Origin of the sequence: Microbacterium sp. HSID17254 (genome assembly GCF_003989315.1) — a bacterium.
Lineage (GTDB): Bacteria > Actinomycetota > Actinomycetes > Actinomycetales > Microbacteriaceae > Microbacterium.
The window spans coordinates 1-48,353 of record NZ_RBLT01000027.1; the positions used below are offsets into that span (position 1 = coordinate 1).

General features: G+C 70.9%; 45 protein-coding genes and 1 pseudogene. 24 read left to right on the forward strand and 22 right to left on the reverse strand.

Going from position 1 to position 48,353, the window contains the following annotated elements; genetic code table 11:
* The 7 genes from D8M34_RS13505 to D8M34_RS13535 all read right to left on the reverse strand — a co-directional run.
* Window positions 1-792: GNAT family N-acetyltransferase (locus tag D8M34_RS13505; RefSeq protein ID WP_126894249.1), on the reverse strand; the 792-nt coding region annotated here is incomplete at its 3' end.
* The gene (locus D8M34_RS13510) at window positions 789-1,802 is read right to left on the reverse strand and encodes a hydroxyacid dehydrogenase (protein WP_126894250.1); all 1,014 of its coding nucleotides are present in this window, start codon (window positions 1,800-1,802) and stop codon (window positions 789-791) included. The genes D8M34_RS13510 and D8M34_RS13505, both read right to left, overlap by 4 nt.
* Window positions 1,799-2,884 (reverse strand): dihydrodipicolinate synthase family protein, encoded by a 1,086-nt coding sequence (locus D8M34_RS13515; RefSeq protein ID WP_126894251.1) that lies wholly within the window; start codon window positions 2,882-2,884, stop codon window positions 1,799-1,801. Before D8M34_RS13515 ends, D8M34_RS13510 begins: the two co-directional genes overlap by 4 nt.
* A complete protein-coding gene (locus D8M34_RS13520; protein WP_126894252.1) occupies window positions 2,884-3,918 on the reverse strand; it encodes an NAD-dependent epimerase/dehydratase family protein in 1,035 nt (344 codons plus the stop codon). The genes D8M34_RS13515 and D8M34_RS13520 overlap by 1 nt, the downstream gene beginning before the upstream one ends.
* 21 nt (window positions 3,919-3,939) lie before the next feature.
* Window positions 3,940-4,845, reverse strand: a complete 906-nt coding sequence (locus D8M34_RS13525; protein WP_126894253.1) for a carbohydrate ABC transporter permease — start codon at window positions 4,843-4,845, stop codon at window positions 3,940-3,942.
* A complete protein-coding gene (locus tag D8M34_RS13530; RefSeq protein ID WP_062633348.1) occupies window positions 4,842-5,747 on the reverse strand; it encodes a carbohydrate ABC transporter permease in 906 nt (301 codons plus the stop codon). Before D8M34_RS13530 ends, D8M34_RS13525 begins: the two co-directional genes overlap by 4 nt.
* 67 nt (window positions 5,748-5,814) lie before the next feature.
* Window positions 5,815-7,056 (reverse strand): ABC transporter substrate-binding protein, encoded by a 1,242-nt coding sequence (locus D8M34_RS13535; protein WP_102208546.1) that lies wholly within the window; start codon window positions 7,054-7,056, stop codon window positions 5,815-5,817.
* A gap of 186 nt (window positions 7,057-7,242) precedes the next feature.
* Between D8M34_RS13535 and D8M34_RS13540 the strand changes: the two genes are divergently transcribed.
* The 10 genes from D8M34_RS13540 (at window position 7,243) to D8M34_RS13585 (ending at window position 17,890) form a co-directional block, all read left to right on the forward strand.
* Complete coding sequence (locus D8M34_RS13540; protein WP_126894254.1) at window positions 7,243-8,412, forward strand: ROK family protein; 1,170 nt, start codon at window positions 7,243-7,245, stop codon at window positions 8,410-8,412.
* A complete protein-coding gene (locus tag D8M34_RS13545; protein WP_085604384.1) occupies window positions 8,409-9,428 on the forward strand; it encodes a Gfo/Idh/MocA family protein in 1,020 nt (339 codons plus the stop codon). The genes D8M34_RS13540 and D8M34_RS13545 overlap by 4 nt, the downstream gene beginning before the upstream one ends.
* Entirely contained in the window at window positions 9,425-10,447 is a 1,023-nt protein-coding gene (locus D8M34_RS13550; RefSeq protein WP_126894255.1) for a Gfo/Idh/MocA family protein, read from the forward strand. Before D8M34_RS13545 ends, D8M34_RS13550 begins: the two co-directional genes overlap by 4 nt.
* A gap of 275 nt (window positions 10,448-10,722) precedes the next feature.
* The gene (locus D8M34_RS13555; RefSeq protein WP_126894256.1) at window positions 10,723-11,517 is read left to right on the forward strand and encodes an SDR family NAD(P)-dependent oxidoreductase; all 795 of its coding nucleotides are present in this window, start codon (window positions 10,723-10,725) and stop codon (window positions 11,515-11,517) included.
* A gap of 289 nt (window positions 11,518-11,806) precedes the next feature.
* Window positions 11,807-12,808: a magnesium/cobalt transporter CorA gene (gene corA / locus D8M34_RS13560; protein WP_025104158.1), complete on the forward strand. Its 1,002-nt coding sequence runs from the start codon at window positions 11,807-11,809 to the stop codon at window positions 12,806-12,808.
* 123 nt (window positions 12,809-12,931) lie between these two features.
* Complete coding sequence (locus tag D8M34_RS13565) at window positions 12,932-13,459, forward strand: cytochrome C5 (RefSeq protein WP_126894257.1); 528 nt, start codon at window positions 12,932-12,934, stop codon at window positions 13,457-13,459.
* 166 nt (window positions 13,460-13,625) lie between these two features.
* A complete protein-coding gene (locus D8M34_RS13570) occupies window positions 13,626-14,363 on the forward strand; it encodes an SGNH/GDSL hydrolase family protein (protein ID WP_126894258.1) in 738 nt (245 codons plus the stop codon).
* 98 nt (window positions 14,364-14,461) lie between these two features.
* Window positions 14,462-15,202 carry a Type 1 glutamine amidotransferase-like domain-containing protein gene (locus D8M34_RS13575; RefSeq protein WP_025104161.1) on the forward strand — a complete coding sequence of 247 codons (741 nt, stop codon included), beginning with the start codon at window positions 14,462-14,464 and terminating at the stop codon, window positions 15,200-15,202.
* Window positions 15,199-16,554 (forward strand): anaerobic C4-dicarboxylate transporter family protein, encoded by a 1,356-nt coding sequence (locus D8M34_RS13580; protein ID WP_025104162.1) that lies wholly within the window; start codon window positions 15,199-15,201, stop codon window positions 16,552-16,554. Before D8M34_RS13575 ends, D8M34_RS13580 begins: the two co-directional genes overlap by 4 nt.
* A gap of 1 nt (window position 16,555) precedes the next feature.
* A complete protein-coding gene (locus D8M34_RS13585; RefSeq protein ID WP_025104163.1) occupies window positions 16,556-17,890 on the forward strand; it encodes a threonine/serine ThrE exporter family protein in 1,335 nt (444 codons plus the stop codon).
* Here the strand turns inward: D8M34_RS13585 and D8M34_RS13590 are convergent.
* The 5 genes from D8M34_RS13590 to D8M34_RS13610 form a co-directional block, all read right to left on the reverse strand.
* Window positions 17,887-18,141 carry a type II toxin-antitoxin system RelE family toxin gene (locus tag D8M34_RS13590; protein ID WP_025104164.1) on the reverse strand — a complete coding sequence of 85 codons (255 nt, stop codon included), beginning with the start codon at window positions 18,139-18,141 and terminating at the stop codon, window positions 17,887-17,889. The two genes, D8M34_RS13585 and D8M34_RS13590, sit on opposite strands and share 4 nt — an antisense overlap.
* The gene (locus D8M34_RS13595) at window positions 18,138-18,401 is read right to left on the reverse strand and encodes a type II toxin-antitoxin system Phd/YefM family antitoxin (protein ID WP_025104165.1); all 264 of its coding nucleotides are present in this window, start codon (window positions 18,399-18,401) and stop codon (window positions 18,138-18,140) included. The genes D8M34_RS13590 and D8M34_RS13595 overlap by 4 nt, the downstream gene beginning before the upstream one ends.
* 101 nt (window positions 18,402-18,502) lie before the next feature.
* Window positions 18,503-19,096: a DUF305 domain-containing protein gene (locus D8M34_RS13600; RefSeq protein ID WP_126894259.1), complete on the reverse strand. Its 594-nt coding sequence runs from the start codon at window positions 19,094-19,096 to the stop codon at window positions 18,503-18,505.
* A gap of 66 nt (window positions 19,097-19,162) precedes the next feature.
* On the reverse strand, window positions 19,163-19,552 hold the full coding sequence (locus D8M34_RS13605; protein WP_085604366.1) for a DUF6153 family protein: 390 nt from the start codon (window positions 19,550-19,552) through the stop codon (window positions 19,163-19,165).
* A 44-nt stretch (window positions 19,553-19,596) separates the two neighbouring features.
* Window positions 19,597-20,151 carry an ECF transporter S component gene (locus D8M34_RS13610; RefSeq protein ID WP_029989525.1) on the reverse strand — a complete coding sequence of 185 codons (555 nt, stop codon included), beginning with the start codon at window positions 20,149-20,151 and terminating at the stop codon, window positions 19,597-19,599.
* 141 nt (window positions 20,152-20,292) lie between these two features.
* On the opposite strand from D8M34_RS13610, the gene D8M34_RS13615 reads away from it, so the two are divergent.
* Window positions 20,293-22,761 carry a helix-turn-helix transcriptional regulator gene (locus D8M34_RS13615; protein WP_238695661.1) on the forward strand — a complete coding sequence of 823 codons (2,469 nt, stop codon included), beginning with the start codon at window positions 20,293-20,295 and terminating at the stop codon, window positions 22,759-22,761.
* Between the two features lie 50 nt (window positions 22,762-22,811).
* Here the strand turns inward: D8M34_RS13615 and D8M34_RS13620 are convergent, their stop codons facing one another.
* Window positions 22,812-28,010 carry an isopeptide-forming domain-containing fimbrial protein gene (locus D8M34_RS13620; RefSeq protein ID WP_126894261.1) on the reverse strand — a complete coding sequence of 1,733 codons (5,199 nt, stop codon included), beginning with the start codon at window positions 28,008-28,010 and terminating at the stop codon, window positions 22,812-22,814.
* A 442-nt stretch (window positions 28,011-28,452) separates the two neighbouring features.
* On the opposite strand from D8M34_RS13620, the gene D8M34_RS13625 reads away from it, so the two are divergent.
* Genes D8M34_RS13625 through D8M34_RS13640 form a run of 4 tightly spaced genes read left to right on the forward strand, consistent with a single transcriptional unit; the run spans window position 28,453 to window position 30,701 of the window.
* Complete coding sequence (locus D8M34_RS13625; RefSeq protein ID WP_126894262.1) at window positions 28,453-28,794, forward strand: PadR family transcriptional regulator; 342 nt, start codon at window positions 28,453-28,455, stop codon at window positions 28,792-28,794.
* Window position 28,795: 1 nt separating this feature from the next.
* Window positions 28,796-29,167 (forward strand): DUF1048 domain-containing protein, encoded by a 372-nt coding sequence (locus D8M34_RS13630; protein ID WP_025104172.1) that lies wholly within the window; start codon window positions 28,796-28,798, stop codon window positions 29,165-29,167.
* Entirely contained in the window at window positions 29,164-29,937 is a 774-nt protein-coding gene (locus D8M34_RS13635; RefSeq protein WP_126894263.1) for an ABC transporter ATP-binding protein, read from the forward strand. Before D8M34_RS13630 ends, D8M34_RS13635 begins: the two co-directional genes overlap by 4 nt.
* Window positions 29,934-30,701: an ABC transporter permease gene (locus D8M34_RS13640; protein ID WP_126894264.1), complete on the forward strand. Its 768-nt coding sequence runs from the start codon at window positions 29,934-29,936 to the stop codon at window positions 30,699-30,701. The genes D8M34_RS13635 and D8M34_RS13640 overlap by 4 nt, the downstream gene beginning before the upstream one ends.
* A gap of 135 nt (window positions 30,702-30,836) precedes the next feature.
* Here D8M34_RS13640 and D8M34_RS13645 read toward each other — a convergent pair whose 3' ends face one another.
* The 6 genes from D8M34_RS13645 to D8M34_RS13670 form a co-directional block, all read right to left on the reverse strand.
* A complete protein-coding gene (locus tag D8M34_RS13645; RefSeq protein ID WP_126894265.1) occupies window positions 30,837-32,339 on the reverse strand; it encodes a lipase maturation factor family protein in 1,503 nt (500 codons plus the stop codon).
* A 56-nt stretch (window positions 32,340-32,395) separates the two neighbouring features.
* Window positions 32,396-33,373, reverse strand: a complete 978-nt coding sequence (gene bsh, locus D8M34_RS13650) for a choloylglycine hydrolase (protein ID WP_126894266.1) — start codon at window positions 33,371-33,373, stop codon at window positions 32,396-32,398.
* 146 nt (window positions 33,374-33,519) lie between these two features.
* Window positions 33,520-34,428 (reverse strand): glycine betaine ABC transporter substrate-binding protein, encoded by a 909-nt coding sequence (locus D8M34_RS13655; protein ID WP_025104177.1) that lies wholly within the window; start codon window positions 34,426-34,428, stop codon window positions 33,520-33,522.
* A gap of 162 nt (window positions 34,429-34,590) precedes the next feature.
* Entirely contained in the window at window positions 34,591-35,550 is a 960-nt protein-coding gene (locus D8M34_RS13660; protein ID WP_126894267.1) for an ABC transporter permease, read from the reverse strand.
* The gene (locus D8M34_RS13665; RefSeq protein WP_238695662.1) at window positions 35,550-36,911 is read right to left on the reverse strand and encodes a quaternary amine ABC transporter ATP-binding protein; all 1,362 of its coding nucleotides are present in this window, start codon (window positions 36,909-36,911) and stop codon (window positions 35,550-35,552) included. Before D8M34_RS13665 ends, D8M34_RS13660 begins: the two co-directional genes overlap by 1 nt.
* A gap of 331 nt (window positions 36,912-37,242) precedes the next feature.
* Window positions 37,243-38,358 carry a class I SAM-dependent methyltransferase gene (locus tag D8M34_RS13670; protein WP_126894268.1) on the reverse strand — a complete coding sequence of 372 codons (1,116 nt, stop codon included), beginning with the start codon at window positions 38,356-38,358 and terminating at the stop codon, window positions 37,243-37,245.
* Window positions 38,359-38,563: 205 nt separating this feature from the next.
* Between D8M34_RS13670 and D8M34_RS13675 the strand changes: the two genes are divergently transcribed.
* The 4 genes from D8M34_RS13675 (at window position 38,564) to D8M34_RS13690 (ending at window position 41,847) form a co-directional block, all read left to right on the forward strand.
* Complete coding sequence (locus D8M34_RS13675; RefSeq protein WP_025104181.1) at window positions 38,564-38,953, forward strand: GntR family transcriptional regulator; 390 nt, start codon at window positions 38,564-38,566, stop codon at window positions 38,951-38,953.
* Window positions 38,950-39,867, forward strand: coding sequence for an ABC transporter ATP-binding protein (locus tag D8M34_RS13680; RefSeq protein ID WP_126894269.1), 918 nt, complete (start codon window positions 38,950-38,952; stop codon window positions 39,865-39,867). The genes D8M34_RS13675 and D8M34_RS13680 overlap by 4 nt, the downstream gene beginning before the upstream one ends.
* Window positions 39,867-40,553, forward strand: coding sequence for a hypothetical protein (locus tag D8M34_RS13685; RefSeq protein ID WP_071327961.1), 687 nt, complete (start codon window positions 39,867-39,869; stop codon window positions 40,551-40,553). Before D8M34_RS13680 ends, D8M34_RS13685 begins: the two co-directional genes overlap by 1 nt.
* 175 nt (window positions 40,554-40,728) lie before the next feature.
* A complete protein-coding gene (locus D8M34_RS13690; RefSeq protein WP_126894270.1) occupies window positions 40,729-41,847 on the forward strand; it encodes an FUSC family protein in 1,119 nt (372 codons plus the stop codon).
* A gap of 1 nt (window position 41,848) precedes the next feature.
* On the opposite strand, the gene D8M34_RS13695 is transcribed toward D8M34_RS13690, so the two are convergent.
* A complete protein-coding gene (locus tag D8M34_RS13695; protein ID WP_025104185.1) occupies window positions 41,849-42,439 on the reverse strand; it encodes a winged helix-turn-helix domain-containing protein in 591 nt (196 codons plus the stop codon).
* Between the two features lie 70 nt (window positions 42,440-42,509).
* On the opposite strand from D8M34_RS13695, the gene D8M34_RS13700 reads away from it, so the two are divergent.
* The gene (locus D8M34_RS13700) at window positions 42,510-43,808 is read left to right on the forward strand and encodes an MFS transporter (protein WP_025104186.1); all 1,299 of its coding nucleotides are present in this window, start codon (window positions 42,510-42,512) and stop codon (window positions 43,806-43,808) included.
* Window positions 43,809-43,823: 15 nt separating this feature from the next.
* Here D8M34_RS13700 and D8M34_RS13705 read toward each other — a convergent pair whose 3' ends face one another.
* A complete protein-coding gene (locus D8M34_RS13705; RefSeq protein ID WP_126894271.1) occupies window positions 43,824-44,357 on the reverse strand; it encodes a hypothetical protein in 534 nt (177 codons plus the stop codon).
* Window positions 44,358-44,558: 201 nt separating this feature from the next.
* On the reverse strand, window positions 44,559-44,777 hold the full coding sequence (locus D8M34_RS13710) for an SCO4848 family membrane protein (RefSeq protein ID WP_025104188.1): 219 nt from the start codon (window positions 44,775-44,777) through the stop codon (window positions 44,559-44,561).
* A gap of 119 nt (window positions 44,778-44,896) precedes the next feature.
* On the opposite strand from D8M34_RS13710, the gene D8M34_RS13715 reads away from it, so the two are divergent.
* The 4 genes and pseudogenes from D8M34_RS13715 to D8M34_RS13730 form a co-directional block, all read left to right on the forward strand.
* The gene (locus D8M34_RS13715; RefSeq protein WP_238695663.1) at window positions 44,897-45,520 is read left to right on the forward strand and encodes an RNA polymerase sigma factor; all 624 of its coding nucleotides are present in this window, start codon (window positions 44,897-44,899) and stop codon (window positions 45,518-45,520) included.
* Window positions 45,517-45,972 (forward strand): hypothetical protein, encoded by a 456-nt coding sequence (locus D8M34_RS13720; protein ID WP_025104190.1) that lies wholly within the window; start codon window positions 45,517-45,519, stop codon window positions 45,970-45,972. The genes D8M34_RS13715 and D8M34_RS13720 overlap by 4 nt, the downstream gene beginning before the upstream one ends.
* Before the next feature lie 50 nt (window positions 45,973-46,022).
* The gene (locus tag D8M34_RS13725) at window positions 46,023-47,594 is read left to right on the forward strand and encodes a S8 family peptidase (protein ID WP_126894273.1); all 1,572 of its coding nucleotides are present in this window, start codon (window positions 46,023-46,025) and stop codon (window positions 47,592-47,594) included.
* 48 nt (window positions 47,595-47,642) lie between these two features.
* Window positions 47,643-48,353 (forward strand): annotated as a pseudogene (locus D8M34_RS13730) (CHAT domain-containing protein); the annotation flags it as partial.

Genomic DNA, 48,353 nt, shown 5'->3' on the forward strand with positions numbered 1-48,353 from the left:
TGCCAGCGCGGGGACGGCCAGCTCGCAGGTGCGGACGCCCGCCGCGGCCCAGTCCGCGGCCACGGCCTCCAGCACCGCGTGACGCACCCCGGCCGGATCGGCCGCAGTGGGATCGGTCGCGCTCTCGTGCAGCAGCCCGACGCCGTCGCGCACCTCCGCCACCGCGTAGCCGACCGTCGCGTCCGCCTCGGCGAGCCGGTACAGCGTCGCGCCCCGCAGTCGCACCTCCGCCATCGTCCAGTCGCGGTCGCCGCGCACCGGGGCGAGCACGACCACACCGGTGCGGGAGCGCTCGTAGACCTCGCGCAGCGGGCCGAGGACGCCGAGTCCCACGGACTTGCGCACGACCGAGGCGAGCTCCACGGCCGTCGCCGACGCCGCCCACGGTCCGGCCATCGTGCGGGGCATCGAGAAGGTCGTGAAGCCGCTCGACCGGTACACCTCGGGGGTTCCGGTGAACAGCAGGGCCCAGTCGGCGTCACCCGCCGCGTCCAGGGTGGCGGCCACGAGCCGGCGGGCCAGTCCCCGGCCCCGAGCCCGCTCGGCGACCGCGACGCTGCCGATCGCGTGCACCCGCGCCACCGCGCCGTCCGACTCCCGCAGGCTCTTCGGCAGTCCGTAGATCGACCCGCACACGCCCTCGTCGTCTTCCGCGACGAGCGTGTGGCTCAGCCGCTCGTCGTCCACGAGCCACTGGTCCGGCGCGAGGGGCGGCGTGAAGGCGGCCGCCCACAGTGCCGCGAGAGCGGGCTGGTCCTCCGCCCGCGCCGACCGCACGACCACGGCGCTCATGCCATCGAGGAGAGCTGGGCGCGGTCGACGGCGTGTGCGAGCGGACGCCCCGCGGCGAAGGCGTCGAGCTCGTCGGCGACGATCCGCCCCTGCCGCAGCCGGCCCTCCCTGGTCCCGGCCGCGCGGTGCGGGGTGAGCAGCACGCGCGGCGCCGAACGGAAGGGACTCTCCGCGGACAGCGGCTCCTCGTCGAACACGTCGATCGCGGCACTCAACCGGCCACGACGCAGTTCGGCGAGCAGGGCGGCCTCGTCGACCAGCCAGGACCGCGCCGTGTTGACCAGGCCCGCCCCGTCCGGCATCAGCGCGAGCTCAGGCGCTCCGATCAGGTGATGCGTCTCCGGCAGGGTCGGGGCGTGCACGGCGACGATCTGCGCACGACGGAGTGCCTCGTCGAGCGTCACGAGCTCCGCCCCGAGCGACGACGCCTCGGCCGCGTCGAGCGTGGGATCGACGAGCAGCGGCTGTGCGCCGAGCGCACGGAGGAGCTCGAGGTACGCCCGCCCGGTCCGGGAGGCGCCGATGACCGCGATGGGGGCGCCGAGGATCTCGTGCTGCACCCCGACGGCCTCCGCGTCCCACCAGCCGTCGCCGGCGCGCAGCGCGTCGTGCATCTCCGGCACCCGGTGCAGCAGGGCGAGCGTGAAGGTCAGCGAGACCTCCGCCACCGACCGGGCCATCCCCGCCCCGGCCTGCGTCACCCGCACGCCGCGGTCGAAGAGCGCGTCGGTCGCGAACGGCTTGATCGTGGCCCCGGTGTGCGCGATGAGCTCCAGCTTCGGGAGCGTGGCGAGCACCGCGTGATCGAAAGGACCCACGCCCCAGCTCGTCACCACGACGCGCGCCTCGTCGAGCACCGCATCCGCGAGCCGGTCCACCCGCACGAACGTCCCGCCGAGCCGCGCCGCGACGACCTCCAGGCGCGCCGCATCGTCGGGCGAGAAGAACTCGGCGAACAGCTCCGCGGAGACGACCGCGACCACGGTCGGAGCGCTCGTCCCGGCGGTCATCGCAGCCAGGCCTCGAGGTTCTCGGCGATGAACGCGTCGTCGTTGAGCTCCGGGTACGCCTGCCGGACGCGGGCGATCTCCTCCGCCTGTCCCGGGGAGAGACCCTCGGCGGGATCGAGGCACCAGATGCCTTCCAGGAGGCCCTGCTGGCGGAGCATCTCGTGCACGCCGGCGATGACCCCGTGGAAGTCGTTGCCCGGGTCGAACACGGCCTGGTTCACGTCCACCATGTCCGAGGCACGGCGCCCCACCTCGCGGTAGGCCTCCGCGTCTCCCGCCAGGGCGCGGTGCACCCGCTCCAGCAGCGCGACCGCCGCGTGCGTGCCGACCGCCCACTGGCCGAGCAACCCGCCGACGAACCGGAGGGTGCGCCGCCCGGACGGGGAGTCCACGTGGAACTCGGAGAGCAGGTCGGCGACGATCGCGTCGTCGTTGCCCGTGTACAGCGCGATCTCGTCGGCGCGCCCCGAGGCGGCCACGCCCCGCACGAGCTCCAGCGTGCGGTAGCGGTCGAAGGGCGCCGCCTTCACCGCGACGACGGACGGGATCGCGGCGAACTCGCGCCAGAACTCGCGGCCGAGCACGGGCCCGCCGATCGCGGTCTGCAGGTAGAAGCCGACCAGCGGCAGCACCTCGCCGACGGCGCGGGCGCGGTCGAGCAGGGCACGCTCGTCCGCACCCGCGACGCGGGGACTCACCAGCACGGCGTCGTAGCCGAGGGAGCGGGCGAGCTCCGCCTCGGCGACCGCCTGGGCCGTGTCACCCGCCACGCCGGCGATGCGTACGAGGGTCGCATCGTCGCGGGCGTCCATCTCCTCCGCGGCCAGCGCGAGCACCGGCTCGAAGAGCGCGTGCTCCGGGTCGCGGATCTCGAACTGCGTCGTGTGTACGCCGACGGCGAGGCCGCCGGCCCCGGCGTCGAGGTAGTAGCGGGAGAGCGCCCGCTGCCGCCGCTCATCCAGCGTGCGCGCGGCGGTGAGGGCGAGCGGATGGGCCGGGATCACGGCACCGCGGGCGAGGGTCGCGGCGGCCTCAGGGCGCAGCGACGGCACGACCGCCGTCCGCGCAGCGGCGTCGGTCATCAGAACTTCCCGTCCCGCACGGCCCACTTCGTGGGCTTGGCGATCATCGGCAGCCCGTCGCGGATCCAGCCGGCCTGCATGCGGATGAGCTCCTCGGCGGAGACGGAGGGGTAGCCGAACAGCGCCATGCAGCGGCGGGCGTCGCTGAGCAGCGCGGTCGGCTGCGGCTCGTCGACGATCTCCACGTCCCGCTCGAACAGTTCGCCGAAGCGGTGGGCGATCGAGGAGACGCTGAGCAGCTCCGGACCGGTGAGGTTGATCACGAAGGGGTCGGTCGAGGCATGCACGAGGCTGCGCAGCACGACCTCGTTCGCGTAGCCCTGCCAGATCACGTTGACGTTGGCGGTGGCGACCGAGACCGGCTCCCCCGCATGCACGGCGCTGCCGATGTCGGCGAGCACGCCATAGCGGAGGTCGACGGCGTAGTTCAGGCGGATGATCGCGACCTCGGTGCCGCGCTCCTGCGCCCCGAACTCGAAGACGCGCTCCCGACCGAGGCAGGACTGCGCGTACTCGCCGATCGGCGCGGGCGTGGTCTCCTCGGCGGCACCGCCCGAGGTGGCAGGGACGAACGGGTACACGTTCCCGGTGGAGAGCACCGAGATCGCGCTGTCGCGGTAGCGGCGGGCGATGCGGTCGGGAAGAGCCGCGTTGACCTCCCACGCCCAGGAGGCGTTGGTCGCCGCACCGAACTTCGCGCCCACCATGAACACCACGTTCGGGGCGTCGGGGAGACCGGCGAGGTCGTCGTTCTCGATGAGGTCGAACGGCACGACGCGGACCCCCGCGGCCTCCAGGCGCTCGCGGATGGCGGCGTCGCCGAAGCGGGAGACCGCGTACACGGCGTCGTCCGTGCGGCCGGCGGCGTCCAGGCCGCGCCGGGCGAGCATCGCCAGGGTCGGTCCCATCTTGCCGCCGGCGCCGAGGATCACAAGGTCTCCGGAACCCTGGGCGAGGTCGGCCACGAGCCCGTCGCTCGGGGTGGCCAGCGCCTCCTCGAGCTCGGCCTCGGAGGCGAATGCGTACTGCGTCATTGTCGTGCGGTTCCCTTCTTCTCAGCCCTTGATCCCGGTGCCGGTGACGCCCTCCTGCACGTACCGCTGAGCGATGAGGTACGCGAGGAAGATCGGCAGCAGCGCCACGACGGAGCCGGCGAGCATGGTGCTGAGCGGCACATCCTGCTGCTGCAGCGACGAGATGCCCACGGTGAGGGTGAACATCGAGTTGGACTTGGCGATGATGAGCGGCCAGAGGAAGTCGTTCCAGTGCCAGAGGAAGACGAAGATCCCGAGCGTCGCGAGGATCGGCTTGCACAGCGGCAGCACGATCCGCAGGAAGATGCGGAACTCGCCGGCCCCGTCGATGCGGGCGGCCTCGAAGAGCTCGTCGGGGAGCCCCTGGATGAACTGGCGCATGAGGAAGACCGCCTGCGCGTTCGCGAGCGTCGGCAGGATGAGCCCCCAGTACGTGTCGATGCCGCCGAGGTTCGCCATGAGGATGAACGTCGGGATCAGCGTCACGTGGAACGGCACCATGACCATCGCCAGGAACGACCAGAACATGACCTCCTTGCCGCGGAAGCGCTTCTTGGCGAAGGCGTATCCGGCGAGCGCGGAGAGGAACAGCACCGCCACGACCGACACGAGCGAGTAGACGAGCGTGTTGAACAGCCAGACGAGGATGTTCTGCCCGGCGAGCACCTGCTCGTACGCCTCGAACGAGATGTCGTTCCAGGGGAGCAGCGAGCCGGGGAGCTCCACGAGCATGCCCGGCTTCAGGCTCAGCACGACCATGGCGTAGAAGGGGAAGAAGCTGAGGATGCCGGCGAGGCTCAGCCAGATCCAGCGGACGGCGACGCCCCAGCCGGTCGGCTCGAGCGCGCGGAACGAGCGGCGTTTCCGCGCGGCGGGACGGGTCGCGGGCGGCGTCGTCTGCGTCGGCGGCTGCAGGAGGGCGGTCATTTCTGCTTTCCGATCACGAGGCGCTGGATGAGGGCGACCACGAGGGTCATGAGGAACAGGGCCACGCCCACAGCGGCGGCGTAGCCGTAGTCGAAGTAACGGAAGCCCTGGTCGTAGAGCATGTAGACGAGCGAGTAGCTGGCATTCGCCGGCCCGCCCTGGGTCATCACGTAGATGACGTCGAAGACCTGGAAGGCGGCCGTCGTCTCGATCACCGCGAGGAAGAAGAAGGTCGGGCGCAGGTGCGGGAGGATGATCCACCGGAAGCGCTGCCAGGCGTTCGCGCCGTCGACCAGCGCCGCCTCCTCCAGCTCGCGCGGCACGTCCTGGAGGGCGGCGATGAGGATCATCATCCCGTAGCCGAACCGGGACCAGACGCCCACGACGACGATGGCGGGGATCACGAGCACGGTGCTGCCGAGCCACGAGCCGCCGAGGCCGAGCGGGGTCATCAGCGCGGACCAGGGACCGTTGGCGGAGAAGATCCAGACGAAGATCGAGCCGGCCAGCACGAGCGAGGTGATGACGGGGAGGAAGAAGATCGAGCGGAAGAACCGGGCGCCGCGGAAGGCGCGGCGCACGCCGAGGGCCATGATCGTCGACAGCACGAGCGCGATCGGCACCGCGAAGACCGTGTAGATGAGGGTGGTTCCCAGCGCCCGCCAGAACAGCGGGTCGGCGACGAGGCGCTGGAAGTGGTCGAGGCCGCGCCAGGCGATCTCGCCGGAGATGTCGTAGTCGAAGAAGCTCAGCGCCACACCCGCGATGCTCGGGCCGAAGCGGAAGGCGATGAACAGCAGGAAGGCGGGGAGCACGAACAGGAACGCGACGCGCGCTTCCCGTCGGGCGAGCACCCGGGCGACCCGTCCTGCGGGCTTCGGCGCCGTGGTGGCCGTCGTCATTGTCGATTCCTCACGTGGGGGGCGGGAGAGGGGGGCGTGCGGCGGGTACCCGCACGCCCCCGGGGTGTCACTTCTGCAGCAGCGGGGCTGCGGCGGCCGCGGCGTCCTTCAGGGCGTCGGCCGGGGACTTCTGGCCGAGCAGGGCGGCCTGGATCTCCGGCGAGAGCACGCCCATGAGCGCACGGGAACTGGCGTCGAGCTCGCCCACCGTGGTGTCGGGGACGTACTTCTCGACCTCGCCGAGGAGCGGGTCGTCGGCGTACAGCGGCTCGGTGGTGCTGAGCGCGGAGAAGTAGCCGGCGGCCTTGAGGTACGGCTCGACGACGTCGGCGCCGGTCGCGAACTCGGCGAACGCGGCTGCGGCCTCGGGGGCCTTCGAGCCCTTGAGCACGGACAGCGAGCCGACGGTGCCGTAGGCCACGGACTCCTTGTCGGTCAGCGGCGCGAGGACCTTGACGTTCTCCTCGCCCCAGAACGGCGCGACCTCGGTCACGGCGTTGTTCCAGGTGCAGGCGACCTTGCCCTGGGCGATGGCGGTCTGCTCCAGCGGGACGTTGGTGGTGAGGGCCTCCGGGTCGAGCGCGCCCTCCTCGGCCAGGTCGGTCAGGAAGGTGAGCGCCTCTTCGCCGGCCTTGCTGTCGAAGCCGACCTCGCCGTCCTCGGTGTAGACCTCGCCGCCGGCCTGCCAGAGCAGCGGGTAGTAGGTGAGGTTGAGGGTGTTCTCGGCCGACGCCGGGTAGTTGAGGGCGTACATGCCCTTGTCGATGAACGCCGGAGCCATCTCGGCGATGTCGTCCCACGTCTCCGGGTACTCGGTCACCCCGGCCGCCTCGAACGCGGCCGCGTTGCAGATGAGCGGCTGCGCGCTGGTGAGGATCGGGGCGCCGAGGATGTCGCCGCCGAGCGTGACCGACTCCTTGACGTTGGGGAGCAGGTCGCCCTGGCGCTCCTCGCTGAGCAGGTCGTTCAGCGGGGCGATCGACTTCTGGTACGCCGCGAGCTGGTCGGGGATGAGGTAGACGACGTCCGGTCCCTTGCCGGCGGCGATCGCCGTCTGCAGGGCCTCGTCACGGTTCGCCCACGGGAAGATCTCGTACTTCACGTTGACGTTCTCGTTCTCCTTCTCGAACGCCTCGATGGTCGAGTCCCAGAAGTCCTTGTGCACCGCCTCGTCGGCGATGACGGGGTAGAGCCAGACCGTGATGTCCTGCTCGCCCTCTGCGGTGTTGCCTCCGCCGGCCGAACATCCGGCCAACAGGGTGGCGGCCGCGACTCCCGCGACGACGCCGGTGATCTTGCTGACGCGCATGGTGCTCCTTTGCGTAAACCGTGCTGAGTACGGTTCATTATGACATTGGCTTTGGATAATTCGTCAAGCACAAGTTCTCAGAGCCTTGTTTCGGCCGTGTTTCTCGGCCGTGAACAACAATCCCCGATCTGAGAATCGGGTGTGCTAATTTGATCGCACCAACGGCGGAGATGAAGGAGGGACCCGATGGGCGCGACCAGTCCGCTCTCGATCGTGGCGCGGTCCGCACTCCGGCTGCGCGACGCCGGACCGGCGACGGTCAGCGACCTCTCCCGGTCGCTCGACGTCTCCCGCACCTCCGTCGAGAACGCCGTGGCGGTGCTCTCCGACTCCGGCCTTCTCGTCGACGCCCCGGCGCAGGTCGGCGGCGGCGCCGGTCGGCCCGCCCGCCGCTACTCCTTCCACGCCGCCGCCGGTGTGGTGGTGGGCGTGGACATCGGCGTCGCGAGCGTGCGGGTCGTCGTCGCGGACCTCGCGGGGGTGGTCATCGCTCAGCGCACCTTCCCCGGCGTCGCGGAGCAGCCCGACGGCCCGGCCAAGCTCGCCGCCGTGATCGACGACGTGCGACGCACGCTCGCCCGGCTCTCGCTGCCGCGCACCGGTCTGCGGGCGATCGGCGTCTCCCTGCCCGGCATCGTCGACGACGACGGACGGGTCACCACCTCGGTCGTCATCCCGGAGTGGTCCGGCATCGACATCGGCTCGCAGCTGCGCCAGGCTTTCGGCTGCCCCGTGGCGGTCGACAACGGCGTGCGGCTCGCGGCCGTCGCGGAGCATCACCTCGGCGTCGCGCAGCTCGTCGACGACGTGATCTATCTCTCGGTCGGCAACCGCATCGCCATGGGCCTGATCCTCGGCGGCCGCCCCCGGCGCGGCATCCACAACGCGGCGGGAGACATCGGTCGCCTCGCCTTCCGGGGCCTGAACACCGAGACCGGGCAGATCTCGTGGCGCACCGCCCGGACCGCCGCCGAGGTGTTCGCCCTGGCGCGCAGCGGAGAGCAGGCCGCCAGGGAGGAGCTCGACGGCTTCATCGACGAACTCGCCCATGGGATCGCGACGCTGATCATGACGGTCGATCCGGCCATGGTCGTCATCGGCGGCGGACTCTCGGCCGCGCACGAGCAGCTGCTCGACCCCCTGCGCGCCGCTCTGCCCGGCCACCTCGGGCTGCCGTTCCAGGTGCCCGTCGCGGAGGCGCGGCTGGGAGCGGAAGCCGCCGCCCACGGCGCCGTCGTACATGCGTTCCAGCGGCATCCGGGCGACATCTACGGCATCGAGGACATGCCCGCCCCACCGATCACCCCCCTGCCGCACGACCCCACGGCCGGCGACGACCCCGAGGAGAAGCAGTGAGCACGTTGAAGGTCGGACTCATCGGCGCGGGCGGGATCTCCCGCGTGCACGCCGACGCCTGGCGCGCGCTCGGCGTGCAGGGCTTCGTCACCTCGAAGGAGGGCGCGGAGGAGATCGCCGCCGAGTACGGCTTCGAGGTCGTGGCCGACGTCGACGCGCTCCTGGAGCAGGTCGACGTCGTCGACATCGTCACGCCGAGCAGCACCCACGCCGACTTCGCCCTTCGGGCCATCGCCCGCGGGGTCGACGTGATCTGCGAGAAGCCGCTCGCCGCGACCGCGGAGGCCGCCGCCGAGGTGACCGCCGCCGCAGCCGCCGCGGGAGTGCGGCTGTTCCCCGCCCACGTCGTGCGCTACATGGGGGAGTACGGCCGGATCAAGGCCGGCATCGACGCCGGGCAGATCGGCACCCCCGCCGTGCAGCGCTTCCGTCGCCTGGGCGCCGCGCCGCAGGCCCCCTGGTTCTTCTCGGAGCGGGCGGGCGGCGGCGTCATCCGCGACCTCATGATCCACGACATCGATCAGGCGCTGTGGTTCGCCGGGCCGGTCGACAGCGTCTACGCCGTGCAGAACCCGCCGACGGTCGACGACCGCGTGCCCGCCCCTGTCACGGCGCATGTCGTGCTCACCCACCGCAACGGGGTCATCAGCCACGTGCACGCGAGCTGGGTGCAGCCCGGCATGCCGTTCCGCACGAGCGTCGAGGTCGCCGGTTCCGAGGGGCGCCTGCGCTACGACAGCGCCGAGGACCACACGCTGCGCACCGACGCCGTGCTCGTCGAGGGCGCGACCGACTACCTGCCGCCGATGTCTCCGGAGGAGAGCCCGTACTACGCGGAGATCGCCGACTTCGTGGCCGCCATCGCGGAAGGACGCGAGGCCGCCGTCACCCCGGAGGACGGCATCCAGGCGGTCGCGGTCGCCGAGGCCGCCTACGCCTCGATCGCCTCCGGAGCCCCGGTCGCCCTCCCCGCTTCGTCCCCCGCCGTCGCCGTCGCCGAGGAGGCCACCCGATGACCGCTCCCCGCCCGCTGCGGATCGCCGTGCTGTCCTTCGCGCACACGCACGCCCTCAGCTATGTGCACGCGCTGCAGCAGATGCCCGGCGTCGAGCTGATCGCCGCCGACCCCGACGGCGCCTCCGCCCCGGACGACGCTCCGCGCGGTGCCGCCCTGGCCGCGGAGCTCGGCGTGGCCTATGTGGAGACCTACGACGAGGCCTTCGCCTGGGGTCCGGACGCGGTCGTGGTGGCCGCCGAGAACTCCCGTCACCGCGCCCTCGTCGTGCAGGCCGCCGCGGCCGGCGTGCACGTGCTGTGCGAGAAGCCGCTGGCGACGACGGTCGAGGACGCGATCGCGATGCGCGACGCCTGCGACCGTGCGGGCGTGCTGCTCATGGTGGCGTACCCGGTGCGCTTCTCCCCCGCGGTGCGCGATGCCGTCGCCGAGCTGCGCAGCGGACGCCTCGGGAAGATCCTCGGCGTCACCGGCATCAACAACGGCAAGCTCCCGCAGGACCGGGCCTGGTTCACCGACCCCGCGCTCGCCGGCGGCGGTGCCCTGGTCGACCACGTCGTGCACTGCGCCGACCTCCTCGACGAGCTCCTGGGCGAGCGGGCGCAGACCGTCCGCGCGGTGTCGAACAGCATCCTGCACGGGGAGCGCGACCTCGCGGTCGAGACCGGGGGCCTTGTGACGATCCAGTACCCGAGCGGGGTGATCGCCACGATCGACTGCTCGTGGAGCTGGCCGCTGAGCTCGCCGACCTGGGGCGGCCTCACCCTCGAGGTCGTGGCCGAGCGCGGGACCGTGACCGTGAGCCCCTTCGCGAAGGGCGTGGCCGGACACGATGCCCACGGCGAGACCTGGACCCCGGTCGGGGCCGACCTCGACGCCCTGCTGCTCGAGGAGTTCGTGCAGGCCGTCCGCGCGGGCCGTCAGCCCCAGCCCGACGCCGGAGTCGGCATCCGGACCGTCGAGATCGTGAAGGCCGCGCAGGAGTCCGCGTCCCGCGCCGGCACCCCCATCCCCCTCTGACCCCGCCCCCGTCCCTCGCGGGATCGAAAACGCTCCCCTTCCGGTCTCCCCCGGCACCTTTCCCGTCCCGCACCCTTCTCCGCGCCCCGAGTTCCCCCCCTCGCGGGATCGAAAACGCTCCCCGCTCCGCCTCCTCAGGAACGTTCCCCGTCCCGCACGGAGACGGTGTGCGCATGCCGGAGTCCCAGCCCCTCCCGTCCCGGAGGGAGGGGGCGGGCATGAAACCGGCGCGACGGGCGTTGCACCGGACGTCGCAGCGACACGGAGGAGACAACATGCGCATCGACCTCGCCGGGAAGACCGCCCTCGTCACGGGTTCCACCCAGGGCATCGGACTCGCCATCGCCACGACTCTGGCCGACGCGGGCGCACGGGTCGCCGTCAACGGCCGGAACCCCGAGACCGTGTCGTCGGTCGTCGCCGCACTGCAGGAGGAGAATCCGGACCGGAACCTCGTCCCGGCTCCGGGCGACGTCACCACGGAGGACGGCGCCGCCCGCGTGCTCGCCGCCACCGGAGACGTCGACATCCTCGTCAACAACCTCGGCATCTTCGGGGCCACCCCCGCGCTCGACATCTCCGACGACGAGTGGCGCCGGTACTTCGACGTGAACGTGCTCGCCGCCGTCCGGCTCATCCGCGCGACCCTGCCCGGCATGACGGAGCGTGGCTGGGGTCGGGTGCTCGACATCGCCAGCGACTCGGCGGTCGTGATCCCCGCGGAGATGATCCACTACGGGATGTCGAAGACCGCGCTGCTCGCCGTCTCCCGGGGCTTCGCGAAGGAGGCGGCCGGCACGGGCGTGACGGTGAACTCGGTGCTCGCGGGCCCGACCCACACCGGCGGCGTGGAGGACTTCGTGTACTCGCTCGTGGATCCGCAGCTGCCGTGGGAGGAGGCCCAGCGCGAGTTCATGCGCGTGCACCGCCCCCAGTCCCTGCTGCAGCGGCTCATCGAACCGGAGGAGATCGCGAACATGGTCGCGTACCTCGCGTCCCCGCTCGCCTCGGCGACGACGGGTGCCGCGGTCCGCGTCGACGGCGGCTACATCGACGCGATCGTCCCCTGACCTTTCGAATCGCGCACATGGTGGCATCTGCGGCCGGAATGGGGCCATTCGGGCGATTTGAAACGGAGGAGTAAGCTGGCCCCCGGAGAAGCACGGAAAGGCGGTGATGGCGATGTCCGACGATAGTAACGACGCCGCCCTCGCTGCGTCGCGCTTCCCCGCGCCCACGCGTTGAGCTCCTGCTCCGCGTGCGCGCCTCTCGCCTCGCAGTCATCGGCGGCGTCTCCCGCCCCCTGACGAATCCGCACGGACCCTCGCATCCGTGCGCCCGCGAGAACGGAGCCGCATCATGGCGCTCATCGACAACGGCGTGTACGTCCACGGACGTCGCGTGGAGACCCCGAAGAACCTGGACGAGACCTACCGGATGCTGGATGCCGCCGGCGGGATCGCGTGGATCGGCCTGTACCGGCCGAGTCCCGAAGAGGTCGCTTCCGTCGCCCGCGAGTTCGACCTGCATCCGCTCGCCGTCGAGGACGCGCTCTCGGGGCATCAGCGCTCGAAGGTGGAGCGCTACGGCGACACCCTCTTCGCCGTGCTGCGCCCCGCCCGCTACCGCGACAAGGAGGAGTCGATCGAGTTCGGGGAGCTGCACCTGTTCATCGGCCCCGACTTCGTGGTGACGATCCGCCACGCGGAGTCGCCGAACCTCGCCGCGGTCCGCCGCCGGATGGAGGCGAACCCGGAGCTGCTCGCGATGGGACCGGAGGCGGTCTTCTACGCGATACTCGACGAGGTCGTGGACGAGTACGAGCCCGTGGTGGCGGGCCTGGAGAACGACATCGACGAGATCGAGGACCAGCTCTTCGGCGACAGCGACGACGACGCCCTCTCCCGCCGCATCTACGAGCTCTCCCGCGAGGTCATCAACTTCCAGCGCGCGGTGCACCCGCTGAGCGGCATGCTGGAATGGCTGCGCCGCGGGTCGGAGAAGTACCGCATCGACGAGGAGCTGCAGCGCTCCCTCCGCGACGTGCTCGACCACACGATCCGCGTGAACGAGCGGGTCGACTCGTTCCGCGCGATCCTGGAGAACGCCCTGACGGTGCAGTCGGCGCTGGTCGCCCGGCGGCACTCGGAGGCGGGGCTCGCCCAGAACGACGAGATCAAGAAGATCTCCTCGTGGGCGGCCATCATCTTCGCGCCCACGCTCGTCGGCACGGTCTACGGCATGAACTTCGACGTGATGCCCGAGCTGCACTGGGCGTTCGGCTATCCGATGGCGATCGGGGCGATGGCCGCGTTCGCGGTCGGGCTCTATGGGGTGTTCAAGTACAAGAGGTGGCTCTGACGCGCAGGCGGTCACGGGGAACGCCGGAACGCGGCCGGTCTGCGGGCACGGAGCGCGCCCAGGAGCTCCCTCCGGCGTGAAGAACCAGGGCCCACGGCGGGCGAGATGCGCGAGACTGGAAGCATGGCGCTCGATCTCCTCCTGTCCCGCATCGTCGAGAGCGGTCTGCTCGAAGACCCCGTCTCCGCGAACGGTCTCGTCTACGGCCGGGCGAGCCTGGATGCGGCCGGCACCGTCGTGAACGTGAACGTCGACCCCGAGTTGGAGGGCGATGAGACCGCGGAGGACCTGGATCCCGACGAGCTCGTCGCGGCCATCGCGCGCGTGCTCTCGATGAGCGAGAAGCGCTGGCGGGCGATCGTCGAGGAGGTCGCGCTCGACATCGAGGACGCGGTGGAGGACGAGCCCGTCGTCGAACAGATCGACCTGCGGGACGACCTCGAGGCCACCTCGGTCGTCGTGTTCGCGGATGCCGTGCTGCTCGCGTTCGTCGCCCCCAAGCAGTTCCCGGAGTCGCGCATCCTCGTGCAGCTCGACGAGGAGCTGGAGGTCGACGGCATCGAGGTGCGCGAGCCCGACGGCACCGAGGTCATCGACGTCGACACGCTCGACGAGCTGATGGACCTCATCAGTCGCGCCGACCGGGACTGACCCGCCGGAACAGGCATTCACCGGGCAACAGGCCACACCAGCGGTAACTGCCTGACCTCGCGCGAGCGCCTGAGACCCACGCCCCGCGGCAAACAGGACGGGGACGGCGCCGGGGCATTACGCTCCCGCGCGAAGCAGAAGGCGGGCGACGGATAAGCTCTGAGGCGTGCCGATCGCCCCTTCCGCCTCCCCCGCCACCGCCTCCGACGACCTGGGCCGCCTCGCCGCCGCCCTCCGCGACCCCGCACCGTTGAACTGGATCATCACCGGCGACTCGATCACCCATGGCCTGGTGCACACCCAGGGCGGACGCAGCTACCCGGAGCACCTCCACGAGCTGATCAGGGGCGAGCTCGAGCGCGTCCGCGACATCGTCCTCAACACCGCGATCAGCGGCAACCGGATCGTCGACATCCTCGACGACTGGGAGCGTCGGGTCGCCGGCTGGCAGCCGGACGTTGTCACCCTCATGGTCGGCACCAACGACGCCTCGGACGGCGGGCCGCGACCGGTGATCTCACCGGACGACTACGCCGCCTCCCTCCACGACTTCGTGCGCCGAGTGCGCGGGCTCGGCGCCATCCCGGTGCTCCAGACGCCGCCCGTCATCGACGTCCGCAATGCGCCGGAGCGGGCGCGGATCGCCGACTTCGCCGAGGCCGTGCGCCAGGTCGCGGCCGCGGAGGACGTGATCCTCGTCGACCAGCACGCGCACTTCGCGGACCTCGGGAACGGCGGCGTGCCGTGGGGCCTCATGAACGACCCGTTCCACCCCAGCGCGGTCGGCCACGCCGCTCTCGCTCTCGAGCTCGCCCGCGTCCTCGGCATCGCGCCGCAGGGTCCGCGCGCACGCACGGCCGCCCTCCTCGAAGGCCTGATCGGCACGGCCCGCGTCTTCGGCTGAGAGGCCGGCATTTCACCCGCCCCGGGTGACCGCTCTGGACGGCGGTGACGGCGCGACGCTAGGTTGAGCGCATTCACATCCGACAGTGAGGTGGGGGCATGTCGCACGTCGTCGCAACCGGGGCCGGCAAGGCCATGATGGAACGTCGGAACGATCCGACGCACGAGTACATCCTGAAGCTCACCGGCAAGGAGCGGCCCCGGGTCCTCTTCGTCGGCACCGCCACGGGCGACGACACCGCCTACATCGTGAGCTTCTACTCCACGTACGACTCCGACAGATGCGCGCCGCACCACCTGCCGCTGTTCCACCGCGCGGTCGACGACCTCGCCGGCTTCGTGAAGGGCTTCGACGTCATCCACGTCGGCGGCGGGAACACCGCCAACATGCTCGACGTGTGGAAGCGTCAGGGCCTCGACGAGATCATGCGCGAGATGTGGGAGGACCCCTCCTCGAACGTGGTGTTCACCGGCGGCAGCGCGGGCGGCATCTGCTGGTTCGAGGGCGGCACGACCGACAGCTACGGGCCCACGCTGCAGGTGCTCCCGGAGGGCCTGGGCTTCCTGCACGGCAGCTTCTGCCCGCACTACGACGCGGAGGACCAGCGCCGGCCCCTCTTCCACGCCTCGCTCCTCAGCGGTGAGCTGTCCACCGGCTATGCGGTGGGCAACCTCCAGTCGCTGCACTTCGAGAACGGCGAGTTCGTCACCGCGGTCAGCCCGGTCGAGAACCCGCTGGCGCTGAAGGTCGAGGCGGTCGACGGGGCGATCGTCGAGACCGAGCTGCCGGTGGAGGTCCTCACCGGATCGGCGCCGATCGTGAAGGGGCCGTCGTCGTGAACGACAGCGTCTGGATCCTCGTCGCCGAGCTCATCGTCGTCGTCCTGGCGATCTTCATGGGCACCCGCACGAGCGGGATCGGCCTGGGCGTGTGGGGCCTCGTCGGCGTCGCGGTGCTCGTGTTCGTGTTCGGGGAAGCCCCCGGCAACGCCCCGGTCGACGCCGTGTTCATCGTCATCACGGTCATCACCGCGGCCTCGACCATGCAGGCCGCTGGCGGTATCGACTGGATGGTGTCGGTGGCCGCCAAGGTCATCCGCAAACGCCCGAAGTCCGTCGTCTTCCTCGCGCCGGCGATGTCGTTCCTCTTCACGGTCGGCGCGGGCACCGGCAACATCTTCTATCCGCTGCTGCCGGTGATCTACGACGTCTCGTACCAGCAGAAGATCCGGCCGGAGCGGGCACTGTCGGTCTCGGCCGTCGCCTCGCAGGTCGGCATCCTGTGCTCTCCGGTCTCCGCGGCCACCGCATCGATGGTCGTGCTGCTCGCACCGCAGGGCGTCGATCTCGGCGGCCTGCTCCTCATCATGTGGCCGGCCTCGATCGCCGGCCTGCTCGTCGCCGCGCTGGTCATGATGCGCCACGGCAAGGACCTCGAGGACGACCCGGAGTACCAGAAGCGCCTGGCGGAGGGACAGATCAAGCCGCCCGTGGTCGACGCGCACGAGAACAAGCTCCCGGCGACCGCCGTGCTCTCGGCCTCGCTGTTCCTCGCCGGCGTCGCGGTGATCGTCTTCTTCGGCCTGTTCGAGAACCTCCGTCCGGTCATCGGCACCGACGACGACGGCGATCCGCTGCGCCTGAGCGTCACCGTGATCATCGAGGTCGTCATGGGCATCATCGCCGCACTGATCTTCGTGTTCTGCAAGGTGAAGGCCGCCGACGTGCCGAAGCAGTCCACCTTCCCCGCGGGCATCGTCGGCGCCATCGCCCTGTTCGGCATCGCCTGGCTCGCGAACACGTTCGTCGCCGCGAACCAGACCCTCATCGTCGACGGACTCGGCTCGGTGGTCTCCGGATCCTCCGCCTTCCTCGGAGCGCTGCTGTTCGCGCTGGCGCTCTTCGCGGTCGCCATGCTCACGACCAGCCAATCGAGCGCCACGAACGCGATCGTCCCGATCGGCATCACGATCGGGCTGCCCGCCTCTCTGCTGGTGGGGCTGTGGCCGGCGGCGATGGGCATCTACACGCTGCCCGCCAACGGTAGCCAGGTGGCCACGGTCGCGTTCGACCAGACCGGGACGACGAAGATGGGCAAGTTCGTCCTGGACCACTCGTTCCAGCTGCCGAACCTCGTCTACGTCGGCACGGCCATCGTCGTCGGGGTGGCGCTGTCGTTCCTGTTCTGGTGACATGACCGACGTCGTTGACCGTTCGGCGCTGCGGCAGTTCCTGCTGGGGCTGGCCCAGGGGATGAACGCGTCGGCGGAGTCCGTCGACCGCATCCGGGACACGATCGCCGAGGTCGCCACGGCGTCGGGCGGAGACGGCGCCGACTTCGTCGTCCTGCCCACCATCATCATCGTGGAGACGGGGGACGCGGAGGAGCAGCGGGTCGCCTTCCGCTCGGCCACGAACGCCTCGTTCCGCTTCGATCAGATCGCCGCGCTGTACGACCTCATCGCGCAGGCGAAGACCGGCGACGTGGACCCGCTGGACGGCATCCGGCGGCTCAACGAGATCGGTGCGATGCGTCCGCGCCTCGGCTGGTTCACCCGGACGCTGGGCCATGCCATCCTCACGACCGGCCTGGCCCTCCTGCTCGCACCGACCTGGCAGGGCGCCCTCGTCGCCTTCGTGCTCGGATTCGGGATCGGCCTGCTCAAACTCGTGCGCTCTCCCACCCTGCAGCTCGTCATGCCCATCGCCGCGGCCTTCGTGTGCGCGGCTGCGGTGTTCCTGCTCGCGGAGGTCATCGAGATCGGCGACCCGATCCGCCTCCTGATCGCCCCGCTGGTCACCTTCCTCCCCGGCGGCGTGCTGACCACGGCGACGGTCGAGCTCGCGGCCGGGCAGATGATCTCCGGTGCATCCCGCCTCATCTACGGGTTCGTGCAGCTCGCGCTCCTCGCGTTCGGCATCCTCGCCGCCGGCGCCGTTGTGGGCGTCTCGAGCGATTCGTACGAGGCCCTCGACGCCTCCTCCTCGTACCTCCCCTGGTGGGTGCCGCTGCTCGGCATCCTCGTGTTCGCACTCGGCAACTACCTGCACTTCTCCTCCCCGCCGTCCACGTTCGGGTGGGTGCTGCTCGCCCTGGTCGTCGCGTACCTCGGCCAGTGGGCGGGAACCGAGTTCATCGACCCGGCGGTCGGCGGCTTCGTCGGCGCGGTCGCCGTCACGCCGGTCGTGTTCTGGATCGCCGGGCTGCGTCACGGAGCCCCGTCGCAGCTGACGTTCCTCCCGGCCTTCTGGTTGCTGGTGCCGGGCGCCGCCGGGCTGGTGGGGCTCACTGAGGCGGTCGCGACCGACAACGGCCTCGCCGACTTCACCGCGGCCCTGGTGTCGGTCATGTCGATCGCGCTCGGCGTGCTCATCGGCACGGCGCTCTATCGCGTCGTGCACCATGGCGCGGAGGAGTTCGTCCAGTTCGCCGTCGCCCCGCCGCCCGCCGAGGACGAGGAGCCCGCGCCGACCCTCTGGCACCGCCTGTCCGCTCCGCTGCGCCGCTTGCGCCGCCGCGATCGCTAGCGATAGACCTCGCGACGGTGGCCGGCGTGCACGACGACGACCGTCAGGATCCCGTCCTCGATCCGGTAGAGCACCCGGTAGTCACCCGTCCGCACCCGCCACTCCGGTCGGCCGGTGAGCCTGCGTGCCGCGGGGGGCCGCGGGTCTTCGGAGAGGAGCTCGATGACGGCCTGGATACGTCGCCTCGCCTCGGGAGGGAGCTTGCGGATCGCCCGCACGGCGACAGGCAGGACCTGGACGTCGTAGGTCACGGCACGAGCCCGAGGTCCCGCTTCACCTCTTCCCACGGGATCGGCGTCTCGTCGAGTCGCGCGGTCTCGTCCCAGGCGGCATCGACCGCGCGGATGTCGGCCAGCTCCTCCGCATCTTCGAGGAGTCGCTCCAGCAGGCTGGCATCGACGACAGCCGCCACCGGGAGGTTTCGTCGGGTGAGGTAGACGGGCTCGTCACGCGCCTCGTCGATGATGGACGCCAGCCGCGCCCGGGCTTCCGTGATCGCGATCTCGCTCATGAGTACATGATAGTGCGAAACGTACAGAACAGCGCGGTAAGGACGATCGCAAACGGGCGACGGGCCCCGCGCCGCGGAGGCGACGCGGGGCCGGGTGCCGATCAGAGCGTGGCGAGGATCTGCTTCATCTCCGCGATCTCGGCGGTCTGCGCGTCGACGATGTCCTGCGCGAGGGCGACCGCGTCGGCGTTCTCGCCGTCCGCCACCTCCGCTTCGGCCATCGCGACCGCGCCCTCGTGGTGCGCGATCATCTGCTCCAGGAACAGCCGGGACGCCTCCGGGCCCGCGGCGGCCTCGAGCGCGGCGAGGTCGCCGTCGCTCATCATGCCGTCGCCGTGGTCCATCGCGGCCGGGTCACCGGCCTCGGCACCCCAGTCGTCGAGCCAGCCCTGCATCTTCTCGATCTCCGGACCCTGAGCGGCCGTGATCCGCTCCGCGAGGTCGGCGACCCGAGGGTCGACGTCGTCCTTCGCGAGCACGATGTCCGACATCTCGATGGCCTGCTCGTGATGGACGATCATCATGGACGCGAACATCGCATCGGCCTCGTTCGCGCCGGCCAGCGGAGCGTCCGAGGTGGAGTGCCCCATGCCGGAGTGGTCGGCCGGCCCCGCGGGTGCCGTCGAGGCGCATCCCGCGAGCGCGAGGGTTCCCGCCAGGACGAGGACAGCGGCGGCAGTGGTTCGATTGGTCATTTCTCTCTCATCTCTGTCTGTCGGAAGGGCGTCCGCGGTCGCGGCGCCCGGGCGCATCGGCGCCGATCAGGTCCGACTGATGCAGAGGACGTGGAGTGAGGGAGGACGAAGCGGGGCGGCGGCCGCGTCCACGAGCGAGCGGAGAGCGCGGAGCAGAGGTCCGATCAGGAGAGCGCGAGAGGGGCGCAGCAGCAGGAGGAGTCCGCCGAGCAGGGCGAGGACGCAGGCTGCCCCGCTGTCGTGCGCAGGGTCATCCGGGACGACGGCCTCATCCGCTCCGCCCGCCTCATGCGCTGCCGACGCCGCGGGGTGAGCCGGGGCCGTGTGCCCCGCGACCGCATGCGCCCCCGGGGTGCCGTGGGTGTCGAGGGCGTGCATGCCGAGGAGTCCGAGGAGGACGCCGCCCACGAGGAGGACGGCGAGCAGCGCTCCCTGGAGCACGCGACGACCGACCATGTGCTCATGGTACCCCGTGGGGGTATGTCCACCGGCATGCCTGCTCAGCGGGCGACGCCAGCGCGCCGCAGCAGTCGGCGGACGGCGAGCACGACACCCGCCACCGCGAGCTCCCCCACCACCCGGCCCAACAGCGTGGCGACGAGCACCGGCGGAACGAGGTGCTCGGGCGAGAACACCGGGAGGGCGACGACGAAGAGCACCGCACCGGTAACGGCGCCGGCGAGCAGGACCCGGGCCGGGCGGACGGGGGCGTCCCGCCGGAACGGCAGCGCCAGGTCGAGGACCACGCCGCCGAGGACGAGCGGCACGACGCCGAGCAGCCCGATGGGCGACACCGCGACCGTCAGCACGCCGGTCACGAAGGCAGCCAGTGTCGCCATCCCCGGCACGCGGGTGACGACGCGCGCGAGGAACGGCAGCGCGGTGTGGACGCCCGCGACCACCGCGTACGCGGGAGGGGACGTGGCGGCCAGCACGCTCGTGATCGGCACGACGGCCAGGAAGACGAGGGCCTGGACCGCGCCGAGCGCGGCGCTCACGAGGAGGGCGCTGGTCGGCACGCGGCGGGAGGACACGGGGACTGTCGGACCACTCACCCCTCCGAGCCTAGAACCGCGGGCGGGTTGGATATCGTAGGGGTGGGGATGCGTACCTGGGGAGGGACGATGCCGGCTTTCGGCGCGCAAGGGGACAAGAGGTTGCCGCGGGTTTCCGCGCACGTCATCGGACGTCCGCGGGTGAACGCCGCGCTGGACGAGGGAGCTCCGCTCACACTGCTGCGCGGAGCCGCGGGCTCCGGGAAGACCACCGCCCTCGTGGGCTGGGCCTTCACCTCCCGCGACCGCGTCGTGTGGCTCACGGCCACGCCCGCGCTCGCGACGAGCGCGGCCCTCGCCGCCGCCCTGCTGCGGGTGCTGCGCAGCGCGGGCGAGGCCGTCGGCGGCCGTCATCCCGCCTCGGACGCCGGGGAGGGATGGCCAGCCGTCGCCCAGTACCTGTGCGATCACGAGGAGCCTCTCGTCCTCGTGCTCGACGACGCCGCCGCGCTCGACCGGGATGCGGTCTTCGACCTGTGCCGCACGGTCGCCGGCCCCCCGCACGTCCGCCTGATCGTCGCCACGAACCGCCCCAGCCCCTTCGACAGCGACGGCATCGGCCTCGTGATCGACACCGCGCTGATCTCTCCGGAGGACCTCGCTTTCGACACGGACGAGATCCGCCGCGCGCTCGACGTCGATGAGGACACCGCCCTCGCCGTGCGGGAGGCGACCGAGGGGTTCGCGGCGGTCATCCGCGCCGTCGCCCTCCGCGGCCGTGTCCCCGACGGCACGACGATCGTGGAGGTCGCGACCGCGGCGGTCGACGACTACCTCCGCAGCCGCATGGAGGAGGGCACGTTCGGCGCCGGCGTCCTCGAGGGCCTGATCCGGATCAGCATCACGGACACGGTCGATCTGCCGTTGGCGCAGGCTCTCAGCAGTGATCCGGACATCGGCGCCGCCCTCGACGAGGCCGAGGCGTTCGGCTTCGGGCGGTGGTCCACGGAATCCGGGCGCCGGACCTTCACGATCGCCGCGCCGGCTCGCGCCCTTCTGCGCCGCGACCTCCTGGAGCGCTTCCCGGCCGAGATCCGCCTGCTCCGACGCCTCGCGATCGAGGGTGCGCTGCGGCGCGACGCCCCCTTCGAGGGGCTCCGCCTGGCGATGGAGGAGGACGACCTCCACCTCGCCGCCCACGTCATCATGTCGGGCTGGAGCCACCTTCTGGATCACGACGGTCGCCGGGTCGTGGCGCTGCTGGGCGACCTGCCCCTCGCTCGGCTCAAGCAGGAGCCGCTGGTGGCGATGCTGCTGGGCATCTGCCTCAACGCCAACCGACTCCGACGGGTGCGCGGCCTGCAGCTGCTGCGGATGGCGATCTCCGCCGCGAACGCCCGGCGGAGCGCCCTCTCGCCGACGGAGCGCCTGTTCATCTGGACCGCGGAGAGCGCGGCGCTGCGGGTGGTCGGGATGCCCGAGCGGGCCGGGCAGGTCGCGGCCCGCGCGCTCGCGCTGTACACGGAGACCTCGGAGTCGCAGTGGGAGCAGTACGCGATCGAGATGCCGCTGCTCTGCACGCACCTCGGGATCTCGCTGTACTACGGCGGTCGCCGGGAGCAGGCCCTCCGCCTCTTCGCCGAGGCCGCCGCCCTCGCCGCGTCCCAGGGCACGGGAAACGCCTTCCACGCCGTGAGCCTGCTCAGCGGGATCCACGCCCTCAACGGCGACCTCCCGGAGGCGCGGCACTACGTCGAGATCATCCGGGACGGCTCGTGGGACCCCGCGCTGCTGGACGGGTACCGCGGCACGTTCTACCGCGTCGCGGAGGCGATGCTCGCGGTCGAGGAGGGCGACCTCGCTGCGGCCAAGCAGCACGTGCGCGCCTTCCTGCCGCACCGGGCGACGAGCGAGCACTGGACGACGATGGCGGCGGTGGAGGCGTGGATCGCGCTGCACGACGGCGAGGCCGCCGGCGGACTGGAGCGGCTGGAGTCGTTCGCCCGGATGCGCGGGCGCGAGGCCGGGTCGACGTCGGCGCGCCAGGCGCTGAGCCGCCCCCGGATCCTGCTGCACCTGGCGCTCGGCGATGTCCGTGCCGCGCGCGGCATCAAGCAGCGCGACGCCGGGACCGACCGCTTCGGCACCCTCCTGGAACGGGCCAGGATCGCCCTGATCGACGGTCGCGCTCCGGATGCGGTGCGGCTGCTCGCCGCGACGCGCCTCGAGCCGACGACCTCCCGCGAGCGCGCGGAGGCCGCCGCGGTGCACAGTGCGGCGCTCCACCGCGTCAGTCCCGCCGCTGCGCAGGCCGTGACCGAGGCGCTGCACGCCCAGCTCGCCGACCGGGACCTGCGCACTCCGCTGGCCCTGCTCGGTGCCGAGGACTTCGCCGCCATCCGGGCCGACCTCGCTCCGGTCGGCGACCCGCCGCTGCCCACCCGCTCGGCGTTGCCGTCGTTCGCGGCGCGCCCGAAGCTCTCCTCGCGGGAGCAGGTGGTGCTGCACGCACTCACCACGGGGGCGCCGCTGCCCGAGATCGCCGCGGAGCTGCGGATCTCGCCGAACACCCTGAAGACGCAGCTCCGGAGCATCTACCGCAAGCTCGACGTGGCCAACCGCACGGAGGCGCTCGAGCAGGCCGCCCGGCACGGACTCCTCCCGGGATGACGAAGGCCCCGCCCGTCGGAGACGACGGGCGGGGCCTTCTTCGGGAACCGCTAGCTCTGCATGCGGCGACGTCGCACCAGCAGCAGCACCGCGCCGCCGATCAGCAGGGCGATCGCGAGGCCGAGGATCCACGGCGCCAACTGTCCGCCAGTGAGGGCGAGCGGCGTCAGCACCCGGTTCTCGGTCGTGCTCGTCGGCGGGGTGATCGTCTCCCCGCCCGGCGGCGTGGCCGAGGCGGTGGCCACGTTCCGCAGCGTCGCCCCTGCCGCGTCGGCGTGCACGGTCACCGCATAGGTGATCACGACGCGCTCACCTTCGGCGAGGCTGCCGGTCCAGCGCAGCGTCGTGCCGTCGATCGTCGGCGCGGCCACCGCACGGTCACCCACCGTGGCGGTCGCCGTGCCGCGGAGGTCGGCATGCCGCAGCACTCCGGTCAGGTCGTCCGTGACGACGACCTCGTCCAGACCCGTCTCGCCGGTGTTGGTGCCGGTGAGCGTGTACGTCACGACGCTGCCCGTCGCGACGGCGGAGCCGGACGCGGGGTCGGACGACTTGACGAACGTGAAGCCGGGAATGCCGACGGGGTTCTCCGTCGTCACCGGCGGCGGGGTCAGCTCGGCGCCGCCGGGAGGCGTGGCCGTGCCCTCGACGGTGTTCGCGATGATCGCACCGCCGGCGTCGCCGTGCACGGTCACCGAGTAGGTGATCGTGACACGCTGGCCGACCGCGAGGTCACCGGCCCAGGTGAGCTCGTCGTCCGCGACGACGGGCTCAGGCGCGGGGCCGTCGCTCAGAGTCGCCGTCGCGTCGCCGTTGTAGGCGGCGTGGGCGAGCACGCCCGACAGGTCGTCGAGGATGCGGACCGGAGCCAGCGCCGTCTCCCCCGTATTCACGCCGGTCACCGTGTAGGTGACGACGCTGCCCGGGTCGACCCGGGTGCCGGACGCGGGATCGGCGAACTTGCGCAGCGCGAAGCCGGGCTCGTTGACCGGGTTCTCGGTGGTCGCCGGCGGTGTCTCGATCGGCGGCACCCCGCCCGGCGGAGTCGCCGAGCCGGAGGCCGAGTTCTCAAGGACGGCACCGCCCGCATCCGCGCGCACGGTCACCGAGTACGTGATCGTGACGCTCTCGCCGACCTGCAGCGCACCCGTCCAGGACAGCCGGTCCTCGGCCACCGTCGGCGCGGTCGTCGCCGTGCCGCCGATCGTCGCGGTCGCGTCGTCGTTGTACTCCGCGTGCGCCAGGACTCCGGAGAGGTCGTCGGCGATGGTGACGGGGTCGAGAGCCGTCTCGCCCGTGTTCACTCCGGTCACCGTGTAGGTGAGGACGCTGCCCGGGTCGACCGCCGTGCCCGCAGCCGGGTCGACGCTCTTCGAGACGGAGAATCCGGGCTCGTTGACCGGGTTGGTCGTGACACCGGGCGGCGGCGTGATCGTCGATCCCCCCGGCGGGGTCGCCGTCGCGGACGCCGCGTTCTCGATCACGGTGCCCACACCTTCGGCGCTCACGGTCACGGAGTAGGTGACGGTCACGGTCTGGCCGACCGCGAGCGCTCCCGTCCACGACAGCTCGGTGCCGTCCAGGGTCGCGGGATCCGCAGAAGCACCTGCGATGCTCGCCACGGCGTCCGCATTGAACGTCGCGTACGGCAGCACACCGGACAGGTCGTCGGTGATCGTCACCGGGTCGAGCACCGTCTGGCCCGTGTTGGCCGCGGTCAGCGTGTAGGTGAGCACGTCACCGGGGTCGACAGCGGTACCGGCGGCGGGGTCGACGGTCTTGGCGAACGTGAAGCCGGGTTCGTTCACGGGGTGCTCCGTGCTCGACGGCGGCGGCGTGATCGGCGTGCCGGGAGTCGTGGGACTCTCGGGGTCGCTCGGGTCGGCGGGGATCAGCGGGGTCGCCTCTCCGGTCGCCGTGTTCGCGATGGTCTCGCCGCCGGCGGTGGCGTCGACGGTCACCGAGTAGGTGATCACGACGTCCTGGCCGGGGCGCAGCACGCCGTTCCACGAGAGGGCGCCGTCGGCCACGCGGACGTCGCCGCGGGTGGCGGACACGTCGTCGTTGTACGACGCGTGTGCCAGCGCCGCGCGCAGGTCGTCGCCGATCTCGACCGGGTCGAGGACGGTGTCGCCCGTGTTGCGGCCGGTCACGGTGTACGTGATCACGCTGCCGGGGTCGACGCGCGTGCCCGTCTCCGGGTCGGCCGTCTTGGTGACGGTGAACCCGGGCGTCGCGACGGGGTGCTCCGTCGTCGCCGGCGGGGTCTCGACCGGGGTGCCCGGCGTGGTCGGGCTCTCCGGGTCGGTCGGGTCGGTCGGGATCAGCGGGGTGCCCTCACCGGACACCGTGTTGCGGAGCAGCACGCCGGTCGCATCCTCGTCCACCGTCACCGTGTAGGTGATGTCGACGCGGTCGCCGGGAGCGAGCGTCCCGGTCCAGGTGAGCGTGGTGCCGGAGAGCGCGACGGATCCGGACGAGGCCTTCGCGTCGCCGCCGTACTCCGCTTTCGCGAGGACGGCCGAGAGGTCGTCGACGATGGTCGCGGGGTCGAGGACCGTGTTGCCGGTGTTGACGCCCGAGACCGTGTAGGTGAGGGTGTCGCCCGCGCGGACGGCGGTGCCGGAGGCCGGGTCGGCCGACTTCGAGACCTCGAAGCCCGTATCGACGACCGGGTGCTCCGTCTCCGCCGCCGGCGGGACGATCGGGGTCCCCGGGGTCTTCGCCCCGGAGGGGTCGGCGGGGTCGACCGGGATCTGCGGCGTGGCCGATCCGGTGACGACGTTGTGCAGCAGGGCCTTCTCGACACCCGCGTCCACCGTCACGGTGTAGCGGATCGTGACCGATTCCCCGCGCGGGATGGCCCCGGTCCAGGTGAGGGTGGCGTCGGCGACCCGCACGGAGCCACGGTCGGCCGTGACGTCGTCGTTGTAGCCGGCGGAGCCGAGCACGCCCGACAGGTCGTCGACGATCTCCGCGGGATCGAGGTCGGTGTCACCCGTGTTGGTGCCGGTGATCGTGTAGGTGATGGTGTCGCCCGCGGACACGGCCGTGCCGGAGGCGGGGTCGGCCGACTTCGAGATGGTGAAGCCGGAGCCGATCACGGGGTGCTCGGTGGTGACCGTCGGCGGGACGATCGGCTCACCGGGAACCTGCGGCCCGGTCGGGTCGCCCGGGTTCGGGGTGGTCGGGGTGCCCGATCCGTTCACGCTGTTGCGCAGGATCTTGCCGGAGGTGTCGTCGCCCACGGTCACCGAGTACGTGATCGTCACGGTCTGTCCGGGCTGGAGCGTTCCGGTCCAGGCGAGGTCGTTCCCGGTCAGGGTCGCACCGCCCGTGGTCACGGTCGTGCCGCCGACCGTGGTCGTGATGTCGTCGTTGAACGCGGCGTTCGCGAGCACGCCGGAGAGGTCGTCGGTGACGGTCACCGGGTCGAGGACGGTCGCGCCGGTGTTCGTGCCGGTGACGGTGTACTCGATGGTCTGGCCCGGCTCCACCACGGTGCCTGCGGCGGGGTCAGAGGTCTTCGCGACCTCGAAGCCGGCGACCGGGTGCTCGGTGGTGACGGCCGGAGGGGTCGTCGGGGGCAGGCCCCCGGGTGGGGTGCCGGATGCGGTGACGCGGTTGGCGATGCGCTCGCCCTCCACGCCCTCGTCGACGACGACGGAGTAGGTGATCGTGAGCACCTGCCCGGGCTCGAGGGCGCCGGTCCAGGCCAGGCCGTCGCCCGTGACGGTGGCGGCGCCGGACGACACCGGGTCACCGTCGATCGCCGTCGCCACGTCGCCCTGGTACTCGGCGTTGGCGAGCACACCCGACAGGTCGTCGGTCACGGTGACCGGGTCGAGGCGGGTGTTACCGGTGTTCTCGGCCTGCACCGTGTAGGTCAGTCGCTGGCCGGGCTGCACCGCAGTGCCGTCGGCGGGGTCGGAGGTCTTGCGGAGAGCGAGATCCGGCGCGAGGCGGACGTTCGTGTAGGTGCACGTGACGTCGGTGCCGAGCGGGCCGGCCGGCTGGGTGACCTGCCCGTCCGCGGTGACGGCCACCGGAGTGGTCGAGCCGTCGGCGTTCACCTGCCGGCAGACGAGGGAGGCGTCGTACTTCGTGAGGTCGGTCGAGCCCGCCGCCGACTCGGAGAGCCGGAAGGTGTCGCCCTGATTCGTGAAGACGGGGCCGGCGTAGTCCGGCTGCAGACCGGAGCGGTCGCCGCGGGTGACAGCGTCGGTCTGCGCGACCTGGTAGCCGGCCGGCGACTGCACCCGGAGGCCGAACTGATCGGTCGCCGCGTGACGGCCCTCGGGGAGGTCCTTCTTCAGCGTCAGTGTGTTCGGGAACGTGCAGCTCGCCATGTCGGTCGGCGAGAAGGTGCCGAGCTGGGTCGAGTTGACCGTCTCCCCGCGCGGCAGATCGACCTCGATGATGCGGTTGCCGCCACCGGAGACCGAGACGAAGATGTGGCCGAGGTTTCCGAAGGCGATGCCGTTGCCCTGCACGCCGGCGCCCATGTCGTGCACCTGCTTGGCGTCGATCGTCGCGGTGCTGGGTTCGAGCGTGGCCGGGAGGTCGGAGGAGTAGATGAAGTTGTCGGCGACGAGCACGAGCTGACCGGAGGCGCTGAAGGCCATGTCGCCGTTGGCGCCGAACGCGCTGCTGCCCGTGGTCGGACGGAGGGTTCCGACCTGCGTGTAGGTCTGCGGCGTGACGTCCTCGTTCCACGCGTAGAGGTTGATGGCGCCGTTCACCGTGCCGCTGGCGAAGTAGTAGACGCCCGTCACGGGGTGCACGGCGCCGCGCAGCACCGAGGAGTTCAGCGTGAACGTCGTCTGCGCGGTCGTGTCGGTGACGCGGTCATGCTTGGCGAGCGTCTTGGTACCGGCGGCGTTGGTGACCGTGTAGGCGTACCGCCCGCTCGACGAGAGCCCGAGGGCGTTGTTGGAGTGGTTCGCGCCGAGGTTGATGGAGCTGAGCGTGCCGCCGTCGCCGGGGGCGCCGCCCTGCTCGTTCACGGCGAACTCGCGCACCTCGGTGGCGCTCTGCACGTACACCGCTCCGGGCGTGCAGAGGAACGGCTCCGCTGCGGCGGCCGGTGCGGCGGTCAGCGTCCCGCCGATGACGACCATCGACGACGCGACGAGCGCCGTGCTCACGGCACCGCCGATCAGCCTCTTCGTCCGGCCTCGCCAGCGGCTGTGCCGCTCCGGCGGAAGGCCATCGGACGTGCGGTCCTTGCGGGCAACACGGAATCCCATGACTGCTCTCCCCATTCATCGCGTTCCGGCACGCATCCGCGCACACGGAAGCCCCCGCCCCCTCAGGCGACCGCCGAGCACCCTTCGGGCAGGGTGGACTCGGTCCGGGCCTCCGCCAGCCTGCCCGGCCGCCACGGAGCCCCCCGGCCGAACCGGGGGAATTCACCCCTCGTTTTCACCCCGGGCGCACGCCGGAGGGCGCATCGGGATCCCGATGCGCCCTCCTCTTCTTTCTGCCGAGACCCCGGGTTGTCGTCGACACCCCGGGGTTTCTGCGTCTGTCGCCCGGGGTCTCGCCGCGTACCCGGGGTCTCGGCGGAAAAGAGGGATGAGAAAGTTCAGTATTCGGTGTTGCTAAGTACCGGTACTCAGTGTTACTTTGTACCGGTACCCAGCAACACTGAGTACCGAACGGAAGACACAGGAACGAGAGGAGGGACCGATGGGCAAGCAGATGACCGAGATGCTCAAGGGAACCCTGGAGGGCATCGTGCTGGCCCTCCTCGCCGAGCAGCCGGCCTATGGATACGAGATCACCACGCGTTTGCGGGAGCACGGCTTCACCGACACCGCGGAAGGCACCGTCTACGCCCTGCTGGTCAGGATCGAGCAGAAGAAGCTCGTCGACGTCGAGAAGGTGCCGAGCGAGAAGGGCCCGCCCCGCAAGGTGTACACCCTGAACGCGCAGGGCCGACAGGAGCTGGAGGAGTTCTGGACGACCTGGGACTTCCTCCGCACGCACATCGAACGACTCAGCACGAACACCACGAACAAGGAGAACTGACATGGCCGCGAAGTGGATCGAAGCGCTCACCGGATCGCTCGAGCAGAAGAAGCAGTACAAGCAGGCGAAGGCGCGGATCGAGGCTCTGCCGGAGCCGTACCGCACGGTCGCCAACGCCCAGCACCGCTACACGATGTACTACGGGGGGATCACCGACGGGGACACCCTCGTGCAGATCTTCCTCGACCTCGCCGACCTGTGGGAGCGCGCCGCGATCGACGGCACCCCGATCGACGACATCATCGGCGACGACCCCGTGGAGTTCGCCGAGAACTACGCCGAGGCCTACGGCGGCACGCAGTGGGTCGACAAGGAGCGCGCGCGGCTGAACAAGGCGGTCGCGGAGGCGAGGAAGAAGGAGGACGAGTCATGACGACGCCAGCCCTCTCGGTGCACGGCATCGAGAAGTCGTACAAGGATCTGCACGTGCTGCGCGGCGTCGACTTCGAGGTGGAGCGGGGATCGATCTTCGCCCTCCTCGGGTCGAACGGCGCGGGCAAGACCACCATGGTGCGCATCCTCTCCACGCTGCTGAGGGCCGACGCGGGCACCGCGACGGTGCAGGGCATCGACGTCGCGGCGAACCCGGTCGGAGTGCGCGAGCGCATCAGCCTCACCGGGCAGTTCGCCGCGGTCGACGAGATCCTCACCGGACGCGAGAACCTGGTGCTGGTCGCGAAGCTGCGGCATCTCCCCGACGCCGGTGCGGTGGCCGATCGGCTCCTCGCGCGCTTCCGGCTCACCGAGGCCGGGGGCCGCAAGGTCGGCACATACTCCGGGGGGATGCGACGCCGGCTCGACATCGCGATGAGCCTGGTCGGCGACCCCGAGGTCATCTACCTCGACGAGCCGACCACGGGCCTCGACCCCGAGTCGCGCATCGAGGTGTGGGACGTCGTGAAGGAGCTCGCGGGCGGTGGCACGACCGTGCTGCTCACCACGCAGTATCTCGACGAGGCGGAGCAGCTGGCCGACCGCATCGCGATCCTGCACGAGGGCCGCATCATCGCGAATGACACGCTCGCCGGACTCAAGCGGCTGCTTCCGGCCGCGAAGGTCGAGTACGTCGAGAAGCAGCCCACCCTCGAGGAGATCTTCCTCACCCTCATCGGCCCCTCATCCGGAAAGGAGAAGGCAGCATGACCACGCACTTCGCCGCCGACACGGCGACGCTCACCGGCCGCTCCATGCGGCACATCTTCCGCAGCCCCGACACGATCATCACCACCGCGGTCACCCCGATCGCTCTGATGCTCCTGTTCGTGTACGTCTTCGGCGGCGCTCTCCAGCAGAGCACCGGCGCCGAGAACTACGTGAACTACCTGCTGCCGGGCATCCTGCTCATCGCGATCGCGTCGGGTATCGCCTACACGGCGTTCCGGCTGTTCACCGATATGCAGAGCGGCATCTTCGAACGGTTCCACTCCATGCCGATCGCCCGGTCGAGCGTGCTGTGGGCCCATGTGCTGACGTCGCTCACCGCGAACGCCATCACCCTCGCGATCATCTTCGGGGTCGGGTTCCTCATGGGGTTCCGCACCGGCGCGAGCGTCTGGGCCTGGCTCGGAGTGATCGGCATCCTGATGCTGTTCACGCTGGCACTCACGTGGCTGGCGATCATCGCCGGCCTGAACGCCAAGACGGTCGACGGCGCGAGCGCCTTCTCGTATCCGCTGATCTTCCTGCCGTTCATCAGCTCGGCGTTCGTGCCGACCGACACCATGCCGGCACCGGTGCAGTGGTTCGCCGAGAACCAGCCGGTGACCTCGATCGTCGACACCATCCAGGCGTTGTTCGCGGGGGAGCCGGTCGGGTCCGACATCTGGGTCGCTCTCGCCTGGTGCGTCGGGATCCTCGTAGTCGCCTACGTGTTCGCGATCATCTCGTACCGGAAGAAGGTCAGCTGATCGACGCTCAGCGAGACGGAACGCTCCGACCGGGGACTCTCCCCGGCCGGGGCGTTTCGCCGCGCTCGGCGGCCGTTCGAATCGCCTGAATGGCTCCATCCGGCCGGGATTTGCCGCACAGTGCGCGACTCGAAGTCAGCGGAGGCCGACCGGACCGAGCACCACACGGCGACCGGTCCGGACCCAGACGGCGCCGTCGGCACGGTGCTCGGCGCGGGTCGTGAAGCGGTAGCGGTACGACACGGCGCGCACCCACCGCGGCCGCTCGCCGTGGAAGGGGTCCACACGCAGCATCCGCAGCGTCGGGGCATCCGCCTCCAGCAGCCGCACGAGGAACACGGAGAACCAGTCGTCCAGCGAGTGCCCGAGCGGCAGGAACCACATCAGCCAGTCCAGCCGCAGGTGATACGGGGCGAACTGCCGCGGGATCCGCCGCACGTCCCCGGGCTTCCCGCGGAACTCGTACTCGCGCCAGTGCCGGCCCTCCTCATCGTCCGACCCCTCCACGACGATCTCGATCCGCTCCCGCGTGACCGTGCCGAAGGCTCCGTAGGCGTTGGCGAGCTGCCAGCGGTGGAAGCTCGCGTTCATGAGCTGTCGTCGCGCGAAGAGGTTGCGCACGGCGGGCACGCTCAGCACGACGAACAGCACGCCGACCACCGAGGTCACCACGACCCACCACAGCGGCATGCCGGACACCGTCCACGGCAGCGAGGTCTCCGGCGTCCGCTCCGGAGTCCCGATGCCGGGGAGGCCGATCGCGGAGAACCCGAGCACGATCGTCGCCCAGTTCAGCCACGCGAAGTTCCCGGTGAGCACGAGCCACAGCTGCGTCGCGATCACGATGCCGGCGGCGACGGCACCGACCCACGCGACCCCTTCGACAAGCTCAGGGGCCCAGCCACCGCTGTCGGGGAGCCACAGCGACAGCAGCGGGGCGAAGAGGAAGAACGGCACCACGAGCTGCGCGACGTGGTTCCCGACGACCTCGAGCTTGTGGAACCACCGCGGCAGCAGATGCGCCTGGCGGCTCAGCGGCCCGGGCATCGGCTGGGTCTCGTGGTGGAAGGTCATCGCGGTGAGGTCGCGCCACTCCCGTCCGCCGCGGATCTTGATCATCCCGGCGCCGAACTCCAGCCGGAACAGCAGCCACCAGAACAGCACGATCACCACGGTCGGCGGCGGCTGGTCGTTCGAGCCGAGGAAGGCCGCGAGGAACCCCGCCTCCAGCAGCAGCATCTCCCACCCGAACGAGTAGAAGGTCTGCCCGATGCTCACCACCGACATGTAGCCGAACCACAGGGCGAGGAAGGCGAGCATCGGCACCCACGGCGGCCCGAGCTGGGGCACCCCGGCGATGAGCAGGGCAGCGATGACGATCCCCGCCCAGGACAGCGCGACCAGACGCCGGTCGGTGTAGCGGACGCGGGTGAAGAGCGTGGGGTGCAGCAGCTTCCGGCGCTCGCGCTTCTGCGCCACCCAGTCCAGCAGCACGGGCGCGGGCAGGAGTCCGTGCTCACCGAGGAGCGGACGGAACTGGTTGAGCGTCGAGACGAACGCGACGAGGTACAGCGCCGCGATGCCCCGCTGCAGGACCTCGCGGGCGAACCCGAAGTCGACCGCCGCGAACCCGTCCACGGCCACAGGCTACGCCGCGGCCGCCCTCCCGATGAGGGGGTTGCGCGGAGTGGAGATCAGTTCTGCATCGCGATCTGCTGCCCCTTCACGAGCGGGTATGCCGCGAGCTCGGAGCCGTCGAGATCCTCCTTGTGCATGTCCACACCGGTGATCTGGCTGTTCTCGTAGGTCGTGTAGTAGTACACGCCCGTCGCCGTGTTGGCGCACGACGAGTAGATGGTGATCTCGTACTTCTCCTCGTCGCCGACCTGCACGCACCCGCGCTGCTGGGCGACAGAGCCGAGGATCTGGAAGAACTGGCTGATCGACTCCGACTCCGACGTCCCGCACACCGAGTTCATGCGCGTGAACACCGCCTTCACGAACCGGGACGACGACGACAGGTCTCCCGGCAGCCCGATCCCGCCCATGCCGCGACTGTAGAGGTCCATCGGCACGTCCGAGGCGAACGTGTTCTCCGGCTGCCGCTTCGAGAGGTGCTGATAGTCGTTGAGCCGGAAGCTCTGGATGTCGAACGTGGGGTTGTTCGTGAGCACGCCCCACGGGTTGTCGTAGACCTTGAGGCCGCCGCGCACGCTCTCGACCGTGATCGATGCGCTCTTGTCGGCGATGATCCAGTGCAGCGGGGACAGCGGGAACTCCGGGCTGAAGTCGATGTCCACGAGGTTCACCGACCGCAGGGCCTCCTTCACCTCGGCCACCGTCTCGAACTGCCCGAGGACCCAGGGGATGAACTCGAACGGGGTGACCTCGGTGTCCCCCGACCCCGGCGCCGGGTAGTGCGCGTTGTCCGGGAAGTTGAGCCCCGCCATGCCGAGCCCCTTCTCGTTGACCGCGTCGTAGTAGAGCGGGTAGCCGTCGGCGATCGTCGCGATCCCGATGATCGCGTGGTGCGTCGGCATCGACGGCAGCCGGTGGAACGGGAACGGGAAGTTCCGCGGTGTGACGGTCACGGTCTCGTTGTACGAGAACTCCAGATCGAGATTCCTCCCGAAGTAGTGGTCGGCGGTCGTGAAGCTCAGTCCTGTGCACATGGTCGTGTCCCCCCATCCGCGGGCCGGTCGACCCGCCGGTTTCGCGCCATGCTTCCACCTTCCGCCCCCGAATGTAAGTGGGGTCACCCACGACGAAGGAGGGCCTCCCGCTGCGGGAGACCCTCCTTCGAGACATGCGACGGGTGTCAGCTCGTGACGGTCCAGTCGAACTGGTCGCCGTACTCCTCGAGCCAGGCGTCGACCGCGTCGGCTTCCTTGCCCTCGCCGTACTCGTTGACCACGAGGTCTTCGAGCGCGCCGTACTGCTCGTCGTCGAGCTTGATCTTCTCGATCAGCTCCGCCGCCTCGGGGAACTCGTCCGCGAACCCCGCGGTGCCGAGGAAGTGCAGGCCCTCGGCCTTGCCCATGGCGCCCTTCGGGTCTTCGAGGTCCTTCACGGGGAAGGCGTCGTTGGCCCAGAACGGACGCCACAGCGTGACGACGATGTCCTCCTTCTTGTCGGTCGCGGTCTTGAGCTCGGTGAGCATCGCCGCGGTCGACGAGGTGACGAGCTCGTACTCGCCGTCGAGGCCGTACTCGGGCATCATCTTCTGGGTCTGGGCGGTCAGGCCCGCACCCGGCTCGATGCCGTAGATCTTGCCGTCGAAGTCGGCGCCCTTGCCCGCGAGGTCCTCGATCGAGGTGAGCTCGGAGTACTCCGGCACCGCGAGGGTCAGCTTGGCGTTCTCGTAGTACGTGCCGAGGTCTTCGATGTCGTCGCCGTACTTGTCCATGTAGGAGGCGTGGGTGAGTTCCGGCCACGCCGACGGGTACATGTCGACATCGCCCTGTGCGAGCCCGGTGTAGAGCGGGCCGGCCTCGGTGAGCGTCTTCATCTCGACCGTGTAGCCGATCTTCTCGAGCTGGTCCTGGAGGAGGTAGGCGGTGCTGAGGCCGTCGGTCCAGGAGGGCAGGAACCCGAGAGTGATGGTGCCCTTGTCCTCGGCACCGTCGCCGCCGCCGCTCGTGCCACCGGCGCCGTCGCCGCTGCATCCGGCGAGGGTGAGCGCTGCGGCAGCCCCGAGGGCGGTGATGGTCAGGATCTTCTTCTTCATGTGACTCTCTCTCTTGCGTTCCGTATGTGATTCAGGAGGTGCGGACGAGGCCGCGGGACAGCTGTGCCGGGATCGAAACCGTGCCGGGATCCGCGCCCCAGCGCCCCATTTCCGTCCCGCACCGTACGTAGCGGGGTGGGACGGAAACGGGGACGCGGCGGCTCAGGCGCGGGCGAGCTCGGATTCGGTCGCAGCCTCCTCGGCGGGCGCGGAGGCTGCGGACTCCGACGCCACGGGGGCGGAGGGCCGGGACGAACCGCGACCCTTCAGCATGCCGAGGAGCGAGGAGCGATTCTCGCCGGGCGCGCCCAGAGCGGCGGTCACCCGGTCGAGGAACACGGCGATGAGCACGACGCCCAGTCCGGCTTCGACGCCCTTGGGGATGTTGATCGTCGAGATCGCCTCGACGACCATCTTCCCGAGGCCGTCGGCACCGGCCATACCGGCGATGACCGCCATCGACAGGGCGAGCATGATGACCTGGTTGACGCCGGCCATGATGGTCGGCATCGCGAGCGGGAGCTGGATGCCGCGGAGGATCTGCCCCGGCGTCGCTCCGAAGGCGTGTCCGGCCTCGACGGTCTCCGCGTCGACGCCGCGGATGCCCAGCTCGGTCAGGCGCACGCCGGGAGGCAGCGCGAAGATCACGGTGGCGACGAGTCCGGGCACCACACCGATGCCGAAGAACACGATCGCCGGGATCAGGTACACGAAGGCCGGCATGGTCTGCATGAAGTCGAGCACCGGCTTCAGCGTCGCGCGCACGGTCGCATTGCGCGCCGACCAGATGCCGAGCGGCACCGCGATCAGCACGGCCACGACGGCGGCGACGAGCACCAGGGCGAGCGTCTGCATCGCCGGGACCCAGAGGTCCATGGCGACGATGAGCCCGAACGACAGGATCGTGCCGATGGCGAGCTGCCACGAGCGCACGAGCCAGGCGATCAGCGCCGCGATCACGATGATCACGGCGAAGTGCGGCGTGAGGAGCAGACGGGTGAGACCGTCGACGAGGAAGCTCACCACGAACGAGACCGCGTCGAGCAGGCCGTCGAGGTTGGCGGTGATCCAGTCGACGCCGGCGGCGACCCAGTCGCCCACGGGGATGCGGAAACCGTCCATCAGCGCACCTCCTCCGCCTGTGCCTCTGAGCCGAAGCCACCCTGTGCCTCTGACCCGAACCCACCCTGGGTCCCTGAGCTCGTCGAAGGGCCGGGCTCGGCCGTCCATCCGTCGTCGAGCACGGCGTCGATCTCGGCCTGGGGCATGGGGGTCATCGGCAGCAGGATCTCCTCGGTCGCTCCGGGCCCGGGACCGAGCGCCGCGAGCAGGGTGACGCGCGGGATCACTCCCGCGAGGCGGCCGTCGGCATCCGTCACCGCGAGGGGCAGCGGCGACTCGACGGCGGGGACGAACAGGTTCATGAGGACGTCGTCCTCGCGCACGCTCTGCAGCACCGGCTTGATGATCGAGTCGAGGCGCGTGGCGCCCTGCCGCACGAGCTTCACGGCGTCGCGGTCGGTGACCACGCCGACGAGCTGGCGATCCTTGCCGACCACGTAGGTCGCCGACATGTAGGCGTCGCGCATCTGGCGGAGCGCGGTGCGAGGACCGGCCGACTCGGCGACGACGGGGCGCGGACGCTCCATCACGTTGGCGGCGGTGAGCACCCGGGCACGGTCGACGTCCTGCACGAACTGCTCGACGTAGTCGTTCGCCGGGTCCATGAGGATGTCCTCCGGCGTGCCGATCTGCACGATGCGGCCGTCGCGCATGACGGCGATGCGGTCACCGAGGAACATGGCCTCGTTGAGGTCGTGCGTGATGAAGACGATGGTCTTCTGGAGCTTCTGCTGCAGCTCCAGGAGCTGCTCCTGCATCTCGCGGCGGATCAGCGGGTCGAGCGCGCTGAAGGCCTCGTCCATGAGCAGGATGTCGCTGTCGGCCGCGAGGGCGCGGGCGATGCCCACGCGCTGCTGCATGCCGCCGGACAGCTCGGACGGCAGCTTGTCGCCCTGACCCTCGAGCCCGACGAGGGCGAGGATCTCCTCGGCCTTGGCCTGGCGCTCGGCCTTGCCGACGCCCTTGAGCTCGAGCGGGTAGGCGACGTTCGCGGCGACCGTGCGGTGCGGCAGCAGCGCGAAGTGCTGGAACACCATCGAGATGCGGTCGCGGCGGATCTCCCGCAGGCGGGCGGCCGGAATGCCCGTGATCGGGTCGCCGCCCACGGTGACGGTGCCCGCGGTGATGTCGTGCAGCCCGTTGAGCATGCGGATGATGGTGGACTTGCCCGATCCGGACAGGCCCATGATGACGAAGATCTCACCGCGGTTGACGGTGAAGCTGGCGTCGATGACGGCGGCGGTCCCCGCGTCGGCGACGGCGGCACGGCTCTCCCCTGCCTTCAGCCGGCGGACGGCGGCGCTCGGATTCCTCCCGAACACCTTGTACAGATGGCGCGCTTCGAGTGCTGTTTCGGACACGTTTCCCCTGCGGCTCGGCCTTCGGGTGGCTGAGCCTGCTTCGGTCACGCCCGGGTGATCCTCACGAGGCCGTTCGACGTCTTCGCTGTGGCGGCACAGGCGGCGGATTTCGGATCCGCCGCAGAGGGGATCGACCGTACGCCCACGCCTCTTCGCCGCACAGCTCATCGAAGGAAGGACGTGACCGCGGACTGGTCTATGGGCCGTCAGGCCCGCAGACCAACGTAACGAAATGGCCGGTCAGCGGCAAATCCTGCACTGCGGACGTGCCCGGGTTTCCGGCGCTGACCGGGGGATAGTACGAGCGTCTAGCAATCTCGGCGCACCATGCTCACGGGCGTCGGACGGTGCGCGTCACGGTGAACTTCGGGGTGCGCCGGAGCTGCGCGGTGGGGCCGATGAGCCGGGTCAGCTCGGCCCGGTAGCCGAGGCTCGAGTTGTACACCGTGAACAGCTCCCCGTCCGGTCGGAGCAGGCGCGCGGCGGCCTCGAACAGGCGCGTCGCGGCGCCGGTGTGCACGCTGGCGCCGAGGTGGAACGGCGGATTCAGGAGCACCGTGTCGAAGCTCCCCGCGGCGAGCGCCGAGCCCGCATCATCGTGGGTGACCTCGACCCGATCGGCCACCCCGTTCGCCGACGCGGTGGCGCGGGCGGAGGCGACGGCGGCGGCCGAGCGGTCCGTGGCGACGACCCGGTCCTGCGGGCGAGCACGCGCCCAGGACACGGCGAGCGCTCCCGTCCCGCAGCCGAGGTCGAGCACGCGGCGGCCGGCATCGTTCCCGTCGAGGTCGAGCACATCGAGCAGCGTGCGGGTGCCGATGTCGAGACGGGGTCCGGCGAAGGCGCCGCCGTGGGCCACGAGGACGAGATCGCCGTGCCGCGCCGACACCGGGAACGGCGGGGACTCCGGTACGGGGAGGGGTCCAGCGGCGACGAGCAGCCGCGACTTCCGCTCGGCGCGCTGCGCCTGCACGTGGGCGAAGCTCCGCGCCAGGACGTCGTTCTGACCGAGGGACATGTGCTTCACGCGGCCTCCCGCGACGAGCACCACCTCCGGGGCGGCCCAGCGGGCCACGGCGTCGGCGATCTCCTCGAGTTCGGCGAGGGCCTTCGGCAGCTGCAGCAGCACCAGTCTCGCTCCGGCGAGCAGATCGGCATCGAGCTCATGCGGCGCGAACCCGCCGATTCCGAGCGCCTCCGCGTTGCGTGCGAGGGCGCGGCGTCCGGTCGAGAGGTCCTGATGCACCCGGACACCGGAGCGCCCGGCCGCCGTGAGCGCCAGCGTGATCGCGCCGTACTCGTCACCGATCACGACCGTCTCCGCCCCTGGCACGTCGAGCGCGAGTGCGCGCTCCACGAGCAGGAGGTCGGTCGCATCGTGGGCCTGGAGGTTGTCCGCCTCGACGTCGGGCCAGCGACGCAGGCGGCTGTAGGGGAACTCCGGCACCAGCCCACTGTACGCGGCCCGCCCCACCCCCCTCCCCGTGCACAACTTCGGAGCTGACCGCCGACACGCCGCCGGAACCGACCGACGGGCGGCATGTCGACGGAGATCTCCGAAGCTGTGCCCGCCCACATCCAGAGGGGTTGACACCGTGGCCGGTTCCGTGGTTACTTAGTCAAGTAAGTAACCCAGCAACCACGGAGGACTCGTGATCGAAGAAGGCAAGCCGCTCTTCCTCCAGATCGCCGAGCAGATCGAGGACTCCATCCTCGACGGCTCACTGGCCGAGGAGGCGCAGGCCCCTTCGACGAACGAGCTCGCCGCGTTCTACCGCATCAACCCCGCCACCGCCGCGAAGGGAGTCGCCATGCTCACCGACAAGGGAGTGCTCCACAAGCGCCGAGGCATCGGCATGTTCGTCTCGGAAGGCGCCAGGGAGCTGCTCCTCGGCGAGCGCCGCGCGGCCTTCGCCGACCGCTACATCGACCCGCTCCTCGCGGAGGCCCGCACGCTGGGCCTCGGCGCGGAAGACCTCGCGGACCTGCTCCGGCAGCGCGCCGCATCCGCCCCCACCCCAGAAGGGAAGAACCCCGCATGACCGCCGTCATCGAGGTGCAGAACCTCACCAAGCGCTACAAGGAGAAGCGGGCGCTCGACAACGTGTCGCTCGCTCTCGAGGGAGGCTCGATCTACGGGCTCCTCGGCCGCAACGGCGCCGGGAAGACGACACTCATGTCGATCCTCACGGCCCAGAACTTCGAATCCTCCGGCACCGTGAAGGTGTTCGGCGAGCACCCGTACGAGAACGCCCATGTGCTCGGCCGGATCTGCTTCGTGCGGGAGAGCCAGAAGTATCCGGACGATGCGACCCCGCGGCACGCGTTCGCCGCCGCCCGCCTGTTCTTCCCGCACTGGGACCAGGCCCTCGCGGACGAGCTCATCGCGGAGTTCCAGCTGCCGATGAAGCAGACCATCAAGAAGCTCTCCCGCGGGCAGCTCTCCGCGGTCGGCGTCATCATCGGCCTGGCCTCCCGCGCCGAGATCACGTTCTTCGACGAGCCGTACCTCGGGCTCGACGCGGTCGCCCGGCAGATCTTCTACGACCGTCTCGTGGAGGACTACGCGGAGCACCCGCGCACGATCATCCTCTCCTCGCACCTGATCGACGAGGTCGCGAACCTCATCGAGAAGGTCATCGTGATCGACAACGGCCAGATCCTCCTCAACGAGGACACGGATGCCGTCCGCGACCGCGCCGTGACCGTCGTCGGGGATGCCGCGAAGGTCGACGCCTGGGTCGGCGATCGCGAGGTGCTGCACCGCGACGAGCTCGGTCGGGTCGCCTCCGTCACCGTGCTCGGCGCCCTCACCGCCGATGATCGCGCGGAGGTGCGGGCCGCCGGCCTCGACCTCGCCCCCGTCTCGCTGCAGCAGCTCATCGTCCGCCTCACCCAGAAGGCCGAGACCCGCTCCGGCACCAGAGCCGACGCCACCACGGAAGGAGTCCGCTGATGCGACGCACACTCAACGTCATCCGCCTGCAGCTCATCAACCGGCAGACCTTCGTCTGGGTGCCGCTGATCATCCTCGCCTCGGCCGTGGTGATCTCGGTCCTCATCTACGCGATGATCCCCGGCGACGCCCCTAAGTACGGCGGAGGCGGCCAGGCACCGCTGTGGTACTTCTTCGCGATCGGGCTGTCGGCCATGACGCTGACCTTCCCGTTCTCGCAGGCCATGAGCGTCACCCGGCGCGAGTTCTTCATCGGAACGCTGCTGACCGCGATCCTCGGCAGCGCGCTGCTCGGCATCCTCTTCCTCCTGGGCGGCGCGATCGAGCTGGCCACGAACGGGTACGGAGTGAACGGCTGGGTGTTCCACCTGCCGTGGCTGTGGGAGGCCGGCCCGCTCGGCGCCTTCGTCGTCTACTTCACACTCGCGCTGTTCTTCTTCGTGGTCGGGTTCACCGGCGCGACGATCTACAAGAGCTGGGGTCCGATGGTGCTCACCATCGTCGGCGTCGCCCTGGCGCTCCTCCTCGTGGGGGTCGTGTTCCTCGTGACACGGCTCGAGCTGTGGGGCGACGTGTGGCTCGGCATCCTCGACCTCGGGGCCGTGGGCCTCGCCCTCTGGGGGCTCGTGGTCGTCGCCGTCCTCAGCGTCGTCTCCTTCCTCGCGTTCCGTCGGGCCACGCCCTGACGCGACGACCGGAATCCGCGGATGCCGCGGCCGCGCACCCCGCGCGGTCGCGGCATCCGCGTTCGGCCGCCCTCTACCCGGCGACCCGAGCCGGGGCAACCCGGTGGCCGCACGCCGCCTGCGGGCCCTATCCTCGCCGGACAGGACCACCCGACCGCCGCGAGGAGAGGATGACGTGACTCCCGACCTCTCGCGCCTGCGCGTCCGCGAACGCCGCTCGTACCTCGCCCGCACCCTCCGTGAGGCCGTCCGCCCCGCGCGCCTGCTCCTCGTGGCCAAGACGGCACTCGCCGTCGGGCTCGCGTGGACGATCGCGCCGCACATGCCGGGGGTCACCGACGAGTACCCGTATTACGCACCCTTGGGCGCGCTCGTGAGCATGTACCCGACGCTCATGGGATCCATGCGGTCGAGCCTGCAGACCCTGTTCGGTCTGGCCACCGGCATCGGTCTGGCCGCGCTGATCGTGCTCACGGTCGGGCCGACGTGGTGGACGATCCCCCTCGTGGTCGGCCTCGGCGTTCTCGTCTCGGGCACCGGCTGGTTCGGCGTCGGCAAGGAGTACGTCCCGATGGCGGCGCTGTTCGTGCTCATCATCGGCGGTCAGAACGCGGACGACTACTCCCTCGGCTACCTCGCCCAGATGGGGGTCGGGATCGTCATCGGTCTGGTGGTGAACCTCCTCTTCGCCCCCGCCCCGCTCATCGGATCGGCCGAGGCGCGGGTGGAGGAGTTCCGACGACAGCTCGCCGGGCACCTCCACGACATCGGCTCCGCGGTCTCGGAGTCCTGGCCGCCGGAGACCGCACAGTGGGCCGACGATGCCGCAGCGCTCGCCGAGACCACCGCCGACCTCCGTGCCGCCCTGGCCGAGGCCGACGAGAGCGTCCGCTACAACCCGCGCGCGCGACGCCGGCATGCGGGCACCGCCCACATCCACGAGCAGCTCTCCACGCTCGACCGCATCGCGCACCTCATCCGGGACATCGCCGACGCGACGGCCGACACGATCTGGGAGCGTCCGGCGGCCATGCCCCTGGATCCGGCGCTGCCCGAGCCGTTGTCGGCGGCCTGCCACGCCGTCGCCGACGTCATCGCGGAGGACGACCCCGCCTCGAGCGCGGCGCATCGCCGCCGCGCGGAGGCGGCGCGCGCGATCCGGCTCCTGCTGGAGAAGGTCGACGACCGCACGTTCGACGTGCGCAGCTCGATGGGACCGGGCGTGCTGACGGCGATGCACCTCCGCCGCATCCTCATCCTCAGCGGCGAGCGCCTCGACGACGAAGACGAGTGAGTCAGATGGTGTCGTCGGCGACGACGATGTCCAGCTGCCAGTGACGGCCCGCGGGGTCGGTGTCGTCGTGCGCGTCGTCGGCGGCGGAGAGCACGTCATCGATCTTGTGCATCACGTCGTCGAACTCGGCCTCCGTGAGGCGGATGGTGCGCTGCACGAACGACGCATGCACCTCGGCGGTGCGACCGGACACGTACTCGGGCGTCCAGGCCACCACCCGGCGCAGCAGGTCGACGTGGTCCTCTGCGAGCGCGGCCACCACCGCATCGCCGAGCGCCTCGTCCGCGACCGGATTCTCCGGACCGCCGACGGTGAGGGCACCCTTGCGTCCCGTCCACACGCGGTCGCGGCGGTCTCTGGCCTGCTCCGGAGCCTCCTCGATGAGCCCCGCCTCGGCGAGCACCCGCAGGTGGAAGCTGGCGCTGTTGGCCGGCACGTCGAGCGCGCCGGCGATGTCCGCGGCGCGCAGGAAGCCGCGGCGCGCGATGAGGCGGAGGATCTGGCGGCGCAACGGGTGCGAGTAGGCCTTGAGCATGGCCGACGTCATGAAGGCGGCGTCCTCCCGAGAGGTCTTCTCCGCGTCGTCAGCCATTCCCCGATCCTAGTCACGCAAATGCGCACGAACCGTTGCGCAATTATTCTTGCGGAACTATCGTCGAGCCATGAGCACGACGACCACGCCGCACCGCCTGTGGCAGAACACGCGCTACCTCACCTGGCTCGTCAGCGACACGAGCAAGGGGCTCGCCTCGGCGCTCTTCGGGTTCGCCGTCCCGCTCCTCGCGCTCGTCATCACGAACGACCCCGCACAGGCCGGCATCATCGCGGGGGCGGGCATGGTGGCGCGGGTGCTGCTCACCCTCGTGGGCGGGATCATCGCGGACCGGCACCGGCGCATCGTGCTCATGCTCGTCGGCTCGATTCTGGGGATCGTGCTGGCCGGGGCCTTCACCCTCCTCGCCCTCGGCGGCGCCCTCACCTTCGCGACCCTCCTCGTGATCGACGTGCTGCTGGCCGCGCGGAGCGGCCTCTTCGACGTCGCCGGCGAGAGCGCGCTGAAGGAGATCGTCCCGGACGACGCGATGGGGCGCGCGCAGGCCGCGAACCAGGGGCGCGATGCGGCCCTCCAGCTCGCCGGCGGCCCGCTGGGCGGCCTGCTCCTCGGGGTGGGCGGCTGGCTCGTCGGCGCGGTCATGACCCTCTGCCACCTCGTCGCCGCCGTGACCGCCGGGCTCCTCGGGCGACAGGTCCGGCGCGCGGGCATCGCCGACGTCGGCGCTCTGGACGAGGACGACGGCGGCGCGCCCCCCGCGCGCCCGAACGCCTGGCGGGAGTTCCGCGAGGGCTTCGGCTGGCTGCTGTCCCGCCCCGACCTCGGCGGCGTCATGCTCATCATGACCATCGTGAACCTCGGCTTCAACGCCGCGATCACCACGGCCGTCTATGCGCTGCAGCAGGCGGGCCATTCCGAACTCCTCATCGGAACCGTCAGCGCGGCCATCGGCGCCGTGATGCTCGTCGGCGCGATCGTCGCCCCGCTCCTCGTGCCCCGGATCCCGGCGGGCGTGCTCACGATCGGCGGGCTCGCAGTGGTCGCCCTCGGCGCCGTCGTGCTGTCGTTCGCGTCGGCACCGTGGACCGTCGCCGCCGTCCTCGGTGCCACGGTGCTCCTCGTCCCCGCCCTCAACGCGGGGATGATGGGCTACTTCATGGTGGCCACGCCGTCTCGACTGCTGGGACGCGCGAACAGCGCCATGGGGGTCCTCGCGATGGGCGCGATGCCGCTCGCCCCGCTCATCGCCGGCTTCGGCCTGGCCGGGCTCGGACGACAGGGCACCATCCTCATCTGTGCGGCCCTCTGCGTGGTCGCCGCCGCCCTCGCGATCGGGAACCGCGCCCTCCGCAGCCTCCCGGTCGAGTCTCGCTGGGCCGCGCACGCCGCCCGGTACGAGGGGGACTGAGGTGGAGACACTGCGCTACTCGCCTGGCGTCGGGCCAGTGACGTCGGCGGCACCGAACAGCAAGATGTCGACGACCTGGTCGCGCCGGGCCGGCCGCGCGGTGGTGTACCTCAGCAGATCTTCGAAGTGAGAGAACACGACGACCGCTTCTTCGAACTCTGGCTCGGAACCGTGGACGACTGCTCCGTCGTCTCGCACCGCCAGGTACTCGTATCCGTTGCGAACGGAAAGCAGGATGGGTGCGTGGCGCCTCCAGAAACGGGAGACCGCGACCGCCTCATCATCCGTCGTCGCAGCCTGGATGCTCAGCAGTTCACACTCGTTCCACGCGAACGCCCCCTCCGCGCCGGTCGAGTAGTCGTCGCGGGACAAGAACCACACCGTCTCGTCTGAGCTCGACAGGAGTGAGAACGAGGACACCCAGCGGATCACCGTTTCGGGTGCCGCGCGCAGCGGGGAGGGAACGCCGTTCTCCATCGACGTCGGCGGCTCAAACGTCCACCCGGCTTCCTGCAAGCTTCCGGCGGCACTTCGGAAGAGTTCCGGCATGCTCCCAGGCTACCGATCCGCACGAATCACCCTTCAGCAACCAATCCTGCGACAACCGCCGTGCCGATTCTCCCGATTCTCGTCTTGTTCAAAGACGTCTAACGCGTAGAGCTGAACACATCTCGCCGGCGGCTCACCCGGGACAGTGGTCGCGATCGATGTCGGTCGCCGTCACATCAGAGCCGATAGGAGACCACCGATTCATGGCGCGAGCGCGAGCACGGTGATCCCCGCCGCCGCGGAGGCCACGGCCAGCACCAGCGCGATCGCGATGAGGATGACGTGCACGCGGAGGAACGGGGTGGCCTTGCCGTTCTCGTCCCTGGCACGCGGGTCCTTCGCGACGCGGCTGTAGAACCGCGGCCAGACGAGCACGTTGAAACCGGCGTTGAGGAACAGCACGACGACGAGAGCGATCACCCCTCCACGCTGGCGAGGGCGGCGTCGCACCACGGATCCGGCCGTCGGAATTCTTGGACGGCGACATGTATCACCGAGCCCTTGCCGTGCTCCTGGTAGGTGTGATCACAATGGGCTTCATGATCGACGGTGCCCCCGGCGCCGCCTTCGATCCGGCATCCGACGACGGGCGCGCACGCTGGGAACGCGCCGCGGACCTGTTCGATGCGTGGCGCGATGGCGACGGCCGCTCGATGGACGACCTGGTGCGGCTGATGACGCCCGTGCTCTGGCACGTCGTGCGCGCCTACGGCCTCGAACGCACCCTCGCGGAAGACGTCGTGCAGACGACCTGGCTCCAGCTCGTGCGCGGCCACGGCACCATCGCCGACTCGCGTGCCGTCTCGGCCTGGCTCACGACCACCGCCCGCCGCGAGGCCTGGAAGGTCGGGAAGGCCGTCGGTCGCGTCGACACCGCGGAATCCGACGACCTGGACGCCCTCCTTCCGGAGCAGGCGTCCGCCGAGGAGCACGCCGCGCTCGACGACGAGAACCGCCGACTCTGGGCCGCCGTCCGCCGCCTCGCCGAGCGCTGTCAGCGCCTCCTCCGGGTGATCGCCTTCGAGGACCGCCCGGACTACGCGCGCCTCGCCCGCGACCTCTCCATGCCGGTCGGCAGCATCGGCCCGACCCGCAGCCGCTGCCTCGCGAAGCTCCGCGACCTCCTCGACGCCCCGGCCACCCGGACGGAGGGACGATCATGAGCGATGAGGACGACGCCCGGCTGTTCGCCCGCCTGCGCAGCCTCTGGAGAGAGGTCGACCCCGTCCCGGCCGGCCTCATCGACCGGATGGTCGCCGCGGTCGCCGCGGACGGGCTCAACCGCGAGTACGCGCTGCTCACGCTCGTGGAAGGCCAGCTCGGCGCGGTCCGCGGCGAGACCGACGCCCTCACCCTGCAGTTCAGCGACGGCAGCACGAGCATCCTCCTCCACGTCACGACGACCGCGTCCGGGCGACGGCGGATCGACGGCTGGGTGGACACCGCCGCCGCGGAGATCCTGTTGCTGCAGGGCGAGCGCGAGCGCCGCACGACCCCGGCGGAGACCGGCCGATTCGTGTTCGACGAGGTGCCGTCCGGGCTCAGCCGCGTGCGCCTGACCGCGACGGTCGGCGACGAGACCCGCACCCTGGAGACCCCGCAGTTCGAGTTGTGACCCCGCATCGCCGGCGCCGTCGCCGGCGATGCCCACGGAGAGGATGACCGATGGAGCAGCCCCAGGGATGGACCTGGCAGGACCGCGCGGAGGGATCGATCCGCCGCGGCACCGCCCTCGACCCCAGCACGGAACCGGTGGATGGGATCCGCGCGTTCCCCACCGCGTACCTGCCCGAGCGGCTGCTCATCACGCGTGCCCTCGGCGAGGAGGAGGCGTACGACCGCGAGCTGCGCGCCCTGAGGGATGCCGCGGACTCCTTCGGCTGGCGGCTGGAGCTGGAGTCGCCGGAGCGAGAGATCGGGAACGGCGAGCTCGTCCCGGGTGTCGCGGGGTTCCTGCGGGCGCGCCTGACCACGCCGGATGAGCCGACCAGGGGCGAGTCCCCCGTGGCGCCCGACGCCTGGCGGGTGCTGCAGCGCGCGCGCCGACTGTCGCGCTCGACCATGCCGCGGACCAGCCTGGAGCACGTGCTGTCGATCGATCCGGTCGGACTCAACCCGTTCACCCGGACGAACCCGTTCACCCGGACCAACCCGTTCACCCGGACGAATCCCGTCCGCGGTGCCGCTCCCGGCGGAGGCGGCAGCGACGACTACCTGGAGCCCGGACGCGGGGCCCGGCAGCCGGTCACCTGGCTCGGCCCCGCTCCGGCTCGAGCCGCCGCTCCGAAGCGCGGACGACGACCGGTCGTGGCGATCCTCGACACCGGCTGCGGCGAGCACGCCTGGCTGCCGTCGGACATCGTCACCCGGCACGTCGAACTCGACGGCGTCCCCGTGGGCTTCACGGACGACGCCGACCCCGAACGCTACCCCGACCTGTACGGGCAGCTCGACGGCGAGATCGACGCGGTGGCCGGTCACGGCACCTTCATTGCGGGCCTCGTGCGTCAGGCCGCCCCGGACGCCGACATCCTCTCCATCCGCGTCGCCGGGGCGCTCGGGGTGGTCGACGAGAGCACGCTCCTGGAGACCGTGGCGCAGGTCGTGGAACTGCTGCGGCGGCACCGCGAGGACCCGACAACCGGCTTCCCGATCGACGTGCTCAACCTCTCCCTCAGCTACTACCACGAGACCCCGACCGACGGGCTCTTCAGCAGGACCCTGTACGAGCTGCTCGCGAAGGCCAGAGAGCTCGGCTGCGTGGTCGTCTGCTCAGCCGGCAACGACGCGATCGATCGGCCCTCGTTCCCCGCCTCGCTGTGGCCGTGGCCCGGCGCCGACAACGGGCTGCCGTCCGACGAGGGCGCTCCGCACGTGTCGGTCGGCGCCCTGAACCCGTCGGCGCACTCCGTCGCCCTGTTCTCGAACGTCGGCCCCTGGGTGCAGGTGTACGCCCCGGGCGCCGCCGTGGTCAGCACCTCGCCCGCCTTCGTCGGCGGCGCGCAGGCCGCGACCCGTGCGGACATCGACGGGCTGCCGCGCGAGACGCTCGACCCGGACGACTACCGCGGCGGCTTCGCGGTGTGGAGCGGCACCTCCTTCGCCGCTCCGTACATCGCCGGCCGGGTCGCGGCCCAGCTCGGCGCCGTCCCGGCCGCGGGGGTGAAGCCCGCCGTCGCCGGGAAGGCGGTCGCCGCCGTGCTGAAGTCGCTGCCGACTCCGCACGAGCGGCTCTGACCCCTCGCACCCTTCCGCACGACCGCTCCGGCACGGCATCCTGGACGGATGCCCCTGTCCGCGAGCGCGCTGCACCGACGCGGCGTCGAGGCGGCCAACGCCCGGCAGTTCACCCGTGCCAGGCGAGAACTGGAGAAGGCCGCCGCCCGCACCGACGACGCCGACCTCCGCGCCCGCATCGACGGGACGGCCGCCTACGTGCTCGCGCAGACCGGCGAGCCCGCGGCCGCGGAGGCGCTGTGCCGGGAGGCGCTGGCGCGGGACGGGCTGCAGGCCGAGACGGTCGCCCTCCTCGGCGGGCAGCTCGGCGCCCTCCTCATGCACGGGGGCCGGATGGAGGAGGCCGAGGCGAGCCTGACCACCGCGATCGATGCCCTGGCCGCGACCGGGGCCGAGACCCCCGCCCTCGCCAACTGCCTGATGAACCGGGCGGTGGTGCGGATGCAGCGCCATCAGCTGGACACCTGCATGGCCGACCTCCGCCGTGCGATCTCGATCTACGAGGCGCACGACGAACGGGACTCGCTCGCCGAGGCCACGCACAACCTCGGCTATGCCGCACTCCTCGGCGGCGACCTCGTGTCGGCGCTGCGCCTGATGGCCGAATCCCGGCCGACGTTCGCCGCCACCAGCGCCCTCGCCACCGCCATCAGCGACCTCGACCGCGCCGAGGTGCTCCGCGACGCCGGGCTGACGACCGAGGCGGAGGCGCTGCTCGCCCGCGTGGCCGTGCAGTTCGGTGCCCAGCGGATGCGTCAG

What these genes read in the sequence shown, in the direction of transcription:
- D8M34_RS13680 (WP_126894269.1), top strand. Translation starts at nt 38,950, where the DNA reads ATGACCGCCGTCATCGAGGTGCAGAACCTCACCAAGCGCTACAAGGAG.
- D8M34_RS13625 (WP_126894262.1), top strand. Translation starts at nt 28,453, where the DNA reads ATGGGCAAGCAGATGACCGAGATGCTCAAGGGAACCCTGGAGGGCATC.
- D8M34_RS13520 (WP_126894252.1), bottom strand. Translation starts at nt 3,918, where the DNA reads ATGACGCAGTACGCATTCGCCTCCGAGGCCGAGCTCGAGGAGGCGCTG.
- D8M34_RS13620 (WP_126894261.1), bottom strand. Translation starts at nt 28,010, where the DNA reads ATGGGATTCCGTGTTGCCCGCAAGGACCGCACGTCCGATGGCCTTCCG.
- D8M34_RS13515 (WP_126894251.1), bottom strand. Translation starts at nt 2,884, where the DNA reads ATGACCGACGCCGCTGCGCGGACGGCGGTCGTGCCGTCGCTGCGCCCT.
- D8M34_RS13575 (WP_025104161.1), top strand. Translation starts at nt 14,462, where the DNA reads ATGTCGCACGTCGTCGCAACCGGGGCCGGCAAGGCCATGATGGAACGT.
- D8M34_RS13635 (WP_126894263.1), top strand. Translation starts at nt 29,164, where the DNA reads ATGACGACGCCAGCCCTCTCGGTGCACGGCATCGAGAAGTCGTACAAG.
- D8M34_RS13525 (WP_126894253.1), bottom strand. Translation starts at nt 4,845, where the DNA reads ATGACCGCCCTCCTGCAGCCGCCGACGCAGACGACGCCGCCCGCGACC.
- D8M34_RS13715 (WP_238695663.1), top strand. Translation starts at nt 44,897, where the DNA reads ATGATCGACGGTGCCCCCGGCGCCGCCTTCGATCCGGCATCCGACGAC.
- D8M34_RS13685 (WP_071327961.1), top strand. Translation starts at nt 39,867, where the DNA reads ATGCGACGCACACTCAACGTCATCCGCCTGCAGCTCATCAACCGGCAG.
- D8M34_RS13700 (WP_025104186.1), top strand. Translation starts at nt 42,510, where the DNA reads ATGAGCACGACGACCACGCCGCACCGCCTGTGGCAGAACACGCGCTAC.
- D8M34_RS13510 (WP_126894250.1), bottom strand. Translation starts at nt 1,802, where the DNA reads ATGACCGCCGGGACGAGCGCTCCGACCGTGGTCGCGGTCGTCTCCGCG.
- D8M34_RS13640 (WP_126894264.1), top strand. Translation starts at nt 29,934, where the DNA reads ATGACCACGCACTTCGCCGCCGACACGGCGACGCTCACCGGCCGCTCC.
- D8M34_RS13530 (WP_062633348.1), bottom strand. Translation starts at nt 5,747, where the DNA reads ATGACGACGGCCACCACGGCGCCGAAGCCCGCAGGACGGGTCGCCCGG.
- D8M34_RS13555 (WP_126894256.1), top strand. Translation starts at nt 10,723, where the DNA reads ATGCGCATCGACCTCGCCGGGAAGACCGCCCTCGTCACGGGTTCCACC.
- bsh (WP_126894266.1), bottom strand. Translation starts at nt 33,373, where the DNA reads ATGTGCACAGGACTGAGCTTCACGACCGCCGACCACTACTTCGGGAGG.
- D8M34_RS13600 (WP_126894259.1), bottom strand. Translation starts at nt 19,096, where the DNA reads ATGACCAATCGAACCACTGCCGCCGCTGTCCTCGTCCTGGCGGGAACC.
- D8M34_RS13720 (WP_025104190.1), top strand. Translation starts at nt 45,517, where the DNA reads ATGAGCGATGAGGACGACGCCCGGCTGTTCGCCCGCCTGCGCAGCCTC.
- corA (WP_025104158.1), top strand. Translation starts at nt 11,807, where the DNA reads ATGGCGCTCATCGACAACGGCGTGTACGTCCACGGACGTCGCGTGGAG.
- D8M34_RS13585 (WP_025104163.1), top strand. Translation starts at nt 16,556, where the DNA reads ATGACCGACGTCGTTGACCGTTCGGCGCTGCGGCAGTTCCTGCTGGGG.
- D8M34_RS13630 (WP_025104172.1), top strand. Translation starts at nt 28,796, where the DNA reads ATGGCCGCGAAGTGGATCGAAGCGCTCACCGGATCGCTCGAGCAGAAG.
- D8M34_RS13660 (WP_126894267.1), bottom strand. Translation starts at nt 35,550, where the DNA reads ATGGACGGTTTCCGCATCCCCGTGGGCGACTGGGTCGCCGCCGGCGTC.
- D8M34_RS13540 (WP_126894254.1), top strand. Translation starts at nt 7,243, where the DNA reads ATGGGCGCGACCAGTCCGCTCTCGATCGTGGCGCGGTCCGCACTCCGG.
- D8M34_RS13605 (WP_085604366.1), bottom strand. Translation starts at nt 19,552, where the DNA reads ATGGTCGGTCGTCGCGTGCTCCAGGGAGCGCTGCTCGCCGTCCTCCTC.
- D8M34_RS13655 (WP_025104177.1), bottom strand. Translation starts at nt 34,428, where the DNA reads ATGAAGAAGAAGATCCTGACCATCACCGCCCTCGGGGCTGCCGCAGCG.
- D8M34_RS13565 (WP_126894257.1), top strand. Translation starts at nt 12,932, where the DNA reads ATGGCGCTCGATCTCCTCCTGTCCCGCATCGTCGAGAGCGGTCTGCTC.
- D8M34_RS13550 (WP_126894255.1), top strand. Translation starts at nt 9,425, where the DNA reads ATGACCGCTCCCCGCCCGCTGCGGATCGCCGTGCTGTCCTTCGCGCAC.
- D8M34_RS13595 (WP_025104165.1), bottom strand. Translation starts at nt 18,401, where the DNA reads ATGAGCGAGATCGCGATCACGGAAGCCCGGGCGCGGCTGGCGTCCATC.
- D8M34_RS13695 (WP_025104185.1), bottom strand. Translation starts at nt 42,439, where the DNA reads ATGGCTGACGACGCGGAGAAGACCTCTCGGGAGGACGCCGCCTTCATG.
- D8M34_RS13535 (WP_102208546.1), bottom strand. Translation starts at nt 7,056, where the DNA reads ATGCGCGTCAGCAAGATCACCGGCGTCGTCGCGGGAGTCGCGGCCGCC.
- D8M34_RS13705 (WP_126894271.1), bottom strand. Translation starts at nt 44,357, where the DNA reads ATGCCGGAACTCTTCCGAAGTGCCGCCGGAAGCTTGCAGGAAGCCGGG.
- D8M34_RS13725 (WP_126894273.1), top strand. Translation starts at nt 46,023, where the DNA reads ATGGAGCAGCCCCAGGGATGGACCTGGCAGGACCGCGCGGAGGGATCG.